The sequence below is a fragment of the Paenibacillus sp. J53TS2 genome (assembly GCF_018403305.1).
In the GTDB taxonomy this organism is placed as follows: domain Bacteria; phylum Bacillota; class Bacilli; order Paenibacillales; family Paenibacillaceae; genus Fontibacillus; species Fontibacillus rhizolycopersici.
On record NZ_BOSK01000002.1, the window covers coordinates 288,357 to 346,027 of the forward strand.

50 protein-coding genes (2 of these 50 cut by a window edge) are annotated in these 57,671 nt (G+C 54.2%); 12 read left to right on the forward strand and 38 right to left on the reverse strand.

Features of this window, described 5'->3' with window-relative positions:
* The 10 genes from KJS42_RS05895 to KJS42_RS05940 form a co-directional block, all read right to left on the reverse strand.
* Window positions 1–1,083, reverse strand: partial view of an MDR family MFS transporter gene (locus KJS42_RS05895; protein ID WP_213622280.1) — the 5' portion only. The gene continues 429 nt to the left of window position 1, outside the view; only the first 1,083 of its 1,512 coding nucleotides appear in the window; its start codon is at window positions 1,081–1,083; its stop codon lies off the left edge, out of view.
* Between the two features lie 188 nt (window positions 1,084–1,271).
* Entirely contained in the window at window positions 1,272–1,841 is a 570-nt protein-coding gene (locus KJS42_RS05900; RefSeq protein WP_213622281.1) for a TetR/AcrR family transcriptional regulator, read from the reverse strand.
* Between the two features lie 102 nt (window positions 1,842–1,943).
* Window positions 1,944–2,801 (reverse strand): GNAT family N-acetyltransferase, encoded by an 858-nt coding sequence (locus tag KJS42_RS05905; RefSeq protein ID WP_213622282.1) that lies wholly within the window; start codon window positions 2,799–2,801, stop codon window positions 1,944–1,946.
* A gap of 22 nt (window positions 2,802–2,823) precedes the next feature.
* Window positions 2,824–3,804, reverse strand: coding sequence for an aldo/keto reductase (locus tag KJS42_RS05910; RefSeq protein WP_213622283.1), 981 nt, complete (start codon window positions 3,802–3,804; stop codon window positions 2,824–2,826).
* Window positions 3,805–3,906: 102 nt separating this feature from the next.
* Window positions 3,907–4,305, reverse strand: a complete 399-nt coding sequence (locus KJS42_RS05915; RefSeq protein ID WP_193417025.1) for an ArsR/SmtB family transcription factor — start codon at window positions 4,303–4,305, stop codon at window positions 3,907–3,909.
* A 3-nt stretch (window positions 4,306–4,308) separates the two neighbouring features.
* On the reverse strand, window positions 4,309–4,734 hold the full coding sequence (locus KJS42_RS05920; protein WP_155604850.1) for an SRPBCC family protein: 426 nt from the start codon (window positions 4,732–4,734) through the stop codon (window positions 4,309–4,311).
* Window positions 4,735–5,045: 311 nt separating this feature from the next.
* Window positions 5,046–7,151, reverse strand: a complete 2,106-nt coding sequence (locus tag KJS42_RS05925; RefSeq protein WP_213622284.1) for a glycoside hydrolase family 36 protein — start codon at window positions 7,149–7,151, stop codon at window positions 5,046–5,048.
* Between the two features lie 103 nt (window positions 7,152–7,254).
* Entirely contained in the window at window positions 7,255–8,577 is a 1,323-nt protein-coding gene (locus KJS42_RS05930; RefSeq protein WP_193417023.1) for an ABC transporter substrate-binding protein, read from the reverse strand.
* A gap of 127 nt (window positions 8,578–8,704) precedes the next feature.
* On the reverse strand, window positions 8,705–10,354 hold the full coding sequence (locus KJS42_RS05935) for a response regulator transcription factor (RefSeq protein ID WP_213622285.1): 1,650 nt from the start codon (window positions 10,352–10,354) through the stop codon (window positions 8,705–8,707).
* Window positions 10,347–12,176 carry a cache domain-containing sensor histidine kinase gene (locus KJS42_RS05940; protein ID WP_213622286.1) on the reverse strand — a complete coding sequence of 610 codons (1,830 nt, stop codon included), beginning with the start codon at window positions 12,174–12,176 and terminating at the stop codon, window positions 10,347–10,349. The genes KJS42_RS05935 and KJS42_RS05940 overlap by 8 nt, the downstream gene beginning before the upstream one ends.
* A 186-nt stretch (window positions 12,177–12,362) precedes the next feature.
* On the opposite strand from KJS42_RS05940, the gene KJS42_RS05945 reads away from it, so the two are divergent.
* Both KJS42_RS05945 and KJS42_RS05950 read left to right on the forward strand, forming a co-directional pair.
* Entirely contained in the window at window positions 12,363–13,250 is an 888-nt protein-coding gene (locus KJS42_RS05945) for a carbohydrate ABC transporter permease (RefSeq protein WP_155604845.1), read from the forward strand.
* A complete protein-coding gene (locus tag KJS42_RS05950) occupies window positions 13,250–14,080 on the forward strand; it encodes a carbohydrate ABC transporter permease (protein WP_155604844.1) in 831 nt (276 codons plus the stop codon). Before KJS42_RS05945 ends, KJS42_RS05950 begins: the two co-directional genes overlap by 1 nt.
* A gap of 234 nt (window positions 14,081–14,314) precedes the next feature.
* Here KJS42_RS05950 and KJS42_RS05955 read toward each other — a convergent pair whose 3' ends face one another.
* Both KJS42_RS05955 and KJS42_RS05960 read right to left on the reverse strand, forming a co-directional pair.
* A complete protein-coding gene (locus KJS42_RS05955; RefSeq protein WP_213622287.1) occupies window positions 14,315–15,052 on the reverse strand; it encodes an AAA family ATPase in 738 nt (245 codons plus the stop codon).
* Between the two features lie 26 nt (window positions 15,053–15,078).
* Window positions 15,079–16,671 carry a glycoside hydrolase family 43 protein gene (locus KJS42_RS05960; RefSeq protein WP_213622288.1) on the reverse strand — a complete coding sequence of 531 codons (1,593 nt, stop codon included), beginning with the start codon at window positions 16,669–16,671 and terminating at the stop codon, window positions 15,079–15,081.
* Between the two features lie 122 nt (window positions 16,672–16,793).
* On the opposite strand from KJS42_RS05960, the gene KJS42_RS05965 reads away from it, so the two are divergent.
* On the forward strand, window positions 16,794–17,834 hold the full coding sequence (locus tag KJS42_RS05965) for an LLM class flavin-dependent oxidoreductase (protein WP_213622289.1): 1,041 nt from the start codon (window positions 16,794–16,796) through the stop codon (window positions 17,832–17,834).
* Here KJS42_RS05965 and KJS42_RS05970 read toward each other — a convergent pair.
* Window positions 17,789–19,318, reverse strand: a complete 1,530-nt coding sequence (locus KJS42_RS05970) for a response regulator (RefSeq protein WP_213622290.1) — start codon at window positions 19,316–19,318, stop codon at window positions 17,789–17,791. The two genes, KJS42_RS05965 and KJS42_RS05970, sit on opposite strands and share 46 nt — an antisense overlap.
* 16 nt (window positions 19,319–19,334) lie before the next feature.
* The gene (locus KJS42_RS05975) at window positions 19,335–21,092 is read right to left on the reverse strand and encodes a sensor histidine kinase (RefSeq protein ID WP_213622291.1); all 1,758 of its coding nucleotides are present in this window, start codon (window positions 21,090–21,092) and stop codon (window positions 19,335–19,337) included.
* Between the two features lie 220 nt (window positions 21,093–21,312).
* Here KJS42_RS05975 and KJS42_RS05980 point away from each other — a divergent pair, with 220 nt between their 5' ends.
* From KJS42_RS05980 to KJS42_RS05990, 3 genes are all read left to right on the forward strand, one after another.
* The gene (locus KJS42_RS05980) at window positions 21,313–22,626 is read left to right on the forward strand and encodes an ABC transporter substrate-binding protein (protein WP_167521167.1); all 1,314 of its coding nucleotides are present in this window, start codon (window positions 21,313–21,315) and stop codon (window positions 22,624–22,626) included.
* A 76-nt stretch (window positions 22,627–22,702) separates the two neighbouring features.
* A complete protein-coding gene (locus KJS42_RS05985) occupies window positions 22,703–23,584 on the forward strand; it encodes a carbohydrate ABC transporter permease (protein WP_155604837.1) in 882 nt (293 codons plus the stop codon).
* Window positions 23,584–24,414 (forward strand): carbohydrate ABC transporter permease, encoded by an 831-nt coding sequence (locus KJS42_RS05990; protein ID WP_155604836.1) that lies wholly within the window; start codon window positions 23,584–23,586, stop codon window positions 24,412–24,414. Before KJS42_RS05985 ends, KJS42_RS05990 begins: the two co-directional genes overlap by 1 nt.
* A 485-nt stretch (window positions 24,415–24,899) precedes the next feature.
* Here KJS42_RS05990 and KJS42_RS05995 read toward each other — a convergent pair whose 3' ends face one another.
* A complete protein-coding gene (locus KJS42_RS05995) occupies window positions 24,900–26,051 on the reverse strand; it encodes a family 8 glycosyl hydrolase (RefSeq protein ID WP_213622292.1) in 1,152 nt (383 codons plus the stop codon).
* Between the two features lie 271 nt (window positions 26,052–26,322).
* On the opposite strand from KJS42_RS05995, the gene KJS42_RS06000 reads away from it, so the two are divergent.
* From KJS42_RS06000 to KJS42_RS06015, 4 genes are all read left to right on the forward strand, one after another.
* Window positions 26,323–27,006 carry a GntR family transcriptional regulator gene (locus KJS42_RS06000; RefSeq protein ID WP_155604834.1) on the forward strand — a complete coding sequence of 228 codons (684 nt, stop codon included), beginning with the start codon at window positions 26,323–26,325 and terminating at the stop codon, window positions 27,004–27,006.
* Window positions 27,007–27,039: 33 nt separating this feature from the next.
* A complete protein-coding gene (gene uxuA, locus KJS42_RS06005) occupies window positions 27,040–28,113 on the forward strand; it encodes a mannonate dehydratase (protein ID WP_213622293.1) in 1,074 nt (357 codons plus the stop codon).
* Between the two features lie 45 nt (window positions 28,114–28,158).
* Window positions 28,159–29,013: an SDR family oxidoreductase gene (locus KJS42_RS06010; RefSeq protein WP_213622294.1), complete on the forward strand. Its 855-nt coding sequence runs from the start codon at window positions 28,159–28,161 to the stop codon at window positions 29,011–29,013.
* 136 nt (window positions 29,014–29,149) lie between these two features.
* Window positions 29,150–29,782 (forward strand): polysaccharide deacetylase family protein, encoded by a 633-nt coding sequence (locus KJS42_RS06015; protein ID WP_213622295.1) that lies wholly within the window; start codon window positions 29,150–29,152, stop codon window positions 29,780–29,782.
* A gap of 341 nt (window positions 29,783–30,123) precedes the next feature.
* Here KJS42_RS06015 and cobA read toward each other — a convergent pair whose 3' ends face one another.
* Genes cobA through nirB form a run of 4 tightly spaced genes read right to left on the reverse strand, consistent with a single transcriptional unit; the run spans window position 30,124 to window position 34,583 of the window.
* A complete protein-coding gene (gene cobA / locus KJS42_RS06020; protein WP_213622296.1) occupies window positions 30,124–30,897 on the reverse strand; it encodes a uroporphyrinogen-III C-methyltransferase in 774 nt (257 codons plus the stop codon).
* On the reverse strand, window positions 30,894–31,766 hold the full coding sequence (locus tag KJS42_RS06025) for a formate/nitrite transporter family protein (RefSeq protein ID WP_213622297.1): 873 nt from the start codon (window positions 31,764–31,766) through the stop codon (window positions 30,894–30,896). Before KJS42_RS06025 ends, cobA begins: the two co-directional genes overlap by 4 nt.
* 40 nt (window positions 31,767–31,806) lie before the next feature.
* Entirely contained in the window at window positions 31,807–32,121 is a 315-nt protein-coding gene (gene nirD / locus KJS42_RS06030; RefSeq protein WP_213622298.1) for a nitrite reductase small subunit NirD, read from the reverse strand.
* Window positions 32,122–32,144: 23 nt separating this feature from the next.
* Window positions 32,145–34,583: a nitrite reductase large subunit NirB gene (gene nirB / locus KJS42_RS06035; RefSeq protein ID WP_213622299.1), complete on the reverse strand. Its 2,439-nt coding sequence runs from the start codon at window positions 34,581–34,583 to the stop codon at window positions 32,145–32,147.
* Window positions 34,584–35,042: 459 nt separating this feature from the next.
* On the opposite strand from nirB, the gene KJS42_RS06040 reads away from it, so the two are divergent.
* A complete protein-coding gene (locus tag KJS42_RS06040) occupies window positions 35,043–35,648 on the forward strand; it encodes an ANTAR domain-containing response regulator (protein ID WP_213622300.1) in 606 nt (201 codons plus the stop codon).
* Between the two features lie 62 nt (window positions 35,649–35,710).
* A complete protein-coding gene (locus KJS42_RS06045; protein WP_213622301.1) occupies window positions 35,711–36,790 on the forward strand; it encodes an anthranilate phosphoribosyltransferase in 1,080 nt (359 codons plus the stop codon).
* 297 nt (window positions 36,791–37,087) lie between these two features.
* Here KJS42_RS06045 and KJS42_RS06050 read toward each other — a convergent pair whose 3' ends face one another.
* The 19 genes from KJS42_RS06050 to KJS42_RS06140 form a co-directional block, all read right to left on the reverse strand.
* The gene (locus KJS42_RS06050) at window positions 37,088–38,071 is read right to left on the reverse strand and encodes an aldo/keto reductase (protein ID WP_213622302.1); all 984 of its coding nucleotides are present in this window, start codon (window positions 38,069–38,071) and stop codon (window positions 37,088–37,090) included.
* Between the two features lie 147 nt (window positions 38,072–38,218).
* A complete protein-coding gene (locus KJS42_RS06055) occupies window positions 38,219–40,291 on the reverse strand; it encodes an alpha-glucuronidase family glycosyl hydrolase (RefSeq protein WP_213622303.1) in 2,073 nt (690 codons plus the stop codon).
* The gene (locus KJS42_RS06060; RefSeq protein WP_244868394.1) at window positions 40,288–41,310 is read right to left on the reverse strand and encodes an endo-1,4-beta-xylanase; all 1,023 of its coding nucleotides are present in this window, start codon (window positions 41,308–41,310) and stop codon (window positions 40,288–40,290) included. The genes KJS42_RS06055 and KJS42_RS06060 overlap by 4 nt, the downstream gene beginning before the upstream one ends.
* Before the next feature lie 29 nt (window positions 41,311–41,339).
* A complete protein-coding gene (locus KJS42_RS06065) occupies window positions 41,340–42,884 on the reverse strand; it encodes a glycoside hydrolase family 43 protein (protein ID WP_213622305.1) in 1,545 nt (514 codons plus the stop codon).
* The gene (locus KJS42_RS06070) at window positions 42,884–43,843 is read right to left on the reverse strand and encodes a carbohydrate ABC transporter permease (protein ID WP_155604820.1); all 960 of its coding nucleotides are present in this window, start codon (window positions 43,841–43,843) and stop codon (window positions 42,884–42,886) included. The genes KJS42_RS06065 and KJS42_RS06070 overlap by 1 nt, the downstream gene beginning before the upstream one ends.
* 2 nt (window positions 43,844–43,845) lie before the next feature.
* Entirely contained in the window at window positions 43,846–44,811 is a 966-nt protein-coding gene (locus KJS42_RS06075; protein WP_213622306.1) for an ABC transporter permease, read from the reverse strand.
* 81 nt (window positions 44,812–44,892) lie between these two features.
* Entirely contained in the window at window positions 44,893–46,599 is a 1,707-nt protein-coding gene (locus tag KJS42_RS06080; protein WP_213622525.1) for a type 2 periplasmic-binding domain-containing protein, read from the reverse strand.
* 128 nt (window positions 46,600–46,727) lie between these two features.
* Window positions 46,728–48,257 (reverse strand): response regulator, encoded by a 1,530-nt coding sequence (locus KJS42_RS06085; protein ID WP_213622307.1) that lies wholly within the window; start codon window positions 48,255–48,257, stop codon window positions 46,728–46,730.
* Entirely contained in the window at window positions 48,254–50,071 is a 1,818-nt protein-coding gene (locus KJS42_RS06090; protein ID WP_213622308.1) for a sensor histidine kinase, read from the reverse strand. The genes KJS42_RS06085 and KJS42_RS06090 overlap by 4 nt, the downstream gene beginning before the upstream one ends.
* Before the next feature lie 18 nt (window positions 50,072–50,089).
* Entirely contained in the window at window positions 50,090–51,664 is a 1,575-nt protein-coding gene (locus KJS42_RS06095) for a response regulator transcription factor (protein ID WP_213622309.1), read from the reverse strand.
* 232 nt (window positions 51,665–51,896) lie between these two features.
* A complete protein-coding gene (locus KJS42_RS06100) occupies window positions 51,897–52,508 on the reverse strand; it encodes a flavin reductase family protein (RefSeq protein WP_213622310.1) in 612 nt (203 codons plus the stop codon).
* 22 nt (window positions 52,509–52,530) lie between these two features.
* Window positions 52,531–53,154 (reverse strand): alpha/beta hydrolase, encoded by a 624-nt coding sequence (locus tag KJS42_RS06105; RefSeq protein WP_155604813.1) that lies wholly within the window; start codon window positions 53,152–53,154, stop codon window positions 52,531–52,533.
* On the reverse strand, window positions 53,151–54,104 hold the full coding sequence (locus KJS42_RS06110) for a ring-cleaving dioxygenase (protein WP_155604812.1): 954 nt from the start codon (window positions 54,102–54,104) through the stop codon (window positions 53,151–53,153). The genes KJS42_RS06105 and KJS42_RS06110 overlap by 4 nt, the downstream gene beginning before the upstream one ends.
* Window positions 54,105–54,136: 32 nt before the next feature.
* Window positions 54,137–54,775, reverse strand: coding sequence for a nitroreductase family protein (locus tag KJS42_RS06115; RefSeq protein WP_155604811.1), 639 nt, complete (start codon window positions 54,773–54,775; stop codon window positions 54,137–54,139).
* Window positions 54,776–54,823: 48 nt separating this feature from the next.
* Window positions 54,824–55,222 (reverse strand): DoxX family protein, encoded by a 399-nt coding sequence (locus KJS42_RS06120; RefSeq protein ID WP_155604810.1) that lies wholly within the window; start codon window positions 55,220–55,222, stop codon window positions 54,824–54,826.
* Window positions 55,223–55,339: 117 nt separating this feature from the next.
* Window positions 55,340–55,789 (reverse strand): MarR family winged helix-turn-helix transcriptional regulator, encoded by a 450-nt coding sequence (locus KJS42_RS06125; protein ID WP_213622311.1) that lies wholly within the window; start codon window positions 55,787–55,789, stop codon window positions 55,340–55,342.
* A 204-nt stretch (window positions 55,790–55,993) separates the two neighbouring features.
* Window positions 55,994–56,746 carry an SDR family NAD(P)-dependent oxidoreductase gene (locus tag KJS42_RS06130; RefSeq protein WP_213622312.1) on the reverse strand — a complete coding sequence of 251 codons (753 nt, stop codon included), beginning with the start codon at window positions 56,744–56,746 and terminating at the stop codon, window positions 55,994–55,996.
* 50 nt (window positions 56,747–56,796) lie between these two features.
* Complete coding sequence (locus tag KJS42_RS06135; protein WP_244868395.1) at window positions 56,797–57,237, reverse strand: MarR family winged helix-turn-helix transcriptional regulator; 441 nt, start codon at window positions 57,235–57,237, stop codon at window positions 56,797–56,799.
* Between the two features lie 187 nt (window positions 57,238–57,424).
* Window positions 57,425–57,671: the 3' portion of a heme-copper oxidase family protein gene (locus KJS42_RS06140; RefSeq protein WP_155604807.1), read on the reverse strand. 143 nt of this gene lie beyond the right edge of the window; 247 of the gene's 390 nt are visible here — the last part of the coding sequence; its start codon lies off the right edge, out of view; the stop codon is at window positions 57,425–57,427.

The window sequence follows — 57,671 nt, forward strand, 5'->3', positions numbered from 1 at the left end:
CGTCAATCCACGCATAAACCACAAGGTGGCGATGACGATGATGAGTCCCGGTGCGATCAGCGCGCGTGGGCCGAATTTATCAAACAGTCTGCCCGCTACCGGCGACATCAGGCCGTTGATAACCCCGCCGGGAAGCAGCACGAGCCCGGCTGCGAACGGTGCCAACAGCAGTGCTCCTTGGAGGTACATCGGCAGGATGATCAGCGTTGAGAACAATGTCATCATCATGACCATCAGCAGCACCGCCGATAAAGCGAACATCGGGTATTTAAAGACGCGAACGTCCAGAGTTGGCTCGGAGACTTTCAATTGCCGCCAGACGAATAAAACCAAAGCGATAAATCCAACAATCAAGCAGGCATAAACGACCGGACTTGACCAGCCTTCCCCTTCCCCTGCATGGCTGAAGCCATACACGATACCGCCGAAGCCGACCGTCGACAGCAGAATAGACAGCAGATCCACCCGCGGCTTCGTCAGTTCCGAGACGTTCCGCAAATAAAGCGCGCCGTAGACGATGGATAGCACCGCTAAAGGGATGACCAGATAAAACAGCCAGCGCCAATCCAATGCGTCCAAGATGAGACCGGACAAGGTAGGGCCGATCGCTGGACCAAACATGATGACCAGGCCGATGGTGCCCATGGCCGCGCCTCTTTTTTCAGGAGGATAGATCGTCAGAATGGTGTTCATCATCACCGGGAGCAGCAGCCCCGTCCCGATCGCCTGAATGATCCGCCCTAACAGCAGCACAGCAAACGAAGGCGCGATCCCGCAGACGACGGTTCCGATCAGGAACAGGATCATCGCCGACAGGAACATCTGCCTAGTCGTAAACCATTGGATCAACAGCGCCGTAATGGGCACCAGAATCCCGATCACTAACATATAAGAAGTAGAAAGCCATTGTATGGTTGAAGCCCCCACCTTCAGCTCCTGCATGAGGTCGGTGTAGGCTACGTTCAGCAAAGTTTCGTTCAAAATGGACACAAAGGCCCCAATGACCAGGGCAATCGTAATCGGCAGACGCCTGATCCCTTCTACACCGGATCCTTGACCCGATGTCAGCGTTGACGTATTCATTTGTAGGGTTACCTCCACATCTTCCTATTTTGGACTTTTTGTCTCTAGTAAGGTTTATATATGAACAAGGCAAGGCTTGCCTTGGAGTTTGACTCGCTTTCCTATTAGACCATTCTATATATAAAATTTAAAATATAACACCGCGAAACTCCTTCCTCCTCCACCCGAAGGTCCTAGAAACGAAAGGTTCAGGATGGAAAGAGTCGCGGAATCAGTCGGGCTGCCGTACGCAGGGGCTGGCTGCTCTTCTGCGTCAGACACATGATGATCGAGCCTTCCACGATCCCGTTGATGAGGAGCGCAAGGTCGGCCGATTCTTCCTCGCTATAGCCGGAGGCGGTAAACTTCTTCTCGAATTCGGCAATCCAGGCGTTATATACTCCGCAGCAGGCTTGACGTATATTCTCGTTACTGCGGGCGGTCTCATGAGCGACAATGCCAATCGGCACCCCCAGCTCCGCATCCTCGCGGTCGTAGTTATCCGCAATGAGGGTCAGCAAGGCTTGTACGGCCCCGACTGCATCCGATGTCGCATCCAGTACCGCGCGAAGACTCGCTAACGTTACGTTCTTCGTATAACTTACGGCTTCACATGCAAGCTGTTCTTTGCCTTCAGGGAAATGGTAATACAATGACCCTTTAGGCGCACCGCTCATTTGGGTGATTTGATTCAGGCCCGTTGCGTTATAGCCTTGGTTCTGCAACAGCTTTGCCGTCGTTTCGATCAGCAGCTGCCGGGTTGGGTTCTGATTGGACATGCGCACCGGTACCTTTCCGCATAGATTAGACCGATCGGTCTACATGATGATAAACGATATCCAAGTCTGGTGTCAACACTTCAGGTCCGGTACGCCCATTTTTTATAACCGAAGGTACATCTCATGCAGGCGAATCTTATCGCGCACGAATCCATGCCGATCCAGGAATCCTTCTAGCAACGCATTGTCGGGAGTGGAGGCGGTGAATTTCACAAAACCCAGCTCCTCGCGGGCGGCGTTTAGCAGCCGGGTGGCAATGCCCTTCCCTCGATACCGGTGGCTAACGATCAGCAGGTTGATCTTGCCGCTCGAACTGATGGAGAGCCCCCCTACCCATTCGCCGTTCACCCGGAAACCATAATATGCGTTGGAAGAACTCAGTTGCTGGTATTCCAAGTCGTTCTGCCAGTTAATGTGAAAATACTTCCAAGCATCCACCATGTCGGCAAACGCCTCAAACTCGATCCGCTCTACCGATCCTCCCGCGGAAGCCCCAAGCGGGGCCTCCAATCGGGATGCATCGGGAAGCGTGTAGAACGAGACGTCGTAAACGCGGCGGTATCCTCGCTTCAGATAAAAGGCGATCGCCCGATCGTTTCCGGCGATGACTTCCAGAAACAACTGTTTGCATCCGGCCCGCTGCGCTTCTTCTTGGTGTAGATCCATCAGCCCCGCGCTTACGCCCTTGCCCCGGTATTCCGGGCTTACGGCCAGCGCACCGCAGCGCAGGGTCTGGACGGATTCATAAACCTTGTTGCCGCCTAGGACAACACCTACAGGTTCTTCTCCGTCAAGAGCCACGAAGGAATGCTCCAGCGCGTTGCCTTCCGGACCGAAAAACCGCTCCGCAAACTCCGCTTCGGTCAGGTTAAATTGGATGATGTAATCGGCGAATCCACGCAGAAACGCCTGATAGATCGTCCCCATTTCCAGCTCCGTGCCTCGTTCGTATCGAATCATCACCAAATTCTCCTTCGTCGTATTACCATGCATAGGCTTTGGGCGCTTCTCCGCCCGGACCCGGGAAGATCTCGTCAATCGCCTTCAGCGTCTCCTCGTTCAGCTCAACGTCAACAACCCGCAGCGACTCCTCGAATTGCTGCAAGGTCCGCGGCCCGATAATCGGCGCCGTGACCGCAGGATGGGCTAGCGTCCAGGCCAAAGCCACCGTAGCCTCCGATTCGCCTAGTTCGTTGCATAGTTTGCTGAACCGCTCCAGTTGGGGACGCAGCATTTCGACCCGTTCACCCTGTCTGGCCGTTCGCGAGCCAGGCTGCGGATTCAAATTGCCCCCGAGAATGCCGCCGTCCAGCGGACTCCACGGAATAACGCCGATTCCCAGCTCTTCGGCCGCCGGCAGAACCTCCAATTCCGGCAAGCGGCAAAGCAGACTGTATTTATGCTGCTCGGATACCAGCCCCAGCGCTCCACGGGTTTTGGCTTCATATTGCGCCTTTACAAGATCACGCCCGGCGAAATTGCTGGAGCCGACGTAACCGATCTTGCCTTGTTTTTGCGCTACCTCAAAGGCATTCCATAACTCCTCCCAGGTCACGTTCCGGTCGACATGATGCATCTGGTACAGTTCGATATGGTCCGTGCCGAGCCGCCGCAGCGAATCGTCCAGGTGGCGGCGAATTTTATAAGCCGACAAGCCGGAAGCGCCTTCATTCGGGTCTACTGCCGGATCGCTCATGGCCCCGTATACCTTCGTAGCCAGCACTACCTTCTCTCTCCGGCCGCCGCCTTGCGCGAACCAGCGCCCGATGATCTCCTCGGTCCAGCCGCGATGCTCAACTCCACCGTAGACGTTGGCCGTATCAAAGAAATTGACGCCGGCATCGATCGCCGCGTCCATGATCTTAAACGCTTCCTTCTCATCCGTCGTCGGACCAAAATTCATCGTCCCCAGACACAGACGGCTCACCTTCAAGCCGGTTCTTCCCAAACTGGCGTACTTCATGTCAACAACCTCCTTAACGATTTGGTAGGATAGGTACAATTTGAATGAATACAAACCCATTATATACCAAATTGAGAAGCAGACAACCCAAAAATCCCCGGCCTAGTGGCCCGGGGATTCGTTTGTACTGCCTGTCGACGGCGGAGGAACGGGGCGAAGCCCCGCCGGCTCTGCGTCCGGATCGGTTTCGACATAATGCTTGAGCAAGGACAGCTTGTTCTCCCAGAAACGCTCGTAGTACTCCAACCAACGCTTTAGTTCCAGCAGCGGATCCGCATCCAGACGATAACGCGTCTCCCGCCCGACCTTGCGCTCCTGCACAAGTCCGGCTTCGGCCAAGATGCGCAGATGCTTGGATACTGCCGTACGGCTCATCGGAAACCGGCCGCTGATATCCTTCAGCGGCAGTTCCCGCCCGCCTAGAAGCTGCAGCAGCTCCCGGCGCGTCGGGTCCGCGATCGCCTGGAACACGTCGTGTTTTGCAGAGGCCGCCTCCCCCATGGCTTACACCCGAACGTATTCGGCCAGCTTGCCCACCATACCGGCCCAGCCTTGATCCATGTTGCCGCGAACGACTTCGTGCGGTTGGCCGAACTCGGTAACTTGGTCGGCGGTCCAGCCGCCGTGAATCAACGTGAATTCCGTTTGATTGTCCTTCTCTTCCAGTTCAAACGTGAGCGTCCAATCCTTGCCCCAATGAAACGATAACCGGCGCGGCGGATCCAGGACTGTCACCTTGCAGGGGGAATCCCCGAAGGGACCGGCATGCAGGACAAATTCATACCCCTCTACCGGCTGGAAGGTATTCGGCATGAACCAGGCCGCAATCCCCTCCGACGTTGCAACCGCCTCCCATACCCGGGAGATGGGTGCATTTAGCAGAATCGTATGCCGAATGTCCGGCAGCTTGCCTGTGTTATTTTGATCCATCATCTATTCTCCTCTTTGCCAAAATATTTATTGGATTTATATGAAACCAAATGGTTTCCTAATAAAACGATTATATGACACCATTAGGTTTCATGTCAACAATAGAAGTACAACCCATTCGGAGTCGAACCCGGAATCGTGCCGTAGCCCCCTTAGCATCGCCCCCGCCACTCCGAAACATGCCCGCACGATAGAATAACCTCACTCGGTGTCCAACCTCGGTCTACCTACTACCCCCAACTCCCCCGCCCACATAAAAAATCCGCATCCCCTGCGATAAGCAGCGATGCGGATCTTTCATACGAGTTCCGTTACGGCTTGCGGCGACGAATCTCAAACAATCGTGCCGAAGGGGCAGGCGGCAGGGTCACCGTCAGTTGACCCGCTGCGGAATCCCAGCTCCAGGCGCAATCCAAGTCTTGCGGATATGCGCAGCGAATATCCAGCGTCTCCCCTTGCAGCCTTGAAAGCGACAGGATCTGAGACGAAGTCTCCCCGCGGGTTCGCCACACGGCCAAGTAAACCTTATCGCTTCCCGGCCGTTGCAACCCCAGGCTGACCCAATCGTCTTGTTGCTTCGGCAACCCCAGCGGCCAGAACGGCAACGCCTCCGGAATATCCGCGCGAATCGCCTTGTAGTAATCCAGCGCTTCCTTCACAAGTACCCGGCGTCGCGGGCTCAGTTCGGCCAGATGGCCGCTTTGGTGCACGCGCAGCAGCAGCGCGTTGACCATGTTGAAGACGACTTCCTCGTCGTCGCCTTCCCGCAGCGGGTACGACCAGATGGCGGATTGCTCCGGCGTCAGTGCCGAAGGGGATGCGGCGGCGATCGCCGCATAGTTCACATAGTTCTCCTGATCGCTGGTCGACTGGATGCTATGACGGCTCAACATTGCGTAATCCATCCGCATCCCGCCACTGGAGCAGTTCTCGATCACAAGCTCCGGATACCGCGCGAAAATACGGTCAAGCCAAGCGAGGTACGCGCGGTTATGCTGCAGCAACCCGTCGCCGAAGCTATCCGCAGCTGCTTCTGTCCCGATCCCGGCGTTAATATTGTAATCCATCTTAATGTAACCGACCCCGTAATCCTCCACTAACCGACGAATGACCTCATCGGCATGGGCGACTACCTTCGGGTTGCGGTAATCCAGTTGGTACCGGCTGCGGTCCATCACCCGCTTGCCATGGCGCAGGAAGAACCAGCTGTCATCGGTGTCTGCCAACTTCGGACTGTTGATGCCCATCACCTCCAGCTCGAGCCACAACCCCGGCACCATCCCTTTGCCCCGGATATAGTCCAACACATACTTGATCCCTTCCGGGAACCGTTCCGAAGACGGCAGCCATTCGCCAACACCGTCCCACCATTCGCCTGGAGCGTACCAGCCGGCATCGATACAGAAATATTCGCAGCCCGCTTCGGCAGCGGCGTCGATCAACGGCAGTAGCTTTTCCGTCGTCGGGGAGCCCCAAAGGCAGTTCATGTAATCGTTGAAAATAATCCGCAGCTCCCGGTTATCGGCGTTTGGCCGGCGAATCCGGCGACGATAAGCGGTCAGTTGCCCGATCGCCGCTTCGAAGCCGCCATTGGTCGCTCCAACCGCGACCGGAACGCTGACGAACCGCTCCCCCGGCGCGAGCGATACCCACCAGTGGTTATCGTGTTCAGTTGGGCCGCTGAGGAGCAAGGTCAACTGATCAACCTGGTCGAAGATTTCCCAATGCCAAGAACCGTTGTGCTCGATTTGCCAGAACAGGCTGGTGTTCGTTTCCCGGTTCTCCAGCACCGCCATCGGAATATGCTCGGCCGCCGACCAGGAGCCCGTATTGCTGCAGGTGATCCGCTTGGAGCTGCGATCGGTTAAATGGGATAACCCCAGCTCTGGTAATCGGTAAGCCCGCCATTGCAGCTCGCTTTGCCATCCGGTATGGGGAATGGACAATACCATTTTGTCGTCCCGATCCTGTCCGCCTTCCTTATCCAGGCCGGTCAATGCGAAGGAAGAGACATATTCGACGCCCACCGCCGCCGAACCGGCATTAAACAATTCCACCCAGGCCCGGACCGTCTGCACCCCATCGTAAAATTGCACGTGCTGCACGGCCTCCAGCCCGGTCTTCGGGTCGCGCAGGGCAACCTCCAGCTTCCGCCCGAATTCATTGCGGCCGTTCGTATGGCCGGCGTAAACCATCCGCAGCCCCGGGTACGATGCCCGATGGGTTCGCCCATGGTATTCGTCCCGGTCCTCTCCCGTAAGCTGCAGCTCCATCAGGCGGAAGCCCGGTTTGCGCTCCTCCCGGATCCGCGCCTCGTCCAGCGCATTTGCCCCAAAATGAAGCAGCCGCACATCCTGCTCCTGGGTTACCTCCAATACCAGATGTAAGCCATTTTCCCGAATCGCGATTCTGCTCATCACCTTCGCACTCCCCTTCAACCGTCATAAGTAAAAACAAAACCCAGCACCGGAGGTGGTGCTGGGTTCATTTGTGTTTAAGGAACAACCGAGACTTTCGATATTATTGAGCCGAACCCAGTTGTACCCAAGCTTGTTCGATTTCCGTTACCGCTTGATCCTTCGATTTGCTGCCGCCGATGTAGGCTTGCATGATCTCGCCGAATTTTTGATGGAACGTATCCAGCGAGTAATTGATCGCCAGGTCGCCCGACGGCTCCGATTTCAAGATTTCGTTCATTTGCTTCGGCATATCCAAATCAGGAAGAGGAGCATCCTTGATCGGCGGAATAACCTTCGCTACAGTAGAGAACCAGTTCTTGCCGTATTCGGACGTGTACAACCAGTTAAAGAATTCAATTGTTTCGTTCACAACTGCGGAATCTTTATTAATGCGCAAAGCTTGGTCCGCACCGGTGATGATCGTTGCTTGCTCTGCTTTGTCGCTGACCGGATAACCCGCGATGCCGATTTGGATGTCCGGAGTAATTTTCTTGATCGCTTCTTCGTCCCATGCGCCTTTACCGATCATGATGGCTGCTTTGCCGGATGCGAAGTCACTGACTTGCGCATTGCTGTCGCGTTCCAGCGGCTTGTCGGTACCATGTTTCACCGTCGTATCGATGAAGCTAAAGAAGTTGTTGTACAGGACAGGGTAATCTTTGATTTTGACATCCCCAGCAATAAAGCTATTGACCAGGTCTTGCGTCGTTACCCCAGCGTCTTGAGCCGCTGCGTTCACGAAATGCTGGAATACGTGCTTCCATACCCACCATTCCTTATACGCATTTGCGAAAGGCGTGATGCCTTTAGCTTCGAGCTTAGCGATAGCGTCGTCCAGCTCGGCCGTCGTTTTCGGGAAAGTGGTAACTCCTGCTTCATCCAGCAATTTCTTGTTGTAGATGACGGAGAACAGGTTGCCTTTGACCGGCAGACCCAGAACCTTTCCGTCGGAAGAAGTCATATTCGCACGAACGGCGTCCGTCATGGCAGCAGCCAGCGGTTGATCCGTCAAATCCGCGCTATATTCTGCAAAGGTGTCGATATCGCCGCCTGCCGTCGTTTGGAATACGTCAGGCGTACTGCCTGCCGCGATTCTCGATTTCAATACCGTGTTGTAGTCCGCCTGCATGATCTCCAGGTTGATCGTCACGTTTGGCTTCACTTTCTTATATTCCGCAATGTAGGCGTTAAACGCATCGGTATATTCCGGAGAAGCCGTAAACATGTTGATCGTGACCGGTTTGGAATCATCCGTTGCAGCGCCATTGCCGGCACCCGCGTTGTTCGCTCCGTTATTCGCCGCGTTATTGTTGCCTCCGCATGCGGATAACAGGCCCATAAGCAGCACCAGGCTGAACGATAAGGCCAGGATTTTCTTCTTCATTAACTAACGCCCCCACTTTCTTGTTGTTGATCATTGGTTATGCTCCTTATTCTAAAGAAAAGGCTCGGGTGAAAAAATGTAGATATGTGGTGATTTAAGGGTAAAAAAGTGGAGTCCTCCTGCGAGTTCACTTTTTGACCCTTTCCTCCTGCTGCTGACGGTATTCGGAAGGCGACAGGTCATAGTAATTCCGGAACGCCTTGCTAAAATAGTTCTTGTCTTTATAGCCCAACATTTCGGAGATTTCCTGGATTTTAAGCATGGAGTCGTCCAACAGTTCCTTGGCCTTGTCCATGCGAACCTTCTGCACATATTCGTGGATCCCGCAGCCATATTGTTGCTTGAATAGCTTCATCAAATACTCGCGGCTCAGAAAATACTTCTCCGTGAACATCGAAATTTTGATGTCCTCAAAATAGTGATTGTCGATATACTCCTTGATATCTTCGACACTGAACGGACGGCCCGCGGCCATCGACCGACGGACTTGCTCGTGATAATACTCGGCCAACTCCAGCAGCAAGGCTTCGAACTGGTCAAACGTGGCAAAATCCGTTCGCAACCCCAGCGCCTGCAGCGATCGATCTCCCCCCGAGGAAGGAAGCTTGTCCGCCGGAACACGAAGCTCCGAAGCCGTATCGTTCATCAGCACGACAATTTCCCGCAGGATCCGGTCGGCGGCACCGATGCTGAAGAAGCCGGAAACTCGAATACTCTTGACGAATTCAGACATAACCGATTTGGCATGGTTGAGATTGCCCGCCTCCAGGGCCCCGCGCAGAATCGGCGTGCGGCTGGAGAAGGAGAACGTCTCCTTAACCGTCGGCTTGTCCGATTCCCCGATGACGGCATTTCCTTTGAGCTTCAACAAATCGATGCCCTGGATGCCGGAGATCGCCTCTTCATAGGAGGCGGCTAGATCCATTACATCCTCGCAATATCGCCCGATGCCTCCCGCAACCAGCACCCCAAACAAGTCGCTTAAGGTGGAGGCCACTTTCCGCATCAACTCCCCCGCACGGAAGGCAATCTCTTGCGGGTATCCCCCTCGCGCCGTATAGACCGCAATCATTTCCCGCTCTTGCTTCGGATTGGCGAAGCTGAAGCATTGCAGGCTGTCCACGGCGACATCGTTGATGACGTTAGCCACGGCGAAATACAGCAGCTCTCGGTCGCGATTAAACCGGCTGTCCTTTACGGCCTCCATATTCATGATCCGCAGGACGAGCACGCCAAACCGATGATCTTGATGATCGGCACCAATCAATGGCAGAAACGCTTGATTGCTTTGCTTCTTAAAGCTGCGCTCAATAATCGACAGATAGATTTTCTCTTTCAATTTTGGAAGCGACATATTAAAGGCAATATTCCGGGTGATCGATTCGCTTTGGATCTGACGTTTGGCCTGAAGCACATCAACCGCTTTGCGAAGCGCCTGGTTCAAATCCTGGCGATTGACCGGCTTCAGCAGATAGTCCACCACTCTGGCATGGATCGCTTGACGGGTAAATTCGAAGTCGTTATACCCGCTGATGACGATCGTCAACAGTTCGGGATACTCCTGCTCCACGATTTGCAAAAATTCGACCCCGTTCAGCTCAGGCATCTTCATGTCGACCATGACGATATCCGGCTTGTGCTGTTCCAGCATCGCAAGCCCCGCCTTACCGTCAGTCGCTTCCCAAATCTCATCAACCTCAAGGTCCTGCCAATTCCCCAAAATCCGAATCGCTTCGCGAAGCGGTTCCTCGTCGTCGATAATCAACACTTTATACATGACTGCTGCCCCCCCGCGGTATCATCATCCGCATCTCCGTACCCTGCTTATCGCTTTGGATGCTCAGCTCGGCTTCTTCGCCATAGAGAAGTTTCAGGCGGGTATACAGGTTTTTGAGCCCGATGTTCTCTCCCTCCTGTTCCTCCCATTCCTGGCGGAACGAAGTTTGGATTTGCTCCATGCGATCCGGAGAAATGCCCGGACCGTTGTCCCGCACCGAAATCACAGCATGGGTGTCGCCCAGCTCGGCGTGGATCCGTATGGAGATGCCGCTCGACATTTTCTCCAGCCCGTGCTTGATGGAGTTTTCGACCAGAGATTGAATGGATAGCTTGGGAATTTGCAGCTCCTTGAGGGCCTCTTCCCACTCGACCGTGACCTGCAAACGGCTGCCAAACCGGGCTTTCTGCAGCGCGAGGTAACGTTCGATGTGCTTCAGCTCCTCCCTAGCGTTTACGATGTCTTTTCCACTTATGCAATATCTTAGGGTTAATGCCAAGGCATCCACCATCTCGGCCACCTCCTCGTCCCCGCTCTTCAACGCTTTGGTTGAAATCGCCTGCAGCGCGTTATACAAAAAGTGCGGGTTAATCTCCGCCTCCAGCGCTTTGAGGATGGCGTTCTTCTCCACCAATTTCATCTTATAGCGTTCATTGATCAAATCGTTCGTCCGCCGTACCATGCGGTTGAAATGCCGTGATAAATAGGCAATCTCATCCCGGCCCTTCACCGGAATTTCCGCGTCAAAGGTCCCTTCGCTAAAGCGGCGCATCTGAAGCGACAAATCTTTGAGCGGGCTCGTAATTTTATTGGAGAATAACGCGACCAGAATGAGCGAAATCAGCAAAAAAATCAAACCGATCAAATACCCCAAATTTCGCGTTGCCTTGGCGGCTGCGTAGATATTGCTGTACGGGATCGGTTTAACCAGCTTCCAGCCCCCGTTCGCTTCAATGTTATAGACGATTAAATACTTATCGCCCGCCTCGTCGGTCCAGGTCAGCGGCTTCATCAACGCATCCTCCCCAAGCCGGGCAAGCCATGGCGCTTGTCCCACTTGATCCAGGAAAGCAGGCTCATCCACATGAAAAGGGACATTGTTTGGATCCAGGTACAGCAAGTGCTCGCCATTCTCGAATGGAACATCCTTCAGAATCTGGTCCTTGACCGTCGGTTTTAAATAGAACGAGATCACCGCTTTCGGTTCGCGGGTCACCAAGGAACGCAAGACACGGTGATAACCCATAAAGCTAGGCTCCTCGTTCATGACATACCCTGACTTGGACCCGGGAGCGATAAATGACTGATAAGACTGGTTGTGACGGCTCTCCATCGCCTGCTTGTACCAAGGCTGCTCGGGGATCCCCTCTTGATAGCTCGACCGAACCGTGATGTTATAAGCTTCTCGCGTGATGGCGTAGTATTTCTGCTGATCGATCAGGTACAGATAAATGCTCTCCAGGTCATTTCGCGAATAGAACAGCTCGCGCAAATAATCTTCCAGGTACATTTTCGACGCATAATCCGATTCTTCGTTCATAATCGCCTGCAGAATCTCTTCATAGTGGATTTGCGGCAGAGACAACTGCTCGATGCCGGCGAGATAATCCTCCAGCTTCTGATTGATCAGCTTCAGGTTGTTTGTCGTACTGGCCATGCTATGGTTTACCGATTCTCGCTCCAGCATCTGATAGGAGATGACCGTCAAGAGCCCAACCACCAGAATAATAATCGTTGTAAACAACAAAATAAGCTTATTGACCAGTCTGCGCGAAATCCGGTCAGTAAGCGTCGTTAACATGCTTAAGATGCGGTTGAACATAGCCCCTCATTTCTAGTACGTCGGGGAAAAAAGCGAGTTCACCTTTTTACCCTTAACTGTTTTCTTAAATCCATTTTGGCGGCAATACCGCTGTTTTATAATCATTATAGCCGAAAAAGTCAAGGTGTGCAGGGAACCAACCTCACCCGATCTTTAAACAATACGTCACGAAAAAGAGGTGCCATTATGTTCAAACTAGGGAGAAAACGGGGCGAGAAATTGGAGTTTGGCGTATTCACGTTGCCGATTCTGATTTCCATCATCGCCGTCTTCTATTATCCGTTCATCATGACGATACGTTATTCCCTGACCAAATGGAACGGGATCTCCAAGCATCCGAAATTTGTCGGGCTCGACAACTTTAAGCAGATTTTTATGGGCGATGCGAATTTCTCGCATGCGGCCTGGTTTACGATCAAATACGCCATCCTTTATATCGTGCTGATCAACGTGCTGGCGATCTTGCTGGCGCTGGTGCTCGATATGAAGTTGAAGACGACAACCTGGCTCAGAGCAGCCTTCTTCATTCCTTACATCCTCAGCTTGGTTATCGTCGGCTTTATCTGGAAGTTCATCTTCATGCAAGGCTTTGAATCGCTAGGTGCCAGCACCGGTTGGGGGGTATTCGCCTTAAGCTGGTTGGGTGAACCCGGACTCGCTTTTATCTCGGTGTTGTTCGTATCGATCTGGCAATCGATCGGATTTTACATGGTGATCTACATTGCGGGCTTGCAATCGGTTCCGGAAGATTTGAAAGAAGCCGCTACGGTGGACGGTGCCGGCCCGATCCGCAGATTCTTTAACGTCACGCTGCCGTTGCTGGCTCCATCGATTACGATTTCCGTCTTTATGGCGTTGACCAACTCGATCAAGGTGTTTGACGTCATCCTGTCCTTGACCGGCGGCGGCCCTGGCGGTACGACTTACAGCGTGGCGTACGACATTTACCGCGATACGTTCCAGAACAACCTGTACGGCTACGGTACAGCCAAAGCGCTGATTCTCTTCGTAGCGGTGCTAATTATTACGGTGATCCAGCTTACTATCTTCAAACGCAGGGAGGTTGAGGCGTAATGAAAAAGAATAGTGCAGGCCGCATCGTCCTGGAAATCGTGATGGTGCTCCTCTCAATCTTGTTCCTGTATCCGTTGTTCCTGACCATCATCAACTCATTGAAGAGCTTCTCCGAGGTCATGACCGACGTGATCGCTTTACCGAAAAAATTAACCTTTGCCAACTATAGCTATGTTTGGGAGTTCATCAACTACCCGCGGCTGTTCCTCAACAATACGGTCATTACCGTCCTCGGCTTGGCCGGGATCGTGTTGATCTCGTCCATCGCCGCGTACAAGCTGGCTCGTACGAAATCGAAAGCCAGTTCGATCATTTACTTCATCTGCATCATGCCGATGCTGATTCCGTTCCAATCGATCATGCTGACGGTACTGCAGATGGCGAAGAACTTCCATCTCTCCGATAGCACGTGGGGACTCGGCATTTTGTACTGGGGCTTCGGCGCTCCGCTCGCCCTATTCATCTACCACGGCTTCGTGAAAGGGATTCCGAAGGAAATCGACGAAAGCGCCACAATCGACGGCGCCTCCGGCTTCCGGTTGTTCTTCAGCGTGATTTTCCCGCTGTTGAAATCGGTCACCACCACGATCATCATCATCGACGTCATGTGGATCTGGAACGACTTCCTGCTTCCATTGCTTATGGTTAACGGCTCGCCGACAACGAAGACACTAACGCTGGCCGCCTACACCTTCGTCGGACAATACACCTCCGACTGGCAATACGCGATGACCGCCATGGTTATGGCCGTGCTGCCTTCGATCATCGTCTTTATCTTCCTGCAAAAATACATCGTCAAAGGCGTTGTCGCCGGCGCGGTGAAAGGTTGACATAAACAGCCCCTGGTCCGATGGACCGGGGGCTGTTGTCGTGCTTAGAACAATACCTGCAAAAGTGCAGGTATTATCGGCCAAACTTGACCGAAATCAGAAATACCTGCAAAAGTGCAGGTATTTCTGTCTTTATCGTCATAAATGGAACAAACGGGAAAAATAACTGCATTTTCGCAGTTGTTCTAACCCAATCGTTGTTATTCGTAAAAATACCTGTATTTTTGCAGGAATTTAGTCTTCTATTTCTACCCCCAACTCGTCCTCATCCTCAAACAGCGTGCGGAGTACGCTGTTCCGATTCTCCAGGAAACGCCGCGTGATTTGGTAATGATCGGTATCCTCGTAACGGACCGTTTCCATTCGATCCCCATCGAAATTCAGGATGTCCGCATCCGGATAACCCATCAGAATCGGCGAATGCGTGGCGATCAAGAACTGGGCTCTCCCCGACAGATCTCGGATGATCCGCATCAAGGCCAGCTGCCGGGCTGGAGACAACGCGGCTTCCGGTTCGTCCAGCAGATAAATGCCTCGGCTGCCGAATCTGTACTTGAACAGACTGAGGAACGATTCGCCATGCGATTGACTGTGTAAAGATCGCCCTCCATAGGACGGAGTTGCCGCAACCTCATCAATATGCGAGGCAAACGAATAGAACGATTCCGCCCGCAGAAAGAAGCCGTTCGTGACTTTCGGATTCCATGAGAGGCGGATATAATCGCCGAGCGCAGATTCTGACCGGTCCACCTCGTAGACGTTATTTCTCCCGCCTCCGGCCGGATTAAACCCGCATTGGTAGGCGATCGCCTCCAGCAGGGTGGATTTACCTGAACCATTCTCCCCGACAAAAAACGTGACCGGACGGCTAAGACGAAGCTTGTTCAACTTCCGGACTAACGGGAGAGAGAACGGGTATTCTCTCGATGAAGGCATATTGTCTTTCAGGAGCGTCACCTCTCTTAAATACATCCCACGTCCTCTCCCTTCGGTGTGAATTAATCGAGCTCCTTGTATATAAAGTAGTCGAAGTCGGCAGGCTTGCGCATCCCGCTAAGGTCCTGGGCGCATACGCCGAGGAAGGTGCCGGTGAAGCGTACTTTCTCTGCCGGATCGTCCGCCAAGTGGCTAACGTCAACCGCTTTGCCGACCGCCTGCCAGTTCTCCCCATCGAGGCTGTAGGCGAAACGCGCCAACTCTCGTTCGATGGTCACTCGCAGCCAGCAGCGCGTAGCGCCTTCGATCGAGATGTCCTCTTCCAGCAGCTCGTCATAAACCCCGGCTTTCGTTTGGATGAGATTCAGACTTTTCCCCTTCGTTTCATCCTGGGAGATCCGCAAGTAGACATGATCATTCGTATCGTAAAAGACGGTCAAGCCGGCCATCTGCTGGAACGTCTCCGGCTCGAACTCCACCACGGTCTCCGCCAGGCAATGAAACGACTGCTGCCGCCGAGCCACCAAGCTTTGCCGGAACAGCGAGTTCATCGACTCGCGGCCATACAAGCGCAGGAAGCCGGGGCGCTCACGTAAGGTCAACCAATCCTCCGTAGGCGGAACGCGCAGCGTGCTCCAGTGAACGCCGAGCTCGAACCCCCCGGCGTCGAAATCGTCGCGCTCCGGCTCCGGTTCGAACGGATGCGGCGGCAACGCAGGCGCATCCACTTCGACCAACGGATCATTCCCGCTGGTCTCCAGCCGGAACCAGCTGTCTTCCGTCCAGACACCGCGTTGGATCGCCGTTTCCCGGCCAAGCGTGCAATAGATGTCTTTCGTTGGCCGCCCGGTTAGGTGTACCATGTACCACTCGCCCGTTTGCGTTTCAACCAGCGAGGCGTGCCCCGCCTTTTGCAATGCCAGATGCGGTTTACCCGACGATGTCAGAATCGGATTGGTCGGGTCGACTTCATACGGTCCGTCGATCGTGCGCGATCGGGCCATCGTAACCGCATGATCGTAATACGTGCCCCCTTCCGCCGTGAGCAAGTAATAGTAACCGTTTCTTTTATATAAATGCGGGCCTTCGGTTAACCTAAGCTCCGTGCCTAGAAAGATATTCTTGACCGGACCAACCAGTTTCTGTTGCTGCGGATCATATTCCTGCAGAACGATGCCGGCAAAATGATTCTTTCCTTTCCGGTGATCCCACAGCATATTGACCAGCCATTTGCGCCCATCATCGTCGTGGAACAAGGAAGGGTCAAAACCGCTGCTGTTTAAATACACCGGTTCCGACCATGGACCGCGAATATCGCTGGCAGTGACCAGATAGTTCGGGGTGTCCTTGAATGCGCCGTGGCGGCTTTTGACGTCCGTGTAGATGAGATAAAACAAACCGTTATCATAGCTGAGACACGGAGCCCATACCCCGCAGGACCCGGGATTACCCAGCATGTCGAGCTGCGAAACCCGAGTCAGCGGATGACCAATCAATTGCCAGTGCACAAGATCCCGGGAATGATGAATCTGGACGCCTGGAAACCACTCGAAGGTGGACGTCGCGATATAGTAGTCGTCACCGACCCGTAAAATCGAGGGGTCCGGATTAAAACCGCTTAAAATCGGATTCGTGATCATAGTACGTTCACTCATGTGATTTCCTCCTGTTCATAACTGTTATCGTTTTAGTGATTGTTTTTCTCATTTATTTAAAATTCGATTATAATAGAAATTAGGCTTTCGTATCTATTTCATGCCTAAGGAGGCTTGTATTTATGCCCAACTCACAACATTCACACGATTCATCGCATCGTTTATCCCATATTCCCGTCTCCATTCTCGACCTGGCGCCAATCACGGCCGGCAGCACCGCCACGGAATCTCTGAGCAACTCGCTGGATCTAGCCCGGCACGCCGAAGACTGGGGTTACCATCGCTATTGGCTGGCGGAGCATCACGGCATGCCCGGTATCGCCAGCTCGGCGACCTCGGTCGTCATCGGCCACATCGCCGGCGGCACGAAGAAGATCCGCGTCGGCTCCGGCGGCATCATGCTGCCGAACCATGCGCCGCTGGTCATCGCCGAGCAGTTCGGCACGCTGGAGTCGCTATACCCGGGGCGGATCGATCTCGGTCTCGGTCGGGCGCCAGGTTCCGACCCGTTGACCTCGCATGCGCTGCGGCGCGGGCCCGGCAGCGACGGTCAGGACTTTCCGGAGCGGCTCTCCGAGCTGCGGAACTACTTCCAGCCCGTCTCGGGTTCCTCCATGCGCGTACGGGCGATTCCCGGCGAAGGTCTGCATATCCCGATCTGGCTGCTTGGCTCCAGCGGCTTCAGCGCACAGTTGTCCGCCAAACTCGGTCTGCCGTTCTCTTTCGCCAGCCATTTCGCGCCGGATTACCTGCTCCCGGCGCTCGATCTGTACCGCACGCACTTCCGCCCGTCGGAGGAGCTGGCGAAGCCTTACGCGATGATCGGCGTTAACGTGATCGTCGCCGATACCGACGCGGAGGCCCGCCGCCTGGCGACCTCCCAGCTGCAGCAGTTCCTCAACCTGATCCGCCGGCGCACCGCGCAGCTTAGCCCGCCGGTCGACCAACTGGACTGGACGCCGCAGGAGCAAGCCCTGGTCGAACGCCAACTTAGCTATTCGGCGATCGGGTCGCCGGAGACCGTGCGGAATCGGCTGGAACACCTGTTGGCGGAGACCGAGGCCGACGAGATCATCGTCGCTGCGCAGGTCTACGACCATAAGGCCCGCTTGCGTTCCTACGAGCTGCTGTCGGAACTGTTTGGAGGACAACGTTCCTTATAATCCGTCGGACTGTACCCCGTATATTCCTTGAACACTTTGGAGAAATAGTGCTGATCGCTGAAAGACAAGGCGTCGGACACCTCTTTAATTCGCATTTCCGGCTTGCAGGCCATCAGCCTGCAAGCCTCTTTGATTTTTAGTCCCGTGTAATACTGCACAAACGTGTTTTGCGCATAATTCTTCATCACCCGGCTGATATACGAGGGGCTGACATGAAATTTGAGGGCTACATCGGCAATCGATAGATACGAGTATAAGTTTAGCCTGACGTACTCCTCAATCTGCCGAAACAGCTCCTCTCCGCTTTTCCGGTTCTGCGCTTGAACTCGTTCGAAGGATTGCTTTGCCCATTCCTGAAACCCCTGGCAGAACTTCTCGAAGCTATCTACCGAAAGCAACCCCCGTGATGTCGCCTCGAGCTCCAACCGGTGTCCGGAGCCTTGGTCGTTCCAGGCTTGGGAGAAGGCATCCACCAACAACGCGACGAACCGTTCCAGCTCCGTGAGCCGGATATTGTCGACGGCCCATTTCGCCAGTTGCTCGTTCAGCTTTAACAAGAACTTCTCCTTCCCCCGACCCTGGATGAGCTCGGTGAAGGCGGCCACTGTCGCCCGATCCAATTCCGGGCTATCCAAACCGCCGAGCCCATGCAGGGTCTCCGTATCGATCACCACGCCGTGGTGAATACGTTGCTCTTTATCCAAAATCCCCGATACGCGATGATACAACTCAGGGAGTTTGTCCGGATCACCGGACTGCAACTGCCCGCCAACCGATACCGGTAGCCCTTCGGCCTCTAAGGTACGGCGAATCGACTCTAAGCATTCATACACCGAGGAATAGGGCTCCACGGCCATTTTTTGCACCAACACGAGGAACTGACTAGCCATTTGGGTTGGAAACACCCAGCACAGATGCGGGGAAAACAACTCCCCCAGCCTGCGCTGCAGCCCCTCTAGATTCCAAAGCTCTCGTCCTCCTGCAAATGGCTGTCTCCGGATGAGAATCAGCGCCTTACCGTAATGGCGAAATTGGTCGCCAAGCTGCAGCTCCTCATAAAACCCGGGCTCCACAATCTCCTTGAACAGCTCCGCTTCGCTGGGAATCCGGCTTTGCAGCCGCTCGATCGCCCGATTCATGACCTCCACCAGCTGTTTGCGCTCAATGGGCTTCAGCAAGTAATCGAAGACCTGCAAATTGATGGCCTTGCGCGTGTACTCAAAATCGTTGTACCCGCTGATCAGAATGAACAACAGTTGCGGGCGGAGTTGCTTTGCTTGTTCAATCAACGTCAACCCGTCCATCTTCGGCATGCGGATATCGGTCAGCACCAGGTCCACGGGCTGTTGTCGGATCAGCTCCAGCGCTTCCTCTCCATTCGTCGCCGTCGCCACCACCTGGACCGGGAGCTCCAGGGAGCCAAGCAGCGTTCGAATGTTCCGCAAGATCGGTTTGCTGTCTTCCACGATCATCACGTTGTACATGCTGTGCCCTCCTTGTTCAGTAGAAGTCTTTCGTTAACGATCCGATGATCTGCACCGTAGCCCCTTTTTCTCCGTTGGCGTGATTGAACACGTTAAAGAACAGCCGGTTCTGATACATCAATTTCAGCCGTCCCACACTGTTCACGATACCCATGTTGCCGATTGAGGTCCCCTGTGCTTCTCCCTCTCTATCGGCGTCCGCCGCCCGCAGGTTATCCATAATCTCAGCTATTTTCCCGGGAGGAAAGCCATCTCCGTTATCCTTGATCTCCACCGCCCATAGTCCGTTGAACTGCTTCACCGTGATATCAATCCGCCAAGGCGGGTCGCTGCGGGAGAAGGCGTGCTCGATGCAATTCTCTACGAAAGGCTGCAGGACCAGCCGTGGCAGCTGTACGTTCAACACGGATTCGTCCGCATGAATCTCCCATACCAAGTCCTCTTCGTATTTCTGCTGTACGAGCGACAAGTAGTGCCGCGTATGCTCCAGTTCATCGGCCAAAGTCACGTGAGCGTAGGGTGAAGACACGATGTAACGCAAGCTGTCCGATAAATGCTTGCACATATCGGAAACGACCTCGGTCTTCCCCTCTTGGGCAGCGATACTGATCAAATAGAGCACGTTATGGATGAAGTGCGGCGCGATTTGGGCCTGGAGCGCGGAGTTTCGCGCTTTGACCTCCTCGTGAAGAGCGATTTTCTCCCGTTCGATCGACTCCTGCAGACGTTCCATGAGATCCTGAAACGCCTCATTCAGCAAGATCAGTTCATTGTTTTGCGAACGAGTGTCCATTTTGATATTCATGTTACTGTAGCTGATCCTCCAAATCTGGCTGCGCAGCTTACGAATGGGCAACAACAGGTTTCGCGAAGAGAAATAAATATAGACGAAAGACAATAGCAACAACGACGTTATCAACAGGATGGAAAGGTACTTCACCGAGTTCACCGGCCCCAGCACGTCCCGTTTTGGCGTTACAAGATAGGTTGTCCATCCGGTGCTCTCCGAGCGGGAAAAGGCTACGTAATTCCGGTAATTATCCGCGTAAACTCCGCTGTCCCGATCTCTTGCCGTAAGCTCCGCATGCTCCGCTTCCGACATGGAACCGGCTACGGACCGGCCTACCTTGTCCAAGATATACACCTCTCCAGCACCTATGCCATGCGTCATCCTTTGCAGAAACGTCTCGTCCAATAGAATGCTGAGATACCCGAAAACCTTGCCATTCTGGTTGTTAATGGGCCGAATAAAGGAGACCGTATCTCCTTGTCGTTCCAGCACAAATCCGCTGCCGCTCCAGCTCCCGTTCATCAGGCTTTTCTTTAAATAGCCTTCCAAAGAAGCCGCGTCGCCCCTTTCCCCAAGGTAAGACACGATCTGCCGTCCTGTCTTGTCGTAAATCACCATATCCTTGATGTTCATCCTTGGTCCGATGGCCTGGAACATCAGATCCTTGAGTCTGCGGCTTTGATTCAGCCGTTCGATGTTCACATCGGTTTGATATCCTCGTTCAAGGATGGCAAAGATGTCCTTGCTGGATAAGATCCGCTGAGACAGCTGGTTTTGACTGTCGACGTAATCGTCGAGCTGCTGGCTGACCTTCGTCGCCGCTGCCAGCTTGGCCTCGACCGTTTTCTCCTTCAACGGTTTAATGACAACTAAATTCACGTATACGATAAAGCAGCCGAGTATAAACAAGAGCAAGGCCACAAAAGTTAAAAGGACTTTGTTTTGCAGACTGAGCTGATTTTTGCGAGGGGAAAAAGGTCTCATGACGTTGGCTTAGGCCTCCTTGCTGTGCCTTAATGCGTTTGTTTGATGGTTTAACTGTACCATTTCGCTTCACGTCATGACAACGGTTTCAAGTTCACAATTTTACACATGATCTGTCATCCTCAGACATGTACCTTAGCTGCCCTGGATTTTATAATCAAGTTGCAAGCGCATTCAAAGCCACATCATAAAGACGGGGGGATTTGCCTTGAATCACACAATGAAAAGAACGACCACCGCGATTGTCGCCGGTTTGCTGGCCGTATCGCTCGCAGCCTGCGGATCGGGAGGCGCGAAATCCGGCAATGCCGCGAAGGAAGGTACGAACACCGGTGCCGCCAAAGGAGACAAAGTCACCATCGAGTTAGCGATCTCCAAGAGCTCACAGGATTCCGCCTTCATTCAACAAGATCTGCTGGATGAGTTTGAGAAGCAAACGAACATCAAAGTGAATCTTCAGTTGATTCCAGCCGAGCAAACGACAACGGTCCTGCAAACCAAGCTGGCCGTTGAGGAAACACCGGACATCATTCAATACAACTTGGCCAGCGCCACCACGGATTTGAATCTGGAGCGCAACTTCGAGATTCTGGATAACGAGCCTTGGGCCAGCCGGATTCTGAACAAAGACGTCCTTTCCGCTTATGGGCATATCTATAGCTTCCATGTCAGCCAGGATACAGGGATGCAGGGCGTCGTGTACAACAAGGACATCTTTGATGACTTGGGACTGTCGATTCCAACCAACTTCGAAGAGTTCCTGGCCGTTTGCGAGAAGATCAAAGCGAGCGGAGTTACTCCGGTATTCATGCCGTATAAGGACAATTGGTCCGCCAATATTTGGCCGGCAGCCGCTTTTGCCAACTTCGTATCCAAAAACGATCCAACCTTCTTTGATGAATTGAACAGCAACAAGAGAAAATGGTCCGACATTCCGGAATTCCAAACCTTCCTGGAACAGCAATATGAAGTGTATAAAAAAGGCTACACCAACACCGACGTCCTCAGCGACAGCTACGATATGGCGGTTGGCAAATTCCTGAACAAGGAAGTTGCGATGATGTTCATGGGCGACTGGTTGATTGAAGGCGTGCTTAAGCAAGACCCTAACATGCACCTGGGTGTCTTCCCGATCCCTTCCGAGCAGGATGCCAGCCTGGGAGCCAGCCCGCTTGGCGGCCAACTGTTCATTCCGAAGAAAGCTAAGCACTTGGCAGAAGCGAAGGAGTTCTTGAACTTCATGGGTTCCAAGGAAATCGCTCAGAAAATCGTCGATTCCAAAGGTTACGTATCGAACTTGAATGACGTCAACACGCCGGAACTGCCGGCCTACAAGCAGGAGATCGTCGACAACTACATCACGCCGAAGAAAACCGTGCTGACGACCGACGCCTTCATGCTGGTAGACCGCAGCGAATTGTACCGGCTGCTGCAGGATCAATTTGCCGGTGGATTAACGCCGGAAGAAGTCTTGAAATCCTGGGACGAAAAGTTCAGCCAACTGATGAAAGATAAAGAAATCCCCGGTTTCTAAATCGGAAGAATGGCAGGCAGCATAAAGTCCCGTCCGGGGTTTTATGCTGCCCCAGTCTATAATGGGGTGGGAGAACATGAAATCAAAAGCATCGGTCAAAAATCTATATTCCTATTATCTCGTACTACCGGCGTTATTGATCTACTCGATCTTTTTCGTCATTCCGGCGTTTACGGGCTTTTATTATTCCTTTACCGATTGGCGGCTAGATCGCCTAACGATCGACTTCGTCGGTTGGGAGAACTTCCGAAAGATCTTCTCCGACAAAACGCTGATTCTGGCGCTTAAAAACACTTTGATTTTTGCCGTCGTCACCGTGGTCGGGAAAAACCTGATCGGCATTGTGCTGGCGGTCGCGCTCAACATGCGATTGAAAACGCGGAACCTGCTGCGGGCGATCTTTTATTCCCCGTCCATCCTTAGCATCCTGGTCATCGGCATCGTCTTTACGCCGATCTTACGCACCGAAGGCGCCATCAACCGGATGTTCGATGCGGTCGGACTCCACGCCTTGAGCCAGGCTTGGCTCACCAATCCGCATATCGTCATCTGGACCATCGCTATCATCTCGATTTGGCAGCATGCCGGCTTTCAAATGGCGATTTACTTGGCTGGACTCCAATCTATCTCCCAGGAGTATTACGAAGCGGCGACCATCGACGGGGCCGGATCCTGGAAGAAGTTCACGAAAATCACGCTGCCGCTCCTGCTGCCAGCGATCAATATTAACCTGATGCTCACGCTCATCGGCGGACTTAAGGTCTTCTCGGAGGTCTTCGTCTTGACGGGCGGGGGGCCGGGTAACGCCTCCCAGGTCGTCGGTACAATCATTTTGCGGTCCTTCGGCGAAGGAAGCTGGGGGCTGGGTACGGCCATCAATACACTATTGTTCGTGGCTGTAACCATCATTGCCATCCCGCTGCTCATCTTTATGCGGCGTAAGGAGGTCACCGAATAATGGGATTCACACGCAAACTCGCCATTCGTAACTACATCGTCGAAGGCCTTCTGCTGCTGGCATCGTTGCTCATCATTTTACCGATCTTGATCATGATCTTCGGCTCGTTCAAAACGAGCGCCGAAGTGCTCGATTTCTCACTCAAGCTGCCCGAAAAATGGATGTTCTCCAACTACGCGCGCGTATTTGAAGAGGGGGGGATCGCTCGGGCTTTCGGGAATAGCGTGTTGATTACCGGCATTTCGTCCGTGATCAACATCGTCGCCTCTTCCGCCGCCTCTTTTATCTTGGCTCGGCGCGAGACGAAATTCGCGAATACGCTGTATATGTACTTCTTTATGGGCCTGATCGCCCCGATGTCGACGATCACGACCATCCGGATCGTGCAGGCGCTTGGTTTCTACGGCAGCATCACCAGCGTCATTCTCATTTACGCCTCGCTGAACACCGCATTTAGCGTGTTTCTGTACAGCGGCTTTATCAAAACGATTCCGAAAGCGCTCGACGAAGTTGCGTTCCTTGAAGGGGCCAGCGTGTTTGGCGTGTTCTTCCGGATCGTAACGCCACTGATCCTGCCGGTGAATGCCACGGTCGCGATCATGGTCTTCATGTCGGTGTGGAACGATATCACGATTCCGTTGTACTTCCTGACCGACAGTTCGACCTGGACGATGCCGCTGTCCATCTACAATTTCTACGGCAAGTACAGTCGGGAGTGGAACCTGATCTTCGCTAATCTGGTGCTAACTTCCCTGCCGGTGTTTATCCTGTATTTGTTTGGTCAAAAATACATCGTCAGCGGCCTGACCGCCGGCGCCGTGAAAGGCTGATCGGGAAGCGCGCGGCGCGTTGGCGCGTGGCGCACAGCAGGCGTGGGTGGAGCTAGCGTGTACGACTGAGCGTGTCTATACACTTTGGTCACCGCCTACTCCTCACCGCCGCTGCGAAATGTTGTAGTTTATGCAATATTAGTTTTTACAACATTATTCGATATAAGTTGGTTCAGCCCAGCAAAATGATGCCCATTGTACAACATTTCGCCGAGCACCGACGAATTCCTCAGATTACGTGAGTCCCGGGAGTCATCCGGGCTCGCGTTTTTTTGCATCGCAGGAACTGTAACGGACCCTGAGGCCCTTATTTGGCCCCAACCGTGGTGTACAAGGAAGAATACGTGGAAATAACGTCTTCTCGGTCCGTTAGCATCCGGAATCCTCCCGAATCAACGAAATAACGGCGCTGGAGTCCGTTACTACTTCAACCGTGCCTCGTTAAGTAGCTGACGGGATCTGCCTGAAAATTCGCAGGCATCCCATCACGCCTCCTCGCCCTGCGGCATCCAAATCCGGTAGTTCCCGCTGAGCGCCAGCAGCGCAAACAGGTACAGGCAATTGTCGTAATAGCGGCGCTTGCCGGTTCGAACCGGGGTGTTCCAGAACAACTCGACGCTCGCTTTCGCTTGAGGGCCTTCGGCCGCCAGCGAGGCCATCGCGTTGGTGGCGAGCAGTCCGACCGGGTGCAGTGCCGGTTCATTAAACGGTTCGCCCGATATCGTGTAACGGCGGTAATCCTCTGGGTGCTTATCGGCGAAGAACGCCTGGATTTTTCCCGCTGTCTCCCGTTGCCAAGGATCGGCGGCAAACCACTCCCAGTCGAGGCCCACATTGGCCGCCACTCGATATGCATCGCTATAGAAGTGGCCAAACCCCCGCTCGTTGTTTGGCGTACCGTTGTAGTAGGCATACTCCGGCGCAAGCCCCGTGACCGGATGGCATGAGAGATGCAGGTATTGACGGCTCGCCTCTGCTGCTTCCTTCCAGAACGGACGGTCCTCGGGATACGCCCACAACGCAAACAACTCGTAGAAATGAGGCAAATGGTAGGAAGGATCGGAAAACTCGCAATTCGGAATAAACTTGATCAGCTTGTTGTCCGGGTTCCACATTGGATAACCCACCCCATTTTCGCCTTGGTGCAGACAGGTTCTTAGCAAATCCCGAGCTTGGATGCCGTAGTCGAACGGCGCTTCGCGGTCGCCCCAACGATGGGACGCAAACAGTAGCGCCAGCGCAAAATATTCCTCACCATCCGGCGCAGGTCCGTTCGATAGCCGCTTCCCGTCCGGGGCGCAGGACCAGGCGAAATATCCGGCGTTCTCCCCTTCGGTCATAAACATATACGTCTTCGTCCACTTCCAAAGCCGATCGAACACATCTTGATTGCCGTACTGAACGGCCATCATCATCCCGTAAGACATCCCCTCCGTTCGCACGTCGAGGTTCCCCGTATCCAGCATATAGCCCATATCCTCGCCGGAGGGGTAATAGAATCGCGTCTCCTCGTCCCCTTCAAATAATTGCTTCCACGTTTCGTCCAGCCTGCGCTGAACCGTCTCCTCCCCATAGCCGTACTCCGCCAGTAAATTCCGATAGTTCCCGGTGTCGTATGCTCCTTGACGCTCCGTCATCGCTTAACAGCCCTCCTCAATTTGTGCTTGTTTTGTCTTGACATTAACGTAAACGTAACACGCTCCCCCTAGGAGATTCCATGTGCATTTCACGCTTTTATTTATCCAAATCAAGCCTAATGACCATAGGGATGTATGCGTATTCAAAAATTTGTGTAATTCGATGAATTTTCGCTTGCAAACCCCAGGGTTCCATACTACCATACAAGTATGGTAGATAAGCAAGTTGAGGTAGAGTAACAACAAGACCTAGACCTAGTGAGGTGATGGAATGAGCGACAAATGGCTGAGTCAATCTGGTTCGGCGGGAAACGCAGTGTATGCCAAGCTGAAGGAGCAGATCGTCACGCTGGAGCTGCCGCCGGGAACAACGTTATCCGAAAAAGAGATGTCCCTCACCTTTCAAGTTAGCCGTACGCCCGTTCGAGAAAGCTTCGTCCGACTTGCGCAGGAAGGGTTGGTGGTTGTGCTGCCGCAACGCGGCACGCGCGTATCGCTGATCGATCCCGAGCTCGTGGAGGAAGCGCGGTTTATGCGGGAACAGCTGGAGCGCGCCGTGATCCGGCTTGCTTGCGAACGGTTCCCGGAGGAAGCGCTGGGTGCGCTGACCGACAACCTCAGCCGACAAGAGGACAGCATCCGCAGGCACGACAACCATGCGATGTTTGCGCTGGACGAGGAGTTCCATCGCATTCTGTTCGCCGGCAGCCGCAAGCTGGGCACATGGGACGTCATCCAGCAGATGAACGCCCATCTCAATCGGACGCGGGTGCTATGGCTGACGACCGATCCGCATTGGGAGAACCTTTATGAGCAGCATCAAGCGATGGTTGAGGCGATCGCCAGCGGGGATGCTGACCGGGCCGACGGGTTAATGAGGGAGCATTTACGGCTCAGCGTCTCCAATTTGCCGGTGTTGCAGGAGCGGTATCCGGGTTATTTTAAGCAAGGCTAGAGGCTTCACAAAAACAAGATAGGCGGTGAAGGTATGCGCATGACATTTCGCTGGTTCGGCGAGGGCAATGACACGGTGACGCTGGATCAGATCAAGCAAATTCCCGGGGTGGAAGGCCTGGTATGGTCGCTGCACGACGTGCCTGCAGGGGATGAATGGCCGATGGACAAAATCGAAGAGGTGAAGCGGCAAGCGGACCGCTACGGTTTTCACCTGGAGGTTGTTGAGAGCGTCAACGTGCATGAGGACATTAAGCTCGGCTTGCCGTCGCGGGACCAGTATATCGAAAACTACAAGCGGACCATCGAGAAGGTGGCCCAGGTTGGCGTCAAGGTCATCTGCTACAACTTCATGCCGATCTTCGACTGGCTGCGTACCGATTTACATAAGGCGTCGGGGGACGGTTCAACGGCGTTATTTTATGAAAAAGCTCGTATCCACGACATCGATCCTTTCGAGCTGGTGAATGTGATTAACCAAAACAGCGCGCTAACCATGCCCGGCTGGGAACCGGAGCGGCTGGAGCAATTAACCTCCCTGTTCGAGGCCTATCGGGGCGTGACGGAAGAGGATTTGTGGCGCAACCTGGAGTATTTTCTGAAGGAAATCGTCCCGGTGGCCGAGCGGCATGGGATCCAAATGGCCATTCATCCGGACGATCCGCCGTGGTCAATCTTCGGGTTGCCGCGCATTATCACAAGTCAGCAGAACCTGCGTCGCTTCCTGAAGCTGGTTGATAGCCCGTCCAACGGGATCACCTTGTGCAGCGGATCGCTTGGGGCCAACCCGGACAACGATATTATCGCCATGATCCATGAGTTCCATGACCGGATTCCATTTGCCCATATCCGCAATGTGCGCGTGTTCGATAACGGCGATTTTATGGAAACATCGCATCGGACCCAGGACGGCACCGTCGATATCGCCGGCATCGTCAAAGCGTATTATGACACCGGCTTCACGGGATATGCCCGTCCCGACCACGGCCGCCATATTTGGGGCGAGGAATGCCGTCCGGGGTACGGCCTATATGACCGGGCGCTCGGCATTATGTATCTGTGGGGCTTGTGGGACGCGTATGCCAAGCAAGCCAGCCAATTGAACTGATCGAGGATTATCCTTTATGGATGACGAAAAGGAGTGAAACATCCGATGAGCAATATGCCAGTACATCCGGCTTTGGCCGGCAAAACCGCTGTCATTACCGGAGGAGCCGGAGTCTTGTGCCGGGCGATGGCCCGGGAACTGGGCCGCCAAGGGGCGAAGGTGGCGATCTTGAACCGCACGCTCGCCAAAGGGGAAGCCGTCGCGGAGCAGATTCATGCCGACGGCGGTACGGCGGCCGCATTCGCCTGCGACGTGACGGACATTGAGAGCGTTAAGGCGGCGGAGGCTGCCGTTCGGGAGCTTTTTGGCCCGTGCGATATTCTGGTCAACGGGGCCGGCGGTAACCACGCCAGCGCCAATACGACGAACGAGATTTTTCGGCCGGAGGATGCCGCCAATCCCGACGTCACCAGTTTTTTTGACCTCAGCATCCCTGGTGTTCGCGGCGTTCTCGACTTAAACTTCACCGGGACACTGATCCCAACACAAGTATTCGCTAAAGATATGATCGGACGCCCCGGTGCAACGATCATTAACATCTCCTCCATGAGCTCTTATAGTCCGATGACGAAGGTTCCCGCCTACAGCGCGGCCAAAGCGGCGATCAACAACCTGACCCAGTGGCTAGCCGTGCATTTGGCGGAATCCGGCATCCGCGTAAATTCGGTCGCGCCGGGATTTTTTCTGACGGAACAGAACCGCAATTTGCTGACGAACCCGGACGGGTCCCTAACCGAGCGCTCGAATAAAATCATCACGCATACCCCGATGCGTCGCTTCGGCGTGCCGGAGGATTTGCTGGGCACCCTGCTGTGGCTGGCGGATGCGGAGACGTCCGGCTTCGTGACCGGCACGGTGATCCCAGTCGACGGCGGCTTCATGGCTTATTCTGGAGTCTAAGCCAGCGGCACTTCCGCTCCTGCGGAACCTTGCCCGGCACCCCGCCGTTACAAGCTCAAACTTGCCTTAACGCGGGAAGGCGGACAACAACGAGAGCACGTATCCGAGTGGCTACTTTAAAGGAGATGGATCCAACATGTCTAGTTATCAAGTGATCAATGAAGTTTCTCTCCGGGAAAAAGCCGTTGCCTTCACTTTCGACGACGGCCCTAATCCGATTTATACCCCGCAGGTCCTGGAGATCTTCCAGGAGGTGCAAGGGAAAGCAACCTTCTTCATGATCGGCACGCAGATCGAAAAAAGCTTGGAAACCGCGAAAGCCGTTCACGAGCAAGGCCACGAGATCGGTAACCACACCTACTCGCACCCGCACCTCCCCGAACTTAGCTCCGAAGAAGTCCGCCGGGAAATGCAGCTGACGGAGGAGCTGATCCAGCAAGTGACGGGGGCAAAACCGAAGGTTTACCGTCCGCCTTATATCGATACCTCCGAGGAGGTTGCTGCGATCACCGCCGGAGAATTCGGTTATCCCGCGATCGGAGCGGTCAATGGTGCGGCGACAGATTGGGAAATGCCCGGTGTCGCGCATATTGTGGAAAAGACGCGGGAACAAATCCGCCCGGGCAGCATCCTGTTGTTTCATGACGGTTTCGACGACCGTTCCCAAACGGTTGAAGCCGTGCGCATCCTGGCCTCCGGATTAACGGCCGCCGGGTATCGGCTGGTCACGGTCAGCGAGCTGCTCGCGTTGAACGAGGCAGATTCATAAGTCACATTGCAAAAAAGGCCAAAAGGATTGCGCGAATACCGCGCTCCTTTTGGCCTTTTTTTGCACCGGGCTAGCTCGGCGAGATGCAAAAGTGCAGGCGAATATTGCCGAACGTATCTTGTAACTGTCGATGAAATGCAAAAGTGCAGTTCATTTTGTCACCAAACCCCCATTTACCCTCACAAGCCACTCATTCAAATGCACATTTACACTTCATTCGGCGAAAAAGCAGATTTCCCTCGAATTCAACTGCATTTTTGCAGTTGAGCCGCAGTCGAAGGGCGGAGGGGAATCGGAGGGCAGTCAAACGGTACTTAGGTACCGCCCACGTCCCCACCATCTCACGCCCCATAATACTCCTCCGCTTGGTGTTCGAATTGCTGCAGTTGCTCGTGGACGCGCACGACCTCGCCGACGAGGATGAGCGCCGGGTTACTGAGCTTCACGGCGACGGCCAGCTTGTGCATGTCGTCCAAGGTGCAGGTGAACGTGCGCTGCTTGCGGGTCGTACCGCTTTCGATCAATGCGACCGGCGTCTGAGCGGGCTTGCCGTAGCGGAGCAGCTCGCTGCGGATGGCGGCAATTTGGCTGACGCCCATGTAAATCGCCAGCGTGTCGACGCCTTGCGCCAGTAGGTCCCAGCGGATCGACTGGCGATCGCCGTGGCAGCGGGTGCCGGTTACGCAGGCGAAGGAGGCGGCCGCCCCGCGATGCGTCAGCGGCACTCCGGCGGAGGCCGCCGCGCCAAGCGCCGACGTGATGCCGGGAATCACCTCATAGGGGATTCCCGCAGCCGCCAGCGCCAACGCTTCTTCCCCGCCGCGCCCGAAGACGAAGGGGTCGCCGCCTTTCAGGCGTACCACCCGCTTTCCTTCCAAGGCGTATCCGACCAGACGCCGGTGGATGTCCTCCTGCGGCATCGCATGGCGTCCCGGCGCCTTGCCGCAGTATACCAGCTTCGCGCCGGGTCCGGCGTAAGCCAGCAGCTCTTCGCTGATCAGGCGGTCGTACAGGACGACCTCCGCCTCGCGCAGTCGTTTCATTGCCTTAACCGTGATCAGCTCCGGATCACCGGGCCCTGCTCCGACAATACTCACTGTCCCCGGGCCTTTCATAAGCGTTCTCCCGCCACGGACAACGCCCGACCGTCCGGCTCAGCCATCTCCGTCACGTTAACCCGTGCCCCTTCTCCGCGTGGCAACTTCCCCTTTTGAGAGAGATACAACATCAATCCGGTAAACACGACGCCGCCCAGGAAGTTGCCGATCAAGACGGGAATCTGATTCCACAGCCACCAATCCGCGAAGCTGACATTCGCCCCCAGCAGCATCCCCAACGGGATGACGAACATATTGACCACCGCATGCTCGAACCCCTGCGCAAAAAAGATCAGAATCGGCAGCCACATCGCTACGATTTTGCCGACTGTCGATTTCGAGGTCATCGCCATCACCACGCCAAGCGTCACCATCCAGTTGCAAAGAACCGCTTTGATGATCACCAGCGCCAATCCGCTGCCGCCTAGATGCTTGTAGGCCAGCGTCTTCGCTTCGCTCGTCTGTATCAACGTCTGCACGAGCGGATGGGTCAGGTCCGTCCCCATTTTCGTAATCGTCAGTCCATACAAAATCGCATAAACAGCGCAACCGATCAAATGCCCGAGAATCACCCAGCCGAAGCTCGACAGCATCCTTGTCAGTGAAACACGGCGTTCCAGCACGGCCAACGGGATGAGCGCGAAGCTGCCGGTGGCAAGCTCTAAGCCCAGCAGTACGATGATCACGAATCCCACGGGGAAAACAACCGCCCCCACGAGCCCCAGCGAGGTTTGCTGCGTTGCGGTTAACGCCAACGTCGTGGCGAAGGCAAGGATCGCACCGCCCAAAAATCCCCTCACCAGCAGCTGCAGGATGCTGAGGTTGGCTTTATTTTCACCCGTCTCAATCATGGTTCCAAGTACTTCTCCTGGTTTGACGTAATCCATGGTTCGTCCACTCCTTTTTCTGCGATGGCATCTCTGTACGCTACAGCGAAATATAGATAGCTCCGGTCGTTTCATCCACTTCGGTTTCGTAGACGGTTACCTCGCCATGATCGGGTTCTTGAACGCGCCCACTGTGAAGGTTGATCTTCCAATCATGCAGGGGACAATGCACGGCAGAACCGCACACCATCCCTTCCGATAATTTGCCGCCTTTGTGAGGACAGCGATTTTCGATCGCATGGACACTGCCGTCGCTGAGGCGGAAGATCGCCACCTCTTTATCTTCAACCCTCACCGTCCGTGAGCCGAGCCGATCAATGTCGTCCAAACGGGCGACTTGAATTTTAGTAATCATAGCTTTCTCCCCCCTCAAAAAGATTACGAATTTTGCAATTGCACGTCTTGCAGCGGTTCGAAGTTTTTACGCAGTTCCTCGTTTTCAACGATTTCCTTCCAAGGGTCGGTCGTCCGGCTCAACGTATCTTCGATCCGGGCGGCCAGCGCCTGGCGTTCCTCGGCCTGCTCCAGCACGGCCTTGATGGCCTCAAGGCCCACCCGTTCAACCCACTGCGCGGTGCGTTCGTTCCAATTCGCCTGCTCGCGGTAATGCTGCAGGAACGCCGCCGTCCACTCAATGACCTCGTCTTCGGTTTTCACCACGCAGAGCAGTTCCGCTGCCCGTACTTTGACACCGCCGTTGCCGCCGACATGGATCTCCCATCCGCCGTCGATGGCGACGACACCCAGATCCTTGATCGTCGCTTCGGCGCAGTTCCGCGGGCAACCCGACACGGCCAGCTTCACTTTACCTGGCGTATTCAGGCGCTCGAACGCCTTCTCCAACCGGATGCCCATCCCGATGGAATCCTGTGTACCGAACCGGCAAAAGGTCGATCCAACACACGTCTTCACCGTCCGCAACGCTTTGCCATACGCATGGCCGGACGCCATGTCCAGCTCCTCCCAAACCTTCGGCAAATCCTCTTTCTTGACGCCAAGGAGGTCTAACCGCTGCCCGCCGGTGAACTTCACCATCGGAACGTCGTATTTCTCCGCAACCGCCGCGATTCGTTTGAGTTCGGCCGGGGAGGTCACACCGCCGTAGATCCGCGGCACGACGGAGAAAGTTCCATCCTTCTGGATGTTCGCGTGGTAACGCTCGTTGGCGAAGCGAGACTCTTTTTCGTCCACATATTCGGCCGGCCACAGCATACCCAGGTAGTAGTTCAGCGCCGGGCGGCATTTCGAGCAGCCCTCGGGTTCGCGCCATTCCAGCACGTTCATGACCTCGCGCACGCTCTTGAGTCCCATCTGCTTGATGCTTGCGACGATCTCGTCGCGGCCGAGCGGCGTACAGCCGCAAATGCCTTCCTTCACCGCTTTGACATCGCCCTCCGCATACAAATGGAGCAGGCCTTCCACCAACGGTTTGCAGCCGCCGCAGGAACCGGATGCTTTCGTGCATGCTTTGATCTCGCCTACGCTGGCGCAGCCGCCCTTCACCGCTTCGACGATCGTGCCTTTGGTGACGCCGTTGCAACCGCAGATGATTTCATCGTCGGACATCGCCGCCAACCTGGCATTCGGGGAGGAGGCCCCTGCCCCCGCCTGCCCCGGAGCATATCCGAGCAGCAACTCCTTCTCTTTCCCGGCCACGGATTCGCCGCTTTTGATCTTGGCGAACAACGAAGGGCCGTCCGTCGTATCGCCGAACATCACCGCTCCAATCAGCTTGTCGTCCTGTAGGACGATTTTGCGGTACGTGCCTTCCAGTTCGTCTTGAATGCGCAGTGAGCGTGTGCCCGGAACATCATTGAAGTACCCTGCGGAAAATACATCCACCCCCGATACCTTCAACTTCGTGGAGGTCACGGATCCTTCGTACCCGGCTGTATCCACACCGGCTAACCGCTTGGCCAGCACACTGCCTTGTTCGTAGAGAGGGGCGACCAGACCGTAGGCGATGCCGCGATGCTCGGCGCATTCCCCAACGGCATAAACGCCTGGCGCACTTGCCTCCAAATAGTCGTTCACGACGATGCCTCGCGCTACCTCCAGCCCTGCCTCTTTCGCCAGCTCAATGTTCGGCTTGATGCCGACGGCCATCACGACCAGATCCGCTTCTAGCCGACTTCCGTCCGCGAACTCCAGCCCCTCGGCCCGCCGTCCGCCATAAATGTTAGCCGTTTGCTTCTGCAGAAGGAACTTCATGCCCTGTGCCTCCAGCTCGCGCTGCAGCATCCGCGACGCCGGTTCGTCGAGCTGGCGTTCCATCAAATAAGGATGGATGTGCACGACCGAGACATCCATGCCTAGATGCAACAACCCGCGAGCAGCTTCCAATCCAAGCAAGCCGCCGCCGATGACCACGGCTTTCTTATATTTGCGGGACGCCTCCATCATCAACTCGCAATCCTTGATGTCTCGAAATCCAATCACGCCTTCTTTGCGTGCTCCGGGAATCGGCAAGATGAACGGGTTGGAGCCCGTAGCCAGAATCAGCGTGTCGTAATCGGCTTTCAATCCGGACGCCGACACGACCTTGCGCTCCTTCGTATCGATCTGTACGACCGCATCGCCTAGATGCAGCCGGATCTTATTCTCCTCGTACCAGGCCAAATCGTTGATGACGATCTCCTTCATGTCGGCCCCTCCCGCCAACACCGAGGACAACATAATACGGTTGTAGTTCGGATGCGGCTCCGCGCCAAAAACCGTAATTTCATACGCTTCCGGAGCCAGCTTTAATACATGCTCTATTGTTCGCATCCCCGCCATTCCATTCCCGATCAGCACCATTTTTTTCTTTCGGTTCATCTCCGTCTCCCCTTTCTCGAATCGCGAAAAACACAAAAAGCCCGTCTCGCCCCTAGAAAGACGCACTTTTGCGTTATCCCTTGGGTTGCGAAGACAGGCTCCATTGCCGCTTCTTGCAGGCACCTCATTGTACCCGGCATTCCTTTATGGAATTTTGAATGACATTTTTGTGAATCCAGCGTTTGGTTGTCATTTACTATATAAGAGGATAGTGATGATGTCAATATATATTACATAAAATTGAGTAATTGAAATTTTTAATGTAAGTTAATGTGACATATGTATTGATTTTTCAGAAAAAAGGCGCGAAAATACACTTATCCCTTTAAATTTAAAATTCAATGTTAGGTTTTCTTTCCCTGCAACCAGACAGCGACGCCCTTTTCTTTACCGCTTTAAAGCTAAGCACCCGCTTAGATCTGGAAACACACCGTTATGGATAGGAGGGATCACCTCTCGATGCGCTTCTTATTGGTCATTCGCGAAGCTGTATTACCCGGGACTACTCCGACAGATTCCTCGAAGTCTTTGCCCTTGGCTGAACCCGAAACCCTCCTCAAAACCAGCGGGTATCAGGTGTTTGCCTCCTGTCAGGAACCGTTAATCCGCAAGCGGATCAACGAATTTGACGCCGCGGTGCTGGATATGCCGATCGAGGGCATGCAACGCTGGGGCACGTTGCTGCTTAGGTGGAGGCCGCTCCCGCTCTTATGGTGGTGCAGCCCCGAAACGGCGAGTTCCTCGCTGGAGGCCTGCGAAACCGAGGTCCCCGTCGACGGCCTGCTATCCCCGTCCATGACCGCGTCGGAGCTGCATTGGGCGCTTCACTTCAGCGCCAAGCATTTCTTCGAACGCCGGACATGGCAGGATGAACGGGCCCAACTTGTTTCTCGGTTGGAGGAGCGGAAGTGGATCGACATGGCCAAGAGCATCTTGTGCGACGTCAACAAAGTGTCCGAAGCCGAAGCTTATGATCTGCTGCGCAAGCGGGCGATGAACGAACGCAAACGGATGGTGGATGTGGCGACTTCGGTCGTCAAAGCCCACCAGCAGCTAAAGTTTTGAGTGGATTCTCGGTGCGAAACACTTGAACTATTAATTTGCTTACAAATAAAGGAGGGGTCCCGATGACGATGACAGAAATCCTGAAGGAAGTAGGCCGAGGGAAGAGAGGCGCCCGTGATTTGACTTACGAGGAGGCCAGTGCGGCAGCCGAGCTGATGATCGGAGGCCAAGCGACAGCGGCGCAAATCGGCGCCTTCTTCATGGCGCAACGGATCAAGCTGGAGAGTGTTGAGGAGCTGAAGGCGTTTGTGACCGCCTTCCGTAAGCATGCCCATCGCTCGCCGATTCCGCAAGGATTGGACTGCGCCGGACCTTATGACGGTCGAACCACCTCCTTTATGGCGACGTTCGCCACCTCCTTCCTGCTTGCAGCGGGGGGATTACCCGTCACCCTGCACGGCACCCCGTCTCTCCCGCCGAAATGGGGGGTGACCTTAACCGATCTGCTTGGCGAGTTAGGCGTCGACAGCCGGTTGATGGAATGGGTACCGGCCGCGCGTCCAGCCGATTTTGCCGGGGTCCGCTTCGTGCCGGCGGAGGTCTGGTGCCCGCCGCTAGCGAAGCTTCGCCCGATCCGCGAGGAGCTGGGCTTGCGGACGATTCTGAATACGATCGAGAAGCTGCTGGACTTCAGCGATTCGCCTTATTTGGTATACGGCGTATACCACAACACGGTGTTCGACCGGATGGCCCAGCTTATCGAGCAGTTGGATTACCGGAGGGCGTTGATCGTCCAAGGCGCTCAGGGCTCAGAGGATCTATTTATTGACCGCCCGACGCGTACCTATGTGGTGGGAGGCGGAGAGGCTAGGTTGCAGTTAGTCGACCCGGAGACCTACGGTTTAGACACCCCGCTGCCGGAAGAAGACGATACGGCCTGGACTGTGACTAAGCAGCTCCAGATCACCGAACAGGTGCTGCAAGGCCAGGCCCATCCGGCTTACGTGAATCAGGTGCTGCTGAACGGGGCGGTTCGCCTGGAGCTTGCCGGGCGTGTCGATTCCGTCGAGGAGGGCATCTATACCTGTAAAGCGCTGCTGGACGACGGCGGCCCGTGGGCGACTTACTGCAGTTGGCGCGATACGCTGCGCCTGGAGCAGGCCGTCGCCGCAGAACACGCAAAAGCCCCCCATCAAGCCTGATTCCAGGCTGATGGGAGGCCTTCTCTATAGCTATGGTCGAAATAACGTTAATTTTCACCTTATTTCGTTGTATTTGACCCAATCGCCAAAAATAACGCCATAAAATCACCTTATTCCCTGGAGAAGTGCCCATAATACGGTCACAACACAACCGGTAAATAAGGTGATTTTGTACCTCAATTGGGGCAGCCGGACGCGAATCGCGCGAAATAAGACCCATTCTTCGCCTTATTTCGCGGCTCATCCGGTCAGCGAGCGACCCAGCACCAGTCATCAGGCACCCGGCACACCCCCGTATCAGTACGCCCCGCGAATATGCTGAGCCACTTCGTTTTGGTAAAAAGCCGCCAGCCGCATCAATTCCGCTTCGCTGAACGAAGGCACGTTGATGGCACCGAGGTTATCCTCGACTTGACGCACGTTGCGGAAGCCAGGGATCACGCAGGTCACTTCCGGCTGATCGAGAATCCAACGCATCGCCGCGCGGGCCATGTCACCGCGCCCTTCGGCGATCCAGTCCAGCTGCGCCGCCAGCTCGACGCCCTTGGTGAACGGCAAGCCCGCAAACGTCTCGCCGACGTTAAATTGCTCGCCGTTGGCGTTAAAGCTGCGGTGATCATCCGCCGCAAACGTCGTGTCCGGTTTGAACTTGCCGGTCAGCAGTCCGCTGGCTAGCGGAAGACGCACGAGGATGCCGACGCCGGCTTCCTGTGCCTTTGGCAGCAGCTGCGTCAGCGGTTTTTGGCGGAACAGGTTCAAGATCACCTGCAGCGCTTTAACCCCGGGAACGCCAAGGCAGAATAAGCCTTCTTCCACCGTCTCTACACTGACGCCATAGTGGCGGATTTTACCCTCGGCCTGCAGCTTGTCCAACACCTCGAACACCCGACCGTCCTTCAGCACGGACAACGGCGGGCAATGGATTTGGTACAGGTCGATGCGCTCGCGCTCCAGCCGTTTCAGACTGGCTTCGCAGTAAGCCCGCACCCGCGCTTCCGAATAGGTCTCGAGGTCATGGATATCGCCGGCGCGGCAAAATTTCGTCGCGACATGAATGTCGCCTTCCTTTCCTTTGGTCGCTTTGGCGAGTAGCTGCTCCGCATGCCCGTCGCCGTACACGTCTGCCGTATCAAAGAAATTGACACCTTCTCCAATCGCTTTATCCAAGCCCTTCAAGGCCTCATCATCATTGGTATTCCCCCAGCTCCCGCCGATGGCCCATGTGCCAAAGCTGACTTCGCTGACTTGCAGTCCCGTATTTCCGAGCTCCCGATATTTCATCGGTCTTCCCTCCTAAGGTTTGGTGGTGTCTAAGTCTCCAATAGGTTCTACACGCTTCAAAAGAGGCCCTTCAACAGAAGGACCTCTTTCTATATTACACCGAAAACGCCCGTAGAATAAAGCGTTTCCCTTTTTTCGATTCTCCGCTTAGTAAATCGTTCTTCCCCGTTCGTCAGGCACCCCGGATTTTCGATAAAAATACGTGTTGATTACGTCACGCCAATGCTTGGCGTGTTCGGCCTGCTCGGCCAGCCGGCTCGCCACCGCGGCATGTCGCAACGGATCCACCCGATCCCGAAGCACCGGTGCATCCCAGACATGCGTCAGTTCCTCCGCCGCCTCAGCTCCGGCAAAGTGAGTGTCATAGATATGCTGAATCACCGTTTTTCCGGAATGCAGCCGGTAGCTGTAAGGCACGTGATGGAAGAACAGCAGCAGCTCATCCGGGCATTTCTCCAGCAAATCGTACATTTCCTTGTTTGGGCTAAAATACTGCGCCGTATATCCCGTCCCCGTGGCCATCGTCCGATCGACCCCAATTCCGTCCCGGTCGGCAAAATGATACGTTCCCCAACGCGAATACTCATACCCATCGACATCCGGCCCGTAATGGATGTGCGGCACAACCATCCAGCCCACGCCTAGCGGTGCCGTGTAACTCTCATAAATCGGCCAGGAGGCCATCAGCATCTCGCGGATCGGACCGGTTACCTCCGGGTCCCTGCCAAAGGTCAGGTCGGCCCATTCCTCGGCAATCCGCTCCGCGGAGAGCTCCGGATCCCAGGTCAGCCGGCCGTAACCGTACAGGTTAGCCTGTGCCAACGGATGTCCAGTCCAATTTTCGTCATCGCCGATATTGGACACCGCTGCCACGCCGCTGTATTTCATGCCGAACAACGATCCATCCACGACACGCTTCACCTCTGCCCCCGCGTTCGCCGCATGCGTATTGAAATCCAGCACCTGCTTCCACTGCGGGACCAGATAACACAGATGACGCTGCTGACCCGTGTATTCCTGCGTGATTTGGAACTCGATCATTTGGTTCGTGTGCTGCATCGCGCCAAACAATGGCGATACCGGCTCCCGCACCTGAAAGTCCATCGGGCCATTCTTGATCTGCAACAGCACGTTGACGTGGAATCTCCCGTCCAGCGGCTTGAAATGGTCATACGCAGCGCGGGCCCGATCTGTCGAACGGTCTCGCCAATCCTGCATGCAGTTGTAGACGAAGCAGCGCCAAATCACCAGTCCGCCAAATGGAGCTAGGGCTTCCGCCAGCATGTTCGCGCCGTCGGCATGATCCCGTCCGTAAGCGAACGGACCCGGACGATGCTCGGAATCCGCCTTCACCACAAATCCGCCGAAATCCGGGATATGCCGGTAGATCCGCATCGCGGCTTCCGCCCACCACTGACGAACTCCCTCATCTAACGGATCGGCCGTGTCCAAATCACCCAGGGATAGCGGCGCCGCAAAATTGATGCTTAGGAACAGCGCGATCCCATAGTCGCGAAATACTTCAGCCACGCGGGCTACCTCCGGCAATGATTCCTCGGTGATCCACCGCGTCTCCCGTTCATGCACATTCACGTTATTGATCGAGATCGCATTGATCCCTACTGAAGCAAGCAAACGTGCATAATCACGAACCCGCTGTAAATCCCGGACGATCTCGCCATCTCGATAAAATATCGATGCCCCCGCATATCCACGCTCGATCGAACCGTCGGCGTTATCCCATTGGTTGATCATCCGCAGTTGGTTTGCCGGTTGTTCCTCGGTGGCCAGACGAGCCGGCTCCCAGCCCTGCGCGATACCGAACAGCAACCGGAATACGCCATACAACACGCCGCTCGCGGAGCCGCCGTCCAGCTCCAGCCGTTCTATCCCGTCCACCGAAACCCACCTCAACGCGAAAGCATCCCGCCCATTATCCCAGCTCGGCGCCTCAGGAGCAAGCCCAGACGCAGGCTCCGCCGCTGCACGCAACACAAGGCAGGAATCGGCAAGCGGAACTTCGTGCAGCACCTCCGGTCTCGTTCCCAGCATCGCCTGCACACCATCTATCAACTCAGCGACCGCCGTGTTGAACACCCTGCCGTGCTGCTCCCCTTTGACGACAATACGCCCCAGCAGTCGACGATACTGGTCGAAGGGTTCGCCTTCCGGCTTCCCTTCATACTGCAGCCATGCTTTATATAGCGTGCTGTCGTTCATGATCGCTTCTCCTTAACAAGAGCCGCGACGCGTTCAAACGCAGGCTTCGGCTGATGCGCCGCATCGAATAGAAACGGCCAGTTCTTCCGTCCACGGACCGGAAAATCATCCAGCCATGTGTAATCGTCCGCTGCCCCCCAGAAGGTTACCCCGCTGATGATCTGACGATACTCCATCAGCAGCCGGAACACCGCCTCATAACGTTCGGCTTGAAGCTCCAGCATGGCCGGATCAGGAGAGGTCAAGTCGGTTCGCCGATCCTCGAAACGGAACATCGAGACATCCAGTTCGGTTAATTGCAATTGAAGCCCAAGGGAGGCATACTTCTCGATCGCTGCCCGAATCTCATCCAGCGACGGGTCGTACAAGTTCCAGTGGGCCTGCAAGCCGATGCCATGAATCGGCACCCCTTGCTCCAGCAACGATTGGACGAGTGCATAGATCTTATCGCGCTTCTGGGGGTTGGATTCGTTGTAATCGTTATAAAACAACAAGGCCTGCGGATCAGCCTCATGCGCATATTCAAACGCTTTGGCGATAAAATCGGGGCCCGCAATCTCCGTCCACTTCGAGGTGCGCAGCAGCGCCTCCCCCTCATCCGCAATCGCCTCGTTAACGACATCCCAGGCGTAGATGTCGTTCTTGTACCGGCCCACCACGGTATGAATATGCTCCCGGACCCGCTCCAGCAGCACATCCTTGCTAACCGTCCCACCTTGGCCATCTCGAAACAGCCAATCTGACGTCTGGTTGTGCCATACCAACGTATGTCCGCGCATGGCCATGCCGTGCGTTCGGGCGAATTCGACGAGCCGATCCGCAGCTTCGAACGTATAGGTCTGCTCCTCGGGATGCAAGCTGACGAATTTCATCTCGTTCTCCGCAGTCATGCTGTTAAAATGATAAGCCAGCAGGGACTCCTGGGTCCGGATCGTCAACGGATTGACCGCTGCACCGATTTTGAAATCGTTTACGAACCCTTGTTTTAATGCCGGTTCGTCACTGAACCTTTGATTCATATCTCGCAACCTCCCTGCAACCTGTGTCATTACCGGATGTCAAACCAATCGAAGCAAGCCGGGGCCGCGCATGCCGCACCGTTGCCCGAGGCATACAGACCGATGATAACGCCGGTAAAGCACATCTTCCGGACATAATCCTCGGGGGACAAAGCTAACGCAGTTTCCGAAGCCAATTCGGTCCACTGCCGACCGTCCAAGGAATAACAAAGCGTGTACTTGCTCTCGTCCGAGAGGATCTTCAAATGAATCGCGTCCGTATATACCGGCACGATGACCGCAATTCGTGTCTCCCCGCGGACGGTTACCCGGGCAACAACCTTATTCTGACCGTCGTCCCTAGTTAGAAACACCTCGTAATGAGCAGCCTCATCCCGGCGGGCACATAAACCGGCTTCTTCGCCATTCTGGATCCCTTTGAATTGCAACAACGTGCTCCATTCCGCTTGGACTCGCTGCTGCCTTCTGCCGACGAAAGCGACCGGGGCCACGTCGTTCAACCCCGCGGCCTGCCCACGTAAAGTCAGCCAGCCCGGTCGTTCGTTCAGCGACCAGCTCTCATCCGCCGGGTTACGAAGGAACGTCCAGGCCGGGGACAACGTATCTCCATCGAAATCGTCTTTCTCTGCCAAGGCGGAATCCACGGCGTTCTCCAACCCTCTCCCCGGCACCCGTGGCACGCTCATTTGGAGCTGAACCAAACCTTCATTGTTGTCGATCATCGGCCAGCCATCCTCGCTCCAGGTAACCGGCGCAAGGAACGTTTCCCGCCCCAGCACACTATAGCCTGAACCAACTAACCGGACCCCCAGAAAGACGGCCCACCAATCGCCGTTCGGGTCTTCGATCAAATCTGCATGACCGAGATATTGAATCGGATGCTCGATGCTGCGGTGAGTTAATATCGGCTCCGGGTACTGCTCAAACGGTCCATATGGACTGGTGCCGCGGCCGATGATTTCCCGGTGGTCCTTGGCCGTACCACCCGAGGCGGTCATGATGTAATACATGCCGCGAATCTTGTACAAATGCGGCCCCTCCGTCCAAGGCCCGCCGTCGCCGTGCCAGATGACTACCGGCTCACTTAACGCTTCCCCGGTCGCAATATCGATTTCGTATTGGATGGCGTGGGAATCGTAATCTGCGCCTTGCTGCGCCGTCACGTAAACCTTCCCGTCCTCATCGAAGAACAGCGACGGATCGATCCCGCCATACGGGATGCGGATCGGATCGGACCATGGGCCTGCGGGATCGGTGGCCGTGACGTAAAAATTACCGATCCCCCGCACATCGGTCGTGATCATGTAGAACACGCCGTCATGATGCCGGATCGTCGGCGCATAAATCCCGTCCGAGCTTAACCGATCTCGAAGATCCAATTGGCTTGGCCGATCCAGCACATGGCCGATCTGTTCCCAATGGATTAAATCCCGACTGTGAAAGATCGGTACGCCGGGGAAGTATTCAAACGAACTATTCACCAAATAAAAATCATCCCCGGCCCGAGTGATGCTCGGGTCGGGGTAAAATCCGGGTAAAATCGGATTCGTGTAAGAGATTGGGGATTTCACCATTATTCTTTGACACTCCCTACGTTAAGTCCTACAACGAAATATTTTTGCATGAACGGATACACCAACAGGATCGGAACGGAAGCGACGACGGTGACCGCTGCTCGAATGGATAACGGAGTTACCCTCGCCGCGGCCGTATCTTGGGTCATACCCACCCCTGCCGCAACGGCCGGGTTACTGTTCGCGTTCATACTGGAAGACAACAACTTCATGAGTTCGTATTGCAAGGTGCTGAGCTCCTGTTTCGAAGAGGTGTAGATAAAAGCATCAAACCAGGAATTCCAGGCTCCAACGGCAACGAACAAAGCGATTGTAGCCAATACCGGCTTACAAAGCGGGAAAATAATGGTCCAGAAGATTTTGAAATCGCCTGCGCCGTCAATTCTTGCCGACTCCACCAAACTTTCAGGAATCGTCCCGATGTAAGTTCGGATGACAATTAAGTTAAATGCACTGATCATAGAAGGCAGAACGTAAACCAGGAAGTTATTGAGCAAATGTAGGTCCTTCATCAGGAAGTACCCCGGAATCAAACCGGCGTTAAAATACATCGTCAAGACAAAGATCGTCGTAATCGGTTTGCGGAATACGTATTCCCGCCGGCTTAACGTGTAAGCCAGCATCGTCGTCAGAAAGATATTCAAGATCGTCGACAATACCGTTCTCGCTACCGAGATTAGGAATGCATCATAGATGGTGCCGGATACGAAAACCGCTTTGTAGTTCTGCAGCGTAAACTCTCTCGGCCACAGGTAGATCCCGCCGCGGATCGTGTCGTTGCCAGCATTCAAGGATACGACAATCGTGTTCAAGAAAGGATATAGGGTGACAATGACCAGGAAAATCATGAAAATCGTATTAATTGTATTAAAAAGAATCGGCTCTATCCGGCTTCTTCCTACTCTTCGATTGAATGCAGCAGCAGATACTCGCTCTGGGCTGATCGATTGGTTCGCCATCTCTATAACAACCTCTCTTCCCCTAGTCGCTTCGCAATCCAGTTCGCGAGGAGCAGCATGGTTATGCTAACGACCGTTTTGAATATACCGCCGGCGGTTGCCAGTGAGTAGTTGCCTTGAGCAATCCCGTATTTCAGAACGAAGATATCGATCGTTTCCGCCCAGTCGACGACCAGACCGTTACCAAGCAGGTACTGAACTTCGAAGCCGGCTTCCAGAATATGACCGATGGACATGATCAACAGAATGACGATCGTTGGTTTAATGCCGGGAAGCGTGACATGGAACATTTTCCGGTAACGGCTCGCTCCGTCAATATCCGCGGCTTCATAAAGGGCTGGGTCGATCGCGGCCATGGCGGCCAAATAAATGATTGTATTCCAGCCAACCTCTTTCCAGACGTGGGAAGCGCCAACGACACCCCAGAAATATTTGCCTTCGCTTAACCATAAAATGGGTTCCTTAATCAAATGCAGCTTCATCAGGAGATCGTTGACAATCCCGTCCGAAGCAAGGGACGTCGCGACGATCCCGGTAACGATGATCCAGGACAAAAAGTGCGGAAGATAAGAAATCGTTTGAACGGTTCTTTTCCAAAAGATTTTTTTGATTTCATTCAGCAGCAAAGCTAGTATAATCGCAGTTACAAAACCTAGCACCAGGTTGATGAACCCCATTGCCACTGTATTGCGCAGCACCCGGAGGAAGCTGTCATCCGTAAACAGAAATTTGAACTGTTTGAAGCCGATCCATTCCTGCTGAGCAAAGCTCCTTGCTGGTTTGTAATTTTGGAATGCCATCGTCCAGCCCCATACCGGGTAATAAGCAAATAATATGATATAAGCCAATAACGGTACCGACATAAAGATCAACTGCCGCTGACTCTTGACAAGGGACCAGGTTATTTGCTGTTTTTTTCTTTTTTTTGCTTTCGGGACGATGCTTTCTTTCGTTAAGGTCTCATCCATAATTGCTCTCCCCACAAAGCCTATTTTTTTTTTGGAAAATGGAAGGCTCAACGCCTTCCATTTTCCGATTTAATAAATACCTTATTTCACTGTCCAGTTGTCAATTCTCCATTTCAGCACTTCATTGATGCGGTCTTCGTAAGCTTTGATATTGAGTTTACCGATTTCCCCGGTATACTCAGACCAAACCTTGTCGAAGTCGGCCGGATTGGCCAAAATAGCTTTAGGCAGATATTTCGTAGACAAATCGTTTTGTTTGGTGTTGACGATCTTGGCATCGGAGCCTTCCACCAGGTCAACGGACCATGCCGGATAAGAGACCTCGTTTTCCGGAGCAGGGGTGAAGAAATCTACGTAGCTGTTGAAGCCGTATTGTTTCAGGAAGTTCTTATCGTACTCTTCCAAACCTGCTTGATACTCTTCAGGTTGGGCAGCCGCATCGGTGGCATTGCCGTCGCTGAAATAACCTTCCATTTTCGGACTGAACTTGTGCAGTGCATCGGCTTTGTTAGCCAGTTTCCATGTCGCATCTGTAAACGTATCGCGTTGCTCCTGCGTTTTCATGAAGCGGCCTTCTTCGTTAACAATGTAGTCTTCGCCTTCAATGCCCCAAGACATAATTTTTTGCCAGTCTTCCTGAATCAGGCGGTCCCACATCTTGAGAATTTTGATTGCTTTCTCTTCGCCGGCATTGACGCTGATACCGAAGCCGTTGTTCAGATTCAGCGCCGGGCGGTCCAAATAGTGGTCCGTGATGCTTGTATCATAGACCAGCGGTAAGCCAACATAGGTTCTCTCGTGATTTTTCGCGGTAATCAACACGTTCTCGGCGTCTTGGAAGTTCCAGTGCTGGTCAAACATCCCGAGTACGGTGCCGCTGGAAAGTTTAGCCATATATTGGTCGTAGTTTTGAGTAAACGTTTCTTTGTCGATCAAACCTTGTGCGTTCATTTCGTTCAGCTTTTGATAATATTGCTTCGCGATATCTTTGTCCGCAAAGATTTCGGCTTTCCCGTCTTTAACGATAACGCCGCCGTCATTCGGATGGCCGACCAGATGCTGAGGAGCATTGAACAAGCCCCAGTTTCTCCAGTCGTAGTTCAAAATTTCGAAACCGATCGTCGGACTGCCGTTGATGGTCGGATTCTTTTCCTTGTACTTCGCGATCAGGTCAAAATATTCGTCAAGCGTTTTCACTTGCGGGTAACCGGCATCTGCCAGAACGGCCTTTTGAATCCAGAAAGCCGGTCCCGAATACCAGGTCGTGCTGACTTCCCCGTTATAAGCCCCGTAGTTCGGAAGAATGTAGATATGGCCGTCGTTCGGGTCCTTCATCATGTTCCAGTATTTTTCATAGTGCTTCTTCAAATTTGGAGCGTGTTCTTCGATGAGGTCTTCCAGTGGGATATAAGCGCCCGCCGCCGTCAATTTCGTATTGCCCGTCATGATATCTGGGTAATCGGAGCCTGCGATCATAACGCCGAGCTTTTGGTTGATGTCCCCGGCGAGGAATTCGAATTTGAACGTTGCGCCAAGCTCATCTTTGATCTTCTTGTAGACCTTGTTGTCGGCCGTCGGCTGCTGACCGGCTTCCCCGATGAATGCGGTAATTTCAAACGGTTCAACCTTATCCCCGGCGTTGTTTCCGGTTGTTGCTGCCTGATTGCCGGTGTTGTTGTCGGCTTTGGTAGCGTTGTTATTGCCCCCACCGCATCCCGCAAGGATGACGCTGAGTGATAACAACAGAATCACGCTGAGCCGGAGCATTGATTTTGTCTTGCCCCCCATGTAAAGCACCTCCGTCATGATTTGTTGATGTTCAGGCATTTTGTAAGCCCTTTCACCAACTTATCTTTATTGTAAAAGCGCTACCAAACCGTAACTAGTTCACAATTAAAGTTTTAACCTTCAAAATCTCAGTTCCTGTTTCTGTATTCATTAGGCGACATTTGTAATCTTCTCTCAAATTGCTTGAGGAATTGACCGTAGTTAGCGTAACCGACCCGTTCGGCAACCTCGCCATTGTTCAGGGTTCCGTCCCGGAGCAACTTTACGGCTTCTTCAATCCGCAAATTATGGATCATCTCGTTAAAATGAACGCCGTTTCTCTTCTGCAGCAGCTGGCCCAAATAGACCGGATGCAGGTAAAAGACCTCCGCCAATTTCTTAATCGTTAGCGGCTCACGGAAATGCTCCTGAATATAGACGTTGATGTTCTGGACGACCCCTTGGGAACGCCGAGACTTAACTTCAAGGAGCAGATCGATGATCTCCTTACCCACGGAATGAATAAGGTCCACCAACTCCCGCATGGTATAAACGGCGGATGCCTTTCCGGGGATATCGTATCGACTCTGCAGCTCCGACGCCTTGTCCGGGAGTTCGTCCAAGTGCTCCAGCATCAGGTAGAACAAGTGAATCACGAATTTACGCACGATGTCTGGTGCAAGTGAATTCTCCCGGAAACGGTCTTCCGCTTGGGACAAACCTTCCTCCAAGCCGGATTTGTCCAACAACTGCAGCGCTCCCATGATCCGATCCACGAGCTCCGTTTGATCGTACTGGCTGCGGAATGTGAACCCGGCTACATCACGGTAAACCGTAATCCCGGCAAAGTCATCCGTATAAAAGCGGTGGATCAATGCCGTCTGGGCCTGACGGTACGTTTCTGAAATCTCCAGCAGACCTTCCGCACCTGCTCCCACGGTTGCAAAAGCTCCTAGAGTTCGGCACCAGTTCTCCAAATCCCTCATTCGAGCAAGGCCATCCTTGCCGTCAGTGTCAGGATCGAACCCGTATACCAAGGCAAAGCTGCCGGATTCCAAGTCGATCAAGTACATCGCTTCCCGCTCCTCGGCAAAAGTCGAGACCCCCTCTCGTGTCTCCGCCGAACTGCTGCTTCTGGGTTGGATGAGACAGACATTCCATGCCTTTCGAAGACTTGAAAGCACATCGATCCGCGGGGTATCCCCGGGGAGGCTCGTCGGTTGATTCAACAACACCTTAAGCAAGTTAACCGTCTCCTCGTAAGAAGCGATGCGGTTGATGCGCTGACGCCCTCGTTCCTCCACCAGCTCTTTATATATCGCCCCCAGTTCCTCGGCAGCCATCTCCTCATCAATCGGCTTCAGCAGATACCGGGTAATACCGAAGCGCAGAGCCCTTTGGGCGTATTGAAATTCACTGTACCCGCTGACGATGGCAAAGCTGACCGGACGGATATTTCGCTTCTGCCAGGTCTCGATCATTTCCAAACCGTCCATCACCGGCATCCGCACATCCGTCACGACCAGATCCGGCTGCAGTTTCTCGATCTGCTCCAGCGCCTCCGCGCCGTTGCTGCTGATACCACAAATATCGAAGCCGAGCTCCGGCCAGTTGATCCACAGCTGCATGCCTTCCAACGCTGCCGGCTCATCATCCACCAGTAACACCTTGAATCTCATGTTTGCCCCTCCCTGTCCATCTCTTTCTGGTGTTCAAGCAGCCGGATCGGGATCTCGACAGACACCACCGTCCCTTGTCCCGAATTGCTACTGATATTAAATCGAACCTGGTCGTTGTAGTAGAGCTCGAATCGGCGATAAACGTTGCGGATGCCGATGCTGTTTCCTGAGGTGTTTTCGCTGCGTACGGAGAGCAATATTTCCCTCAGCTGCTCGGGTTCGATGCCTTTACCGTTATCCGAGATGACGATGCGCAGCCAACCGTCCGCCACGTTTGCTTTGACAGTGACGAGACCTGTCCCCTGAACCGCCTGGATCCCGTGCTTGCAGGCATTCTCCACCAGCGGCTGGATGCTCATCTTCGGAATTTTATAGTGCAACGCCTCCGGTTCGATATCGAATTTATATTCGAACTTATCCCGGAAACGGAACTTTTCGATTTTCAAATACATGTCGATGAACATGATCTCTTCCCCCAAAGTAACCAGATCCTCCTTCCAGCGCAGCAGCCGGCGCAGCAGTCTGGACAGGTTCTTGATGATGTCCGTCACGTCGGAATAATTGTTTTTCGTGCAGACGACCAAAATCGCGTTCAGGGTATTGAACAGGAAATGCGGGTTCATCTGGCTCTGCAAAAAGTTCAGTTCCGCCCGTACCCGCTCGGCTTCCAGGCTCTTCTGCTGGATTTCCAGCTTATAGACGTTGTTGATCAACGCATTGATCCGGGCGGTCATCATGTTAAAATTACGGATCAAGCCGCCGATTTCGTCACGGCCTTCGTCGATGTTGATCAGATCAAACTTCTCGTTGGTTACCTTCTGCATATGGCGGGATAAGCGTTTCACCCGGTAATGGTATGAACGGAGCATCACGTAAATAAAGATCGACGTGAAAAAGGTGATCGCGGCCGCCAGCATCCCCACGAATAGCCTCATCTCGAACATCGCCTTCGAAACCCGCGTCCCTTGCGGGATGCCGATGAGACGCCAACCTTTGACGTACCTCGCGTTGCCGATCGCTACGCTTTCCACGCCCTTTTCCTCATTCGCCGCGGTCAGTTCGAATCGGGGATAGCCGTCGTTCTGCCCTTGCCGGTATCCGCTGTTGGCCGACACGATGATCTCGTCGTTTCCGTTGACCAAATACAAATCCAGATAGTCCCGCTCCCGCATGATGACGTCGTAAATCTTGCTGAGGTCAATGTCGATCCGCAACACTTTTTCGAACATGTTATACGAATCATAGTAATCCATCTGCTCGATCACGCTGAAATACGATTCGATATTAGCTAGGTTATTGACCTGCGAAGCCCGGTAGGCCGCGATGACCACCGGATCCGTCGAGCTTTGCCAAATCCGGTACCACTCACTGCCCCTCACCTCATCATCGATCATGTGGTAATTACCGCCAGGAACAACCGTGGGATTGCTCGTGTAAATGCCGATCCGCAATATCTGGTTGTTGACCGGAATGTAGCTGGTGACCCGATTGCGCAGCTGCTCGTCAAACGTCTCATAGAAATCGAGCGGATCGGCGTACGTCTTTTCCATCTTCTCGTACAGCGTTTTATCCGTATTCAGGGCATGGCTGACGGCTACTCCGCCATCGATAAAATCAAGAATATCCTTTCGGGCACGCTCCATGGAAATGTCCAGGTTCTGCTCCTCGCGCTCTTTGATGAAGTCCGTCATCCGTCCCATAAGCAGCAAGTTAATGACCAAAATCGGCAATAGGACGCCAATGAGGTAGATCAGCAAAAATTTTGTGTTTAGCGGAATATCGTTAACCGTCCTCCGGAATCTCCATCTTCTCATGCTTGCACCACCTCGGGCTTATTCGGCCGGCTTTGTCCCTGCCTCGTTCTTGGAACCGTCATTGAGAAACTCAGATTTGTAAACAGAAGGCAACATCCCCGTCGCCTGTTTGAATTTGCTAATAAAATAGTCCGTATTCGGATAACCGACCTGAAGCGCGATATCGGAAATTTTCATCGGAGTACGTTTTAACAGGCGTTTGGCCTCCTCGATTCGCTTCTCGTTCAGATATTCGTTGAAGGGTTTTCCCGTTTCTTTCTTGAACACCTGTCCCAAATAAGTCGGGTTCATGTGGAACTTCTTGGCGAGGGTTTGCAGCTTCAATTTACTGCGATATTCCTCGTCCACGTACTGAATGACCTGGAACATCGTATTATTCTCGTTCTTCCGCCGCAACCCGGCGAGCAGCAACGAAGCCTCCCGGCACAGCTTGTGCAAATAACCCTTCAATGCCGGGTAATCACTCATGCCGTCTGGAGTTCCTGCATCCTCCTGCATGTGAACCATAAAGGCGTCGGCGTCGCCACCCGCTCTCTTGATCTTGCGGCATAACGTCAGTTCCATGTTGCCTGCAAATACCCGGATGGAATCTACGCTCATCTGGCTGCAGGCGAGAGAACTAAAAGCTTCCTCCACCGCCGCCCCAGCTGCCACGGGGTCACCTTCTAACACGGCTTCAAGCAGGAGGTCAAATTTCCCCCTGAACGCGTCCTCCGTATTTGAGGGCTGCGGGTGAGGACAAGGTAGAAAGAAGCCGGTCTTCCCCCGTTCACGCTTCACTTTGACGGTCTCCAGCGTTTGCAGGTATAACTCTCGAATCGAGCGGATGCCCTTCCCGACCTCACTGACGGCAATAACCACCGGCCGATCCAGATCGGATAGTTCGCCGCTGATCGCCAGCCCAATCTCCTCCAGCCGCGGCGGCGGCAATTCGTCCGTACGGACGATCACCCCGACCCGGCCTAGGGCGTCAAGGAACAATCGATCGGTATTCTTGGAGAAGTACGTCGACACCCTCAGCTTTAAATCCGATGGATAACCGCCGGCGCCGGCGTCGATCAACATGCACAGCAGCTCCGGTTCTCCTCCCAATTGCAGAGCGACGGCTGCTTCTTGCTCCAACCGGTCTCCTTCCTCCCCCTGAATCAAGCGGTTCAAGATGTTATTCTTAAACAGCAACTGCTTGCGCGACGAGGCCTGCTCCATTTCCATCTCCTCCGCGATGGACTGACCCAGACGAGCCAGAATCGTCTCGAACTCATCTTCATCGATCGGCTTCAGCAAATACTCCGCAACCCGCTGCCGCATGGCCGTTAGCGCATAATTGAAATCATCGTACCCGCTCAAGATGACGAATTTGGGCGGCTTCGGCAACAACCGTCTGCTCCGTTCAATAAGCTCCAAGCCGCTGATCACCGGCATATGAATATCGGTGACGACTAGATCCGGCCGAAGCTCCTGCATTTTGGCCAGCGCCTCGGGACCATCCAGCGCTTCGCCGCATACTTGAAAGCCGTGCTTTTCCCAGTTCACCATAGTCCGAAGCCCTTCGAGCACCCAAGGCTCGTCATCCACCAGAAGCACTTGCCGCATGGCCGCGATCCCTCCCCCTCACGCGATTTCCCCTATTTATATCAATGCTTAAACTTAGCATGTAAGCGTACTCATTTTTATGCTAGCACAATTTCTCCTCTCGTGGAAACTTAATTTATCCAACAAACAAAGGCAGCCTAGAGCGGTCTGCTCCGAACTGCCTTTCCTGAACCCGATATATCACGGACTTCCTTACCTCTGTTGCCGCGGAGGGAATAACTTTCCCCAGAACTTACCTTGGCCGTTCCAATTCAAAAATGTCTCCCAGCCGGGCGTAGCTGTTCCCCGCCAATCGACTGATCGGCTGCAATCCATGGGGGTCGATTCGTCCAGACTCGTACAGCTCCTCTTCGATGTGAAATCGAACCACCCGGCCGATCAGCAAATCGACCGAAGGGCCCTGCTCTTTACCGCCTAAGGGGATAGATCGTTCCAACACACACTCCATACGGATCTTGGCTTCGGCAACCCCCGGGACCGCGATCGCTTCGCTGGCGATGGGCGTGAGTCCTGCCGCCTCCACCTCGCTCTTCTCCGGAGGGAGCGGCGCCGCAGTGTGGTTCAACTCGCGAATGTACGCTTCATCCGCGATATGCACGACAAAGGTCCCCGTCGCCGCGGCATTCCGGGCCGTATCCTTTGACGCGCCGTTTTTCCGCTGTACCGCCAACGACACCATCGGCGGATCGGCCGTCACGATGTTAAAATAACTGAATGGGGCTGCATTGAGCACACCCTCAGACGACATCGTCGTCACCAGCGCAACTGGCCGCGGGATGACGCTGCCGATCAGCAGCTTGTAATTGTCCCTCTCCGTTTGCTGCTCCGGGTTAATGGATATCATTGACGGCACCTCCTTGAATCTATTAAGTGTTCAACAGATGATTTCGATACCATTCCGCCGCAGCTTGAACTTCGGTTTCGGTCAATTGATGGCCATATGGCTCCCAATGCACATGCACCTGGGCTCCGGCCCCGCTAAGCAGCCCTTTCAACTCCTCGGTTTCCTCCGGCCGGCACATGGCGTCATTCCGCCCCGCCCCGATGAAGACGGGCAGCCCCGCCATCACCGGCAATGAAACGCCCCGCCGCGGCACCATCGGGTGATGCAATATCGCCCCGCTCAGCGCACCCGCATGATGGAACAGCAGGCTTGCTGCAATGTTTGCTCCGTTGGAATAGCCCACCGCGACGACGCGGCCCCGATCGAAGCCGTATTGCTCGGACGCTTCGTCCAGGAAGTCATGGAGCTCCTTCGTGCGCAGTACCAGGTCCTCCTCATCGAACACGCCCATCGCCAGCCGCCGAAAGAAGCGCGGCATCCCATTCTCCAGCACGTTGCCGCGGACGCTTAGCACCGCCGACGTCGGAGAGATCCTCTCGGCCAACGGAAGCAGGTCCTGCTCCGTGCCGCCTGTCCCGTGAAGGAGAAGCAGCGTTGGAGCCGCCGCTTCTCCGCTTGCCGAACCCGGCTTGAAGATATGCTTCATCCCTGCTGATCCTCCTTCAGCACCCGGACCTCAAACGGGGTCAAATTTTGTTCGATCGCTTCACGGTGCGGTTCATACCAGGCTGGCAGCATCAGCTTTTCGCCCAAATGCTCCGACGTTTCGTCATTGGCGAATCCCGGCGGGTTGGTAGCTATTTCGAACAAAATGCCGCCTTCTTCCCGGAAATAGACCGCATGGAAATACTGCCGGTCGACGATTTGCGTCGGATGGTAGCCGTGTTCAGCAACCCATGTTCTCCATTCCTCGTGTTCCGCGAAATCCCGGGCTCTCCAGGCGATATGATGCACCGTCCCGGCGCCGCCCGCCCCGTATTCCATCGGTTTCACGTTTACGTCAATCACGTCTCCGAGGTCGCCTTCCGCTTTAAAGCGGGCGTAGTCGCCGTCCTCACCGAGCTTCTTCAAACCCATGACGGTTTCGAGCAACGTAGCGGTTTTCTCCGGGGCGACACTGTAGAGCACCGCACCGCCAAACCCTTTGATCGCCTTGTCAGCTGGGACGCCGCCAAACGACCATGTGCTTTGCGGGCCGGCCGTACGCTCCACCAATTCCAGCTGCAATCCGTCCTTGTCGCGGAAATGGAGATACGTTTCGCCGAAACGGTTTGCCACAGTGGTGGAGATGCCGAATTGATGCAGCCGTTCCTGCCAGAAAGCCAAGGCACCAACCGGAATAGCGAAGGTGGTAATCCCTACCTGACCGGCTCCGACCCGGCCGCGACGGGCTCCAGGTGTTGGGAAGAAGGTCATGATGGTACCCGGATTCCCGTCCTCGTCACCGAAGTAGAGATGATACACTTCTGGCGCATCGAAGTTGATGGTTTTTTTAACCAGTCGGAGTCCAAGCACCCCTGCGTAAAAGTCAACGTTAGCTTGCGGATCAGTAGCAAATGCAGTAATATGATGAATTCCTGAAGTTGGATGTACCATGTGTAACTCCTCCTTATTTTTGGAAAATCGGTTCAAAATCGGTTATAGCTGACGAATTCTCCGACGGGTTTACGGTAGCCGCGCGGGCGGAAGCTGGAGGTATCCTCCTTGCCGATGGCAATCAGCATCACCGGCTCGTAATTGTCCGGGACATTCAGCAACCGGCGCATCGCCTCGGGATCAAACCCGATCATTGGGCATGTATCCCAGCCGCGGTCTTTGGCGATAAGCATCATCTGCATGGCCGACAGGCTGGCGCTGCGGATCGCTTCCTCCCGCATGAACGCCTCGCCCCGGTTCTCATAGAAACCGATCGTATCGGACACAAGCTGGTCGTACTCCTGTTTGCTGAGCACACCCAAATTCAGCATTCCTTCGTTCATCGCTCCTGCGTCCTTGTGGGCATCCCGTTTACCCAGTACCAGGATCACCGCCGAGGCTGTTCGGACCTTGTATTGCTTGGCCGCAGCCTCGTATACTTGTTCCCTCAATGCGGGGTCCTTGACCACCACATAGTGGGTATGCTGCAAATTAAACGCCGATGGCGCGAATTTCGTGAGATTGAAGATTTCTTCCAGTTCCTTGTCTTGGATTTCCACGCCGGGGATGAATTTATTCGCCGAACGGCGGGATTTAACGATAGTAGTAAAATCATGTTCATTCGAGTTCATGACTAGGGCTCCTCCCAGATTAGAAAAATCGTCGTCTTGCAACGGTGATCAAAGCAGCGCGTCGAGGGAGTAGGCCCCTGCGCCAGACAAGATCAACCCAACCGAAACAGCGATCAGCAGCAGATTGTATTCGTACCCGCCTGCGGTCGACCAGAACCCGTTCTTGGCGTGAACGGAGACGATCGCCACGATCATCGTGAGGATCAGCAGCGCCGCTCCAAACGGCGTAAACAGCCCTGCCGCCACCAGTAATCCCCCGCCAAATTCTGCGAGACCGGCTAATACCGCCATCAGCACTCCGGGTTTAATTCCCAGCGATTCCATCCAACCTCCGGTTCCTTTGGGGCCGTAGCCGCCAAACCAGCCAAACAGCTTTTGCGCACCATGCGCCATCATCGTGAATCCCAACACCAAACGTATAATGAATAAGGCCAATGCTAATGTCATGTTCATGACTCCTTTTTATGTGAATTTAGAGAATCTTTATATTAAGATATCAGAGCTGAGAAGACGTCTTCCGACGCCCTTCCCGCCGCCTATCAGAGCTTCGGAATGGTTAAGTCGCTACTTGAAGCCTTCCTGTGCGGATTTACCCAGCTTCTTCAGCAGCATCGCGGCGATCTCCTTCTCTTCCGGAGTAAGTCCGCTGACCGCCTCCTCAATAAGGCGGGCATGCTGCGGGAACACCTCTTCGATGAACTGGCGTCCTTGCTCGGTGATTTCCGCGTACACCAATCGCCGGTCTTCCGGGCAGTCCTGACGAGTCACGTATCCTTTCTTCTCCAGCTTATCTACGACATACGTAATGTTGCCGCTGCTCATCAGCACCTTGCTGCCGATTTGCTGAATCGGTTGTCTGCCCTTATGATATAGCAGATCCAGTACGCCGAATTCGGTCCGGGTTAATCCGTATTGCCGAATCCCCTTGTCGCTATGCGCATGAACCCACTCGCTAGCCCGGGACAATACGACGAACAAATGCAGCGCGTCGTCGCTCTTCGCTTGATTCGTCATATCCACTCACCTCCCTGATTGTTCCGAAAGTATATCATAGGTTAACCCTAAATGACTTCGGTAACTCTCAATGTCGTTTATCTTAATATTAAGATAATTGATATCGAGATAAATGTCAACCCTAAATGAAAACGGCCACCCCAGCAATGCGCAACTAACGCATCTGGAGCGACCGTTAAGTCATGGCGATGAGCGGAAACCAACTTATTTGGCAGAGTACCCGCCGTCGATGGGAAGCTCAATACCCGTGGTGTATGAGGATTCGTCAGAGGCAAGAAACAACACGCCCTTGGCGATGTCCTCTGCTTGTCCAAGGCGCGGAATCGGCGTTTGCGACAAGAACCAGTTTCTCATGTTCTCGTCAGCCATCAAATCTTTGGTCATCGGCGTTTCGATGTATCCCGGATGGATGGAGTTGGCCCGGATGTTATGCTTCGCATAATCCACCGCCGTCGCTTTCGTAAGCAGGCGGACGGCCCCTTTGCTGGCCGTATAAGGCCCCGTGCCGCTGCCGCCGGTCAGTCCGGCAATCGAGGAAATATTAACGATGGAGCCTCCCCCACCGTTGATCATGTGCGGGATGACGTATTTTTGACCGAGAAATACGCTGGTGACATTGATGTTCATCACCTTGTTCCACAGCTCCAGGTTGGTCTCCAAAAAAGGCGTTGCGCTGGAGATCCCCGCATTGTTGACGAGGATATCGATTTTGCCGAACCGCGTTAGGGCCGTTTCGGTAACCCGCGCCCAATCTTCCTCCGACGTAACGTCCTGCGTTAAAGCTACCGCTACCCCGCCTTGATCCGTAATCTCTTTGGCAACGGTTTGAATTTTTTCGTCCTGAATGTCTGTAATGACGACTTTGGCGCCTTCTTTCGCAAACAACAGCGCGTCAGCTTTGCCCATCCCCCCGGCAGCGCCGGTAATTATCGCGATTTTATTGTCCAATCTTCCCATGTTTAGACTCCTCCTTGATCGGCCCATACGGCCGGACATTGTGTTCTATGTCAGCAGATAGCATGCTCATTCGGATCGAATTGTACCAGCATTTTCTCGAATGCCCGCAGCAATAAGTCCGTTTCTTCCTCCGAAAAATCCTCCCAAAGTTCACGCGTCATTTCTTTATATTTCTGCACCATGCGTTCCTCAACTTCCTGACCGGCCTCCGTGATGCATAGGAGAACGTTACGCCGGTCGCTTTCCGGGACCACACGTTCAATGAGCCCTTTAGCCGCCAATTTATTCGCAAGATTGGTGACGGCCGGCAGGGAGACCTCCAGCATCTCGGCCAAATCAGAGCAATTCTGCTGACCCGCTCTGGATAAAATTTGGAGAATCAAGTATTGAGGAGCCGTCAATTCCGGATCGAGTATTTTGGCGTATCCAACGACGAATCGGGTCATTTGCATCGACATTAACAGCGATAACCGCTCCCGCTTATTCAGCACGGATCCCCTCCTTATGAGTTAATAATTAATAATTATTACATTTGAATAATTAATATCTCTTAACAATTTCACTATCATAGTACTTCTTCTAGCAACCTTCGTCAACTCCCTAACCTATTCTTTACCATCGCATAAAAAAAGACGCCGATATCGGCGTCGATCCCTCCTCTTATTTTTCGCAGGGGCCCTATTTCTTCCCCCGCATTGACGCGCTAGTCCGCACGTTCGTCAGGACGTTTACCGCGAATACGATAACGCTGATCACGACAAGCGTTCCGCCGATCGCCACCAAAGGCTCCAACTGTTCCGAACCGGTCAGTACCAGCGATAAGCTGATCATCATGACCGGAAGTCCGATGGAGTACGTCCAGAACTGGATTTTGCTCAGCAGGCTCTCCCCTGCCCCTGGAAACAACACATAAATCACGCCAGCT

Coding starts and splice junctions, on each gene's coding strand:
- KJS42_RS06040 (WP_213622300.1), top strand. CDS start 35,043: ATGCGCTTCTTATTGGTCATTCGCGAAGCTGTATTACCCGGGACTACT.
- KJS42_RS06100 (WP_213622310.1), bottom strand. CDS start 52,508: ATGATATCCATTAACCCGGAGCAGCAAACGGAGAGGGACAATTACAAG.
- KJS42_RS06050 (WP_213622302.1), bottom strand. CDS start 38,071: ATGAAATATCGGGAGCTCGGAAATACGGGACTGCAAGTCAGCGAAGTC.
- KJS42_RS05930 (WP_193417023.1), bottom strand. CDS start 8,577: ATGAAGAAGAAAATCCTGGCCTTATCGTTCAGCCTGGTGCTGCTTATG.
- KJS42_RS06075 (WP_213622306.1), bottom strand. CDS start 44,811: ATGGATGAGACCTTAACGAAAGAAAGCATCGTCCCGAAAGCAAAAAAA.
- KJS42_RS05975 (WP_213622291.1), bottom strand. CDS start 21,092: ATGAGACCTTTTTCCCCTCGCAAAAATCAGCTCAGTCTGCAAAACAAA.
- KJS42_RS05910 (WP_213622283.1), bottom strand. CDS start 3,804: ATGAAGTACGCCAGTTTGGGAAGAACCGGCTTGAAGGTGAGCCGTCTG.
- KJS42_RS05925 (WP_213622284.1), bottom strand. CDS start 7,151: ATGAGCAGAATCGCGATTCGGGAAAATGGCTTACATCTGGTATTGGAG.
- KJS42_RS06010 (WP_213622294.1), top strand. CDS start 28,159: ATGAGCAATATGCCAGTACATCCGGCTTTGGCCGGCAAAACCGCTGTC.
- KJS42_RS05935 (WP_213622285.1), bottom strand. CDS start 10,354: ATGTATAAAGTGTTGATTATCGACGACGAGGAACCGCTTCGCGAAGCG.
- KJS42_RS06070 (WP_155604820.1), bottom strand. CDS start 43,843: ATGGCGAACCAATCGATCAGCCCAGAGCGAGTATCTGCTGCTGCATTC.
- KJS42_RS06060 (WP_244868394.1), bottom strand. CDS start 41,310: ATGAATCAAAGGTTCAGTGACGAACCGGCATTAAAACAAGGGTTCGTA.
- KJS42_RS06130 (WP_213622312.1), bottom strand. CDS start 56,746: ATGGGAAGATTGGACAATAAAATCGCGATAATTACCGGCGCTGCCGGG.
- KJS42_RS05920 (WP_155604850.1), bottom strand. CDS start 4,734: ATGGATCAAAATAACACAGGCAAGCTGCCGGACATTCGGCATACGATT.
- KJS42_RS06080 (WP_213622525.1), bottom strand. CDS start 46,599: ATGGGGGGCAAGACAAAATCAATGCTCCGGCTCAGCGTGATTCTGTTG.
- KJS42_RS06015 (WP_213622295.1), top strand. CDS start 29,150: ATGTCTAGTTATCAAGTGATCAATGAAGTTTCTCTCCGGGAAAAAGCC.
- KJS42_RS05950 (WP_155604844.1), top strand. CDS start 13,250: ATGAAAAAGAATAGTGCAGGCCGCATCGTCCTGGAAATCGTGATGGTG.
- KJS42_RS05955 (WP_213622287.1), bottom strand. CDS start 15,052: ATGTATTTAAGAGAGGTGACGCTCCTGAAAGACAATATGCCTTCATCG.
- KJS42_RS06115 (WP_155604811.1), bottom strand. CDS start 54,775: ATGAACTCGAATGAACATGATTTTACTACTATCGTTAAATCCCGCCGT.
- KJS42_RS05960 (WP_213622288.1), bottom strand. CDS start 16,671: ATGAGTGAACGTACTATGATCACGAATCCGATTTTAAGCGGTTTTAAT.
- KJS42_RS05985 (WP_155604837.1), top strand. CDS start 22,703: ATGAAATCAAAAGCATCGGTCAAAAATCTATATTCCTATTATCTCGTA.
- KJS42_RS05900 (WP_213622281.1), bottom strand. CDS start 1,841: ATGTCCAATCAGAACCCAACCCGGCAGCTGCTGATCGAAACGACGGCA.
- KJS42_RS06045 (WP_213622301.1), top strand. CDS start 35,711: ATGACGATGACAGAAATCCTGAAGGAAGTAGGCCGAGGGAAGAGAGGC.
- KJS42_RS05980 (WP_167521167.1), top strand. CDS start 21,313: ATGAAAAGAACGACCACCGCGATTGTCGCCGGTTTGCTGGCCGTATCG.
- KJS42_RS06110 (WP_155604812.1), bottom strand. CDS start 54,104: ATGGTACATCCAACTTCAGGAATTCATCATATTACTGCATTTGCTACT.
- KJS42_RS06065 (WP_213622305.1), bottom strand. CDS start 42,884: ATGGTGAAATCCCCAATCTCTTACACGAATCCGATTTTACCCGGATTT.
- KJS42_RS06105 (WP_155604813.1), bottom strand. CDS start 53,154: ATGAAGCATATCTTCAAGCCGGGTTCGGCAAGCGGAGAAGCGGCGGCT.
- KJS42_RS05915 (WP_193417025.1), bottom strand. CDS start 4,305: ATGGGGGAGGCGGCCTCTGCAAAACACGACGTGTTCCAGGCGATCGCG.
- KJS42_RS05905 (WP_213622282.1), bottom strand. CDS start 2,801: ATGATTCGATACGAACGAGGCACGGAGCTGGAAATGGGGACGATCTAT.
- nirB (WP_213622299.1), bottom strand. CDS start 34,583: ATGAACCGAAAGAAAAAAATGGTGCTGATCGGGAATGGAATGGCGGGG.
- KJS42_RS06025 (WP_213622297.1), bottom strand. CDS start 31,766: ATGGATTACGTCAAACCAGGAGAAGTACTTGGAACCATGATTGAGACG.
- KJS42_RS05965 (WP_213622289.1), top strand. CDS start 16,794: ATGCCCAACTCACAACATTCACACGATTCATCGCATCGTTTATCCCAT.
- KJS42_RS06120 (WP_155604810.1), bottom strand. CDS start 55,222: ATGACATTAGCATTGGCCTTATTCATTATACGTTTGGTGTTGGGATTC.
- nirD (WP_213622298.1), bottom strand. CDS start 32,121: ATGATTACTAAAATTCAAGTCGCCCGTTTGGACGACATTGATCGGCTC.
- KJS42_RS06090 (WP_213622308.1), bottom strand. CDS start 50,071: ATGAGAAGATGGAGATTCCGGAGGACGGTTAACGATATTCCGCTAAAC.
- KJS42_RS06000 (WP_155604834.1), top strand. CDS start 26,323: ATGAGCGACAAATGGCTGAGTCAATCTGGTTCGGCGGGAAACGCAGTG.
- KJS42_RS06085 (WP_213622307.1), bottom strand. CDS start 48,257: ATGAGATTCAAGGTGTTACTGGTGGATGATGAGCCGGCAGCGTTGGAA.
- KJS42_RS05990 (WP_155604836.1), top strand. CDS start 23,584: ATGGGATTCACACGCAAACTCGCCATTCGTAACTACATCGTCGAAGGC.
- KJS42_RS06095 (WP_213622309.1), bottom strand. CDS start 51,664: ATGCGGCAAGTGCTTCTGGTGGATGACGAGCCTTGGGTGCTCGAAGGG.
- KJS42_RS05940 (WP_213622286.1), bottom strand. CDS start 12,176: ATGTTCAACCGCATCTTAAGCATGTTAACGACGCTTACTGACCGGATT.
- cobA (WP_213622296.1), bottom strand. CDS start 30,897: ATGAAAGGCCCGGGGACAGTGAGTATTGTCGGAGCAGGGCCCGGTGAT.
- KJS42_RS05970 (WP_213622290.1), bottom strand. CDS start 19,318: ATGTACAACGTGATGATCGTGGAAGACAGCAAACCGATCTTGCGGAAC.
- KJS42_RS06055 (WP_213622303.1), bottom strand. CDS start 40,291: ATGAACGACAGCACGCTATATAAAGCATGGCTGCAGTATGAAGGGAAG.
- KJS42_RS06125 (WP_213622311.1), bottom strand. CDS start 55,789: ATGACGAATCAAGCGAAGAGCGACGACGCGCTGCATTTGTTCGTCGTA.
- KJS42_RS05945 (WP_155604845.1), top strand. CDS start 12,363: ATGTTCAAACTAGGGAGAAAACGGGGCGAGAAATTGGAGTTTGGCGTA.
- KJS42_RS05995 (WP_213622292.1), bottom strand. CDS start 26,051: ATGACGGAGCGTCAAGGAGCATACGACACCGGGAACTATCGGAATTTA.
- uxuA (WP_213622293.1), top strand. CDS start 27,040: ATGCGCATGACATTTCGCTGGTTCGGCGAGGGCAATGACACGGTGACG.